At 51.6% G+C, this 57,671-nt stretch carries 37 protein-coding genes and 1 pseudogene (2 of these 38 only partly in view); all 38 read left to right on the top strand.

All coding sequences use genetic code 11. From position 1 onward, the window contains the following. Positions 1 to 1,244, top strand: the 3' portion of a protein-coding gene (locus NSU18_RS09025; RefSeq protein WP_341148826.1) for an ATPase, T2SS/T4P/T4SS family. Its footprint begins 223 nt before the window's first position; only the last 1,244 of its 1,467 coding nucleotides appear in the window; the start codon falls outside the window, past its left edge; the stop codon is at positions 1,242 to 1,244. After that, positions 1,222 to 2,205, top strand: coding sequence for a hypothetical protein (locus NSU18_RS09020; RefSeq protein ID WP_341148825.1), 984 nt, complete (start codon positions 1,222 to 1,224; stop codon positions 2,203 to 2,205). The genes NSU18_RS09025 and NSU18_RS09020 overlap by 23 nt, the downstream gene beginning before the upstream one ends. After that, positions 2,202 to 3,083, top strand: a complete 882-nt coding sequence (locus NSU18_RS09015; RefSeq protein ID WP_341148824.1) for a hypothetical protein — start codon at positions 2,202 to 2,204, stop codon at positions 3,081 to 3,083. The genes NSU18_RS09020 and NSU18_RS09015 overlap by 4 nt, the downstream gene beginning before the upstream one ends. A gap of 25 nt (positions 3,084 to 3,108) precedes the next feature. Beyond that, complete coding sequence (locus NSU18_RS09010; protein WP_341148823.1) at positions 3,109 to 3,324, top strand: hypothetical protein; 216 nt, start codon at positions 3,109 to 3,111, stop codon at positions 3,322 to 3,324. Positions 3,325 to 3,345: 21 nt separating this feature from the next. Beyond that, entirely contained in the window at positions 3,346 to 3,825 is a 480-nt protein-coding gene (locus tag NSU18_RS09005) for a hypothetical protein (RefSeq protein ID WP_341148822.1), read from the top strand. Between the two features lie 32 nt (positions 3,826 to 3,857). After that, positions 3,858 to 4,346: a hypothetical protein gene (locus tag NSU18_RS09000; RefSeq protein WP_341020334.1), complete on the top strand. Its 489-nt coding sequence runs from the start codon at positions 3,858 to 3,860 to the stop codon at positions 4,344 to 4,346. Between the two features lie 21 nt (positions 4,347 to 4,367). Further along, complete coding sequence (locus NSU18_RS08995; protein WP_341148821.1) at positions 4,368 to 4,604, top strand: EsaB/YukD family protein; 237 nt, start codon at positions 4,368 to 4,370, stop codon at positions 4,602 to 4,604. Positions 4,605 to 4,608: 4 nt separating this feature from the next. Beyond that, positions 4,609 to 5,445 (top strand): DUF5050 domain-containing protein, encoded by an 837-nt coding sequence (locus tag NSU18_RS08990; protein WP_341148820.1) that lies wholly within the window; start codon positions 4,609 to 4,611, stop codon positions 5,443 to 5,445. 11 nt (positions 5,446 to 5,456) lie between these two features. Beyond that, positions 5,457 to 9,350 (top strand): type VII secretion protein EssC, encoded by a 3,894-nt coding sequence (essC, locus tag NSU18_RS08985; protein WP_341148819.1) that lies wholly within the window; start codon positions 5,457 to 5,459, stop codon positions 9,348 to 9,350. 36 nt (positions 9,351 to 9,386) lie between these two features. After that, a complete protein-coding gene (locus NSU18_RS08980) occupies positions 9,387 to 9,713 on the top strand; it encodes a WXG100 family type VII secretion target (protein ID WP_341020339.1) in 327 nt (108 codons plus the stop codon). 33 nt (positions 9,714 to 9,746) lie between these two features. After that, positions 9,747 to 10,037, top strand: a complete 291-nt coding sequence (locus NSU18_RS08975; RefSeq protein ID WP_036702412.1) for a WXG100 family type VII secretion target — start codon at positions 9,747 to 9,749, stop codon at positions 10,035 to 10,037. 144 nt (positions 10,038 to 10,181) lie between these two features. After that, positions 10,182 to 12,299, top strand: a complete 2,118-nt coding sequence (locus tag NSU18_RS08970; RefSeq protein ID WP_341148818.1) for an NlpC/P60 family protein — start codon at positions 10,182 to 10,184, stop codon at positions 12,297 to 12,299. Between the two features lie 46 nt (positions 12,300 to 12,345). Further along, positions 12,346 to 13,653 (top strand): hypothetical protein, encoded by a 1,308-nt coding sequence (locus NSU18_RS08965; RefSeq protein WP_341020343.1) that lies wholly within the window; start codon positions 12,346 to 12,348, stop codon positions 13,651 to 13,653. Positions 13,654 to 13,703: 50 nt separating this feature from the next. Then, complete coding sequence (locus NSU18_RS08960; RefSeq protein ID WP_341148817.1) at positions 13,704 to 14,513, top strand: copper amine oxidase N-terminal domain-containing protein; 810 nt, start codon at positions 13,704 to 13,706, stop codon at positions 14,511 to 14,513. Positions 14,514 to 14,595: 82 nt separating this feature from the next. Continuing rightward, complete coding sequence (locus tag NSU18_RS08955; RefSeq protein WP_341020348.1) at positions 14,596 to 14,757, top strand: hypothetical protein; 162 nt, start codon at positions 14,596 to 14,598, stop codon at positions 14,755 to 14,757. Positions 14,758 to 14,786: 29 nt separating this feature from the next. Beyond that, positions 14,787 to 15,581 (top strand): hypothetical protein, encoded by a 795-nt coding sequence (locus tag NSU18_RS08950; protein ID WP_341148816.1) that lies wholly within the window; start codon positions 14,787 to 14,789, stop codon positions 15,579 to 15,581. A 70-nt stretch (positions 15,582 to 15,651) separates the two neighbouring features. Continuing rightward, positions 15,652 to 16,929, top strand: coding sequence for a hypothetical protein (locus NSU18_RS08945; RefSeq protein WP_341148815.1), 1,278 nt, complete (start codon positions 15,652 to 15,654; stop codon positions 16,927 to 16,929). A 16-nt stretch (positions 16,930 to 16,945) separates the two neighbouring features. Beyond that, positions 16,946 to 17,443, top strand: coding sequence for a hypothetical protein (locus NSU18_RS08940; RefSeq protein ID WP_341020350.1), 498 nt, complete (start codon positions 16,946 to 16,948; stop codon positions 17,441 to 17,443). Between the two features lie 572 nt (positions 17,444 to 18,015). Continuing rightward, entirely contained in the window at positions 18,016 to 18,639 is a 624-nt protein-coding gene (locus NSU18_RS08935; RefSeq protein ID WP_341020352.1) for a pentapeptide repeat-containing protein, read from the top strand. A 158-nt stretch (positions 18,640 to 18,797) separates the two neighbouring features. After that, entirely contained in the window at positions 18,798 to 19,607 is an 810-nt protein-coding gene (locus NSU18_RS08930; protein WP_341020353.1) for a copper amine oxidase N-terminal domain-containing protein, read from the top strand. Between the two features lie 10 nt (positions 19,608 to 19,617). After that, positions 19,618 to 22,335: a hypothetical protein gene (locus NSU18_RS08925; RefSeq protein ID WP_341148814.1), complete on the top strand. Its 2,718-nt coding sequence runs from the start codon at positions 19,618 to 19,620 to the stop codon at positions 22,333 to 22,335. A 29-nt stretch (positions 22,336 to 22,364) separates the two neighbouring features. Next, a complete protein-coding gene (locus NSU18_RS08920; RefSeq protein WP_341148813.1) occupies positions 22,365 to 24,503 on the top strand; it encodes a CdiA C-terminal domain-containing protein in 2,139 nt (712 codons plus the stop codon). Positions 24,504 to 24,518: 15 nt separating this feature from the next. Further along, positions 24,519 to 25,013 carry a SitI3 family protein gene (locus NSU18_RS08915; protein ID WP_341148812.1) on the top strand — a complete coding sequence of 165 codons (495 nt, stop codon included), beginning with the start codon at positions 24,519 to 24,521 and terminating at the stop codon, positions 25,011 to 25,013. Between the two features lie 80 nt (positions 25,014 to 25,093). After that, complete coding sequence (locus tag NSU18_RS08910) at positions 25,094 to 26,902, top strand: hypothetical protein (protein WP_341020362.1); 1,809 nt, start codon at positions 25,094 to 25,096, stop codon at positions 26,900 to 26,902. Positions 26,903 to 26,913: 11 nt separating this feature from the next. Continuing rightward, positions 26,914 to 27,300 (top strand): immunity 22 family protein, encoded by a 387-nt coding sequence (locus NSU18_RS08905; RefSeq protein ID WP_341020363.1) that lies wholly within the window; start codon positions 26,914 to 26,916, stop codon positions 27,298 to 27,300. Between the two features lie 24 nt (positions 27,301 to 27,324). Next, complete coding sequence (locus NSU18_RS08900; protein ID WP_341020364.1) at positions 27,325 to 27,801, top strand: SMI1/KNR4 family protein; 477 nt, start codon at positions 27,325 to 27,327, stop codon at positions 27,799 to 27,801. A 159-nt stretch (positions 27,802 to 27,960) separates the two neighbouring features. Beyond that, complete coding sequence (locus NSU18_RS08895; protein ID WP_341020366.1) at positions 27,961 to 28,239, top strand: hypothetical protein; 279 nt, start codon at positions 27,961 to 27,963, stop codon at positions 28,237 to 28,239. 54 nt (positions 28,240 to 28,293) lie between these two features. Continuing rightward, positions 28,294 to 28,638 (top strand): DUF3969 family protein, encoded by a 345-nt coding sequence (locus NSU18_RS08890; protein WP_341020368.1) that lies wholly within the window; start codon positions 28,294 to 28,296, stop codon positions 28,636 to 28,638. Positions 28,639 to 29,168: 530 nt separating this feature from the next. Beyond that, positions 29,169 to 34,685 carry a hypothetical protein gene (locus NSU18_RS08885; RefSeq protein ID WP_341148811.1) on the top strand — a complete coding sequence of 1,839 codons (5,517 nt, stop codon included), beginning with the start codon at positions 29,169 to 29,171 and terminating at the stop codon, positions 34,683 to 34,685. A gap of 27 nt (positions 34,686 to 34,712) precedes the next feature. Further along, positions 34,713 to 42,482, top strand: a complete 7,770-nt coding sequence (locus NSU18_RS08880; RefSeq protein ID WP_341148810.1) for an S-layer homology domain-containing protein — start codon at positions 34,713 to 34,715, stop codon at positions 42,480 to 42,482. An 86-nt stretch (positions 42,483 to 42,568) separates the two neighbouring features. After that, complete coding sequence (locus NSU18_RS08875) at positions 42,569 to 51,292, top strand: chitobiase/beta-hexosaminidase C-terminal domain-containing protein (protein WP_341148809.1); 8,724 nt, start codon at positions 42,569 to 42,571, stop codon at positions 51,290 to 51,292. Between the two features lie 30 nt (positions 51,293 to 51,322). Beyond that, positions 51,323 to 52,012 carry a S1 family peptidase gene (locus tag NSU18_RS08870; RefSeq protein WP_341020374.1) on the top strand — a complete coding sequence of 230 codons (690 nt, stop codon included), beginning with the start codon at positions 51,323 to 51,325 and terminating at the stop codon, positions 52,010 to 52,012. A 155-nt stretch (positions 52,013 to 52,167) separates the two neighbouring features. Next, on the top strand, positions 52,168 to 52,530 hold the full coding sequence (locus NSU18_RS08865; RefSeq protein WP_341020376.1) for a LytR/AlgR family response regulator transcription factor: 363 nt from the start codon (positions 52,168 to 52,170) through the stop codon (positions 52,528 to 52,530). 86 nt (positions 52,531 to 52,616) lie between these two features. Next, on the top strand, positions 52,617 to 53,798 hold the full coding sequence (locus NSU18_RS08860; RefSeq protein ID WP_341148808.1) for a MalY/PatB family protein: 1,182 nt from the start codon (positions 52,617 to 52,619) through the stop codon (positions 53,796 to 53,798). A gap of 176 nt (positions 53,799 to 53,974) precedes the next feature. After that, the gene (locus NSU18_RS08855; protein WP_341148807.1) at positions 53,975 to 54,931 is read left to right on the top strand and encodes a nucleoside hydrolase; all 957 of its coding nucleotides are present in this window, start codon (positions 53,975 to 53,977) and stop codon (positions 54,929 to 54,931) included. 254 nt (positions 54,932 to 55,185) lie between these two features. Then, positions 55,186 to 55,275 (top strand): annotated as a pseudogene (locus NSU18_RS08850) (transposase); the annotation flags it as partial. Beyond that, positions 55,247 to 56,335, top strand: coding sequence for an RNA-guided endonuclease InsQ/TnpB family protein (locus NSU18_RS08845; RefSeq protein WP_341151011.1), 1,089 nt, complete (start codon positions 55,247 to 55,249; stop codon positions 56,333 to 56,335). The pseudogene NSU18_RS08850 and the gene NSU18_RS08845, both read left to right, overlap by 29 nt. Positions 56,336 to 56,563: 228 nt before the next feature. After that, on the top strand, positions 56,564 to 57,671 hold the 5' portion of the coding sequence (locus tag NSU18_RS08840) for a stalk domain-containing protein (RefSeq protein WP_341148806.1). Its footprint extends 143 nt past the window's final position; 1,108 of the gene's 1,251 nt are visible here — the first part of the coding sequence; the start codon lies at positions 56,564 to 56,566; the stop codon falls past the right edge of the window.

Genomic DNA, 57,671 nt, shown 5'->3' with positions numbered 1-57,671 from the left:
TCGTCGATAGCCAGAAGCCCAGCGTGGAGGGCTATAGCGGACTACAGTCCCTCAAAAATGCGCTGATTAATGAAATCACGCACTACGGTCCGATCACCGAAGCCATGGAGGACCCGCAAATTGACGAGATCCGGGCCAACGGGCCGGAACAGATCTTCGTGGAGACCGGCGGTAAAACGCTGCGCTGGGAACAGCATTTCACGGACCGCGAACATATGGAGCGCATCATATCGAAGTTAATTGGAGTATCAAAGATGCGCCTAACACCGAAGGTTCCGATGGTGAATGCCCGGACGGTGGAAGGGTACCGGGTGAATGCCACACATGCGGAAATCTCGCCCTATGAGCTGCCTGCTTTTGTCATCCGTAAATTCAGCAAAAAAAGTCTCACTCCGGCCATGATGATTCAAGAGCAGAGCTTCTCCGTCAACATGTTCCGGCTGCTCTCTCTAATTCCCAAAGCAGACCAGTCATGGATTACCGTAGGTCCAACCGGCAGCGGTAAAACTACGCTAAATGAAGTGCTAGTGAAGCAGATTCATCCGCTCTCCCGGATCATCACGATTGAGAATCCGTCCGAGATGCGGCTGCACCGCCGGGATGGCGGAGAATTCGGCCCCGTCATCAATGATGTGCTGCAGTACGAATCCGTGCCTGAAGAGGATGATGCCAGTCCTGCTACGATGGAGAATCTGCTGATTAATGCGATGCGGCAATCTCCCCATTGGATTGGGCCGGGCGAGCTGCGGACCCCGGGTGAATTCGCCACTGCACTGCGGGCGGCACAGACCGGGCATTTCTTCTTCACCACACTCCATGCCGAAGGGGATGAGGAGGCGATCTACCGCTTCCTGACGGCCTATCTGATGGTCTCCAATGAACCGGCTGAGCTTGCCTTGCGCAACATTTGCAGTGCAGTCCGGTTCGTAATCTACCAGGAGAAGCTGGCTGACGGGACCCGCAAGGTCACGTCGATCTCAGAGATTCTGGGATCAGAAGGCTTGAAGCCGCTGATCAATCCGATTTATAAGTTCATCTATGATGATGTGGTGGAAGAGGCGGGAGGCACCAGGGTGGTCCAAATCATCGGGCGGCATAAGCGGGTGGGTAAGCTCTCTCTGCGTGCCCAGGAGTCTATGATTAAGGCCGGCATTAAGCGCAGCCGGTTTGAATTCCTCACCCGGGAGCCCCTCGAGGATGAAACGGAGGGGTATGCATTCGATGAATGTGAACTTACTCATTAGTGTGCTGCTCGGCGCTTCAGCCTTTGTGCTGTACAATACCGTGTTTCAGGTACGCTTCTTCGAGGGCTCTCTTCACCGCCTCTTAGATTTGCTGGACACGGTGGCTGAGCATCTTGGTAAATACAATACCAAGCGTTACGTGGCCCGGATTAAGCGGGAGCGCATCGTCAAGCGGAAGGAGAACCCGGTCGCGAAATACAACCGGCTGGTGGAAGGGCTGATTCTGGATTTCAACCTCCCGGTTACCCTGGAGAGCTTCACCTCGCTGCTCTGCATTTCTTTTGCGCTGGTCGCTGTAGTCATTGTGTTCTTCATGAACAGCGTTACGTTGTCGGTAGTTGTAACGATCTCGATCTTTGTCGGCCTAATGACCTGGTTCGTGATGCAGTCCAAGATCATCCGTGCCCAGGATATCGAGAATATTATGGACGCAGAGGACCTGATCTGTCCGCTGGCCCGGGACGGCGTGCTGGTCGCAATTAAGAAGGTGATGGAGAGTGATGAATACATCAGCCCCAACATCCGGGTCTATCTCCGGCAGTTCATAGATAACTGCGAGAATAACGGATACAGCTTCAGGCAGGCCATCACCCTGCTCAACCGGCAGCTCGGTCCCAAGTTCGATGATTTTACGAAGAAGGCGATTGTGTTTGAATATAACGAACGCAAGGGAATGGCTGACATATTCCTGGATATTGTCGATGAGAATGCGGTGCTGCGGGAGATCAATGCGCGTAAGGAGACGATTTTCCGTAAAATGAACCGCGATTTCCTGATGAAAACCGTCATTGTACTGCTATTCTTCATCTACGCTCTGTCCATTGACGGATTTCGCGAGTTCATGCTGGACACGCAGGCCGGGAAGCTGATTAACACCATGATGATCTGTGTAATCTGCCTGAGCTTTGCCCGCACCCAGGCGCTCCAGGGGAACCTTGGGGGAGGAAGTGACCGTAAATGATCTTTATCGCCAAGGTGTGTGCCTTAACGTCCATTCTGTATTTGATTAAGCTGTTTCTCCTGCCCATGCTGAAGCCGGTAAGCGGGCGCAAAAAGAAGCGTGCACGCCGGTTCATGAACGAACGTAAAAGCACGCAGCTGAAGCAAAGAGTAGCGCTGTATAAAAAGAATTTTGCCCTGAAATATATGACAGGACTTGTAGGCACAGCGGACCGCATCCGCTTCCGCAAGATGATCGACCGGCTGGAGCTGGCGGTCCGGCCGGAGGAGATCCGGTTGAATCAATGGCTCTACGCTTCTGGCGGAATCCTTCTGACCCTCGTGCTGGGCAGTGCCAACCGGCTGCTCGGCTGTGTGACCGCCATCTTCATTCTGCTGGGCTGGATCTATCCGGTGAAGAGCCTTGAAGAACGCATTGAGAAGAAGAACCGCAATATCTCGCTTGATTTCCCTGCCTTTTACAGCATGGTCTACTACCAGTACTCCAAATCCATCAATATCTATCTGGCCGATGTGATTCGTGATTACCTGCCCCATGCGGGCCAGGATATGGCCGAAGAGCTGGGTGTGATGCTGGACAATATTGAATACGGTGAGGAATATGCGCTGAAGCAGCTCAAGAAACGGGTTCCGATGCGTTATGTGATCAAGTTCTGCGACATCATGGAGACCCGCCTTAGAGGCTATGACAATGTCTCCCAGATGGTGTACCTCAAGAATGAGGTCAATCAATTCCGGGTGGAAGCGCTGGAGAAGGAGCTGCTGCGGCGGGAGCGCAGCAATGCACGAATTCAATGGATACTAATTATTGTGTTGTTTGTGTACATTGCCATTTATTATCTGTTCCTGGTCAGAGGTTCACTGGAAATGTTTCAATAAATTTTATATTCGGAGGTTGAACAATATGGAGAAGAATTCGCAGAACGTGGCTAAGTCTAAGAATCAAGAGAGCTTTTGGACAGAGGAACGCGGGGATATCGGGGTGAAGCAGATTGCGCTTACCGTAGCGGCTATCGTCATTATCGGTGCGGCTATCGTAATTGTGCAAGGGAATTTGAAGACTTGGATCACTGATATTTGGGATCTGTTCATGAAGCAGATTGAGAAATTCACACAGTAATCTGAAGGAGGTACACCGGCTATGCGGGGTGTCGCAAAATCCTTTCTGGTCGCGATTGTGGTGGCAGCCAGCATTATGGTGTTCACCAATCTGGTGTTCTTCTTCCCATGGTACATGACCCTGGTCATCGAGACCTTCAACCTGTCACAGGTCGCTGCCGGAGATAATTATATCAAGCAATCCTATTATGATGATGCGCTGAAGCGTCTGAAGGAGCGCCCGCTCTACAGGGAGCACCCGGATCAGATCGAGGTTGAGGCCTTGAATGAAGATAACGGCAGGGCCATCGGCAACGATGACGAGACGGTCTATGCCAATGCTACCGAGCTGGAGAAGCCCTACCGTCAGCGGGGCGAGCCCGTGACGGTCACGGTACGCGCAGTTTATCCGCTGAGCGTCAGGTTATGGGGGGAAGAGATCCGCACGGAGATTCCCGTATCCTTCTCGCTGACCTCAGTCGGGCTGAAGCACTATAAGGATCTGGACTATTATTTCGATTAACTCACTGAGATGAGAAGCGGGGACTGAAGGACTTGAGAACATTCGCGGTGTCCATTCTGATCGCTGTGATGCTGTCCATCCTGATTGCACCGCTCACCGAAGTGTTCAATATTTCACGCGAGCAGATTGTGCTGAGTACGGCGCTTAATAACGCGCTGCGTTCTGCCAAGGACCGGAGCCTGGTCTATGAGAAGCTGCGGGGGCTGGATGCGGAGGTGGATGAAGAACGTTTCGCGGAGTATTTCGCTGAAGCATTCGGTGCAGCGATGAAAGCCGGACTGACCAGGAATGAGGGCGGGCAGCTAACCTTCACAGGTGAGCAGCAGGCGATACAGGTAACTCTTGAATTTAGACATGAGACTGAGGGCTGGAATGAGCGGGAAACCACAGAAGTACATGTCCGGGCAGAAGTCCCTTATGTATTCAAGACCAGCTATTTACGGCTGGCCCGTGAAGCCGGGCAGGATGTGGATTTCGTTATGACAGGCGAGCGGATGACTGTACTCTCTGTGAAGAATTAAGGATCGGAGGAGACGAGGCTGATGGAATATGTGATGGTCACGTTGAAGGCAGGAACGGTGGAGGCCGATTTGAAGCTGCCCGCGGAGATCCCGGTATCTGAACTGCTGGAGATGCTGGAGGAGCCGCTTGTGCTGAAGCAGCCGCAGAGAGGCAGGCTGCAGGCAGAGCCGCTGGGCCGTATTCTGGAGAGCGCACGTTCACTTGAGGAAGAGGGTGTCAGCCACGGCGCGCTGCTGACACTGATAGGAGAGGAATGACAGCATGAACGATAATATTGCAGGCGGCGGACTTCTGTTACAGAGTCCGGGTGCGTTCTACATCACGGATCTCTGCGGGACGCTGGAGCCGGAACCGGGCACTTACCTGTTAAACAGGGATGAAGGCTCAGCTGCAGGGCTGCCGGGAATCCTCTGGTTCATGAATGAAGCGGGCGGCATGCTGTTCGCCAGTGACCAGAGCCGTGGCAATGTCCTGGTTAGAGTGGATACGGGAACACAGGAGCTGAAAGTGGTGCTTCAAGAGCCTTGCCGCGAGATCAGGCTCCAGGCAGGTTGGCTGTATTACATCAACGAGAAGGATGGCAGATTGTACCGCTGCCTGCCGGATGGACGCAAGCCCGAACGCCTTACGGACAGTGTGGTGCAATGCTATACGATCTTGGGAGAACAGCTCTATTATGCTTGCGCACAAGGTATCTATAGTTGTCCATTGGAGGGTAACCGCTCTACCCGGCTGACTGAGGGAGGCGCTGCTTATCTGCAGACTTGCGGAGCACGGCTCCTGTATGCGGATCTGACGAACGGACATGCTTTGACGCTGCTTGATCCGCTGTCCGGTGAGCGTGAAGCCTACCCGGACCTGATTCCGCTCAGCATGATCAGTGAAGGTGGTTACATCTACTGCTGCAATGCGGGCAATGACGGCTCGATTTATAGACTTGATCTGAAGTCTGGTGAGAGCCTGCGCATCTATGGGGAACGTGCAGACCGCATACATAGGGTTGACGGGCAACTGTTCTTTGTTCACCAAGAGTCTTGGTACACCATGCCACTGTCTGGCGGACAGGCGGTCCGCTTTCAGGCAGACAGATTTCGTTAAGGGGGATGAAGATGGCAAAAGTATACGAATTCAGCCGCCAGCCGAGATTTTTACCGGATATGCCTGGCGGTGAACTGGAAATTCCGAATCCTCCGCATGCCTATGCCAAACCGGAGATCGCCTGGATGGCACTGCTGGTGCCCCCTGCCGTAATGCTTGTCATTACAGTGCTTCTGGCCCTGACAGCCCAGTCTATGTATATGATGCTCTCCATTGCCATGACGGTAACCACGCTTCTGTTCTCCTTCACGGGTGCAGCGTCACAGATCCGTAAGTATAACCGGCAGAAGAAGGAGCGGGAGCAGAAGTATCTGCAATATATTGCCGATGTCCGGGCCGAGCTGTCACTGGCCCGGACCCAGCAGAGCAAGGCGCTGCACGAGATGAACCCGGAGCCTGAGGCTTGCCTGCACAGACTTCAGCATCATGACAGCAAGCTGTGGGAACGGACGCCGGTTCACCAGGATTTCCTCTCCTTGCGGCTGGGGGTAGGCAGTGTGCTGTCCGCTCTGCGTGTCGTATACAACAAGCAGGCAGTCGTGCTGGAGAACGACCCGCTGCTGATGGAGCCGCACCGGCTGGCGCTGGAGTTCGCCAAGGTTCCTGATGCACCGGTTACGGTTAACCTGCTGGAAGCTGAAATCTGCGGCCTCGCAGGGGAAACAGAGCGAACCCGGCAGCTGCTGCAGCAGATGGTCCTGCAGTTGGTGACGCATCACGGATACGACGATGTGAAGCTCGTGCTGCTGGTGCCGGAAGAACGGGTTCAAGACTGGAGCTGGCTTAAGCATCTGCCCCATGTGTGGAATGAAGATTTCACCACCCGTTACCTGCTCTGCGGCCGGCCTATGGCTCATCCTGTACTGGGTGAATTGCAGGAGATTCTGAGAGAGCGGGAGCTGCGCACGGTTCCCGGCAGCCTGCATCCGCATTATGTCTTTATCATTGAAGATCCTTCGCTGCTGGAGAATGAACCCATCTACAATTATCTGTATAACGGGAATGCGAGGCTGGGTGTATCCTCAATGTTCATTGCAGCCAATAAGGCCTATCTGCCGATGAACAGCCGCATCGTAATCCATATGAACAACAAGAGTGCTGAGCTGGCGGATAAGATATCGGGAGTCAAGCTGACTTTCGTACCCGATCAGGTGAATACGAGAACGCTTGAACAGTCGGCCCGTAAGCTGGCCCCTCTACGTCTGCGGTCCACAGGAGCCGCGTTTGCTCTTCCTGCTTCGGTCACCCTGCTGGACATGCTGGGGGTCCGTACCGTGGAGGAACTGGATTTCCCGTCCATTTGGAACCGCAACAAGACGTTCAGGGGAATGAGTGTCCCTATTGGTGTCCGTGCAGGCGGAACCTCATTCCGCCTGGATCTGCATGAGAGCGGGCATGGTCCCCATGGTCTGGTAGCTGGAACCACAGGCTCGGGCAAAAGCGAGCTGCTTCAGAGCCTGATTATTTCACTGGCGATCCACTATCATCCGCATGACCTGGTTTTTGTCCTGATTGACTACAAGGGCGGCGGGATGGCTGATGTATTCCGGGGACTCCCTCACCTGGTGGGGACGATTACCAACCTGGGCGGGAATGAGACGAACCGGGCGCTGCTCTCTATCAAAAGCGAGCTGCTGCGCCGCCAGCGGCTGTTCGCTGAACAAGGGGTCAACAATATCGACCGCTATCAGAAGCTGTATCATAACGGAGGAATGGAACGTGGCATGACGCCTATTCCGCATCTGATCATGATTGCCGATGAATTCGCGGAGCTGAAGCAGGATCAGCCCGACTTTATGAAGGAATTGGTCAGTGCCGCGAGAGTAGGGCGAAGCCTGGGGGTGCATCTGATCCTGGCTACGCAGAAGCCGGCAGGAATCGTGGATGATCAGATCTGGAGCAATGCGAAATTCAAGATCTGTCTGAAGGTCCAGGATGAAGCGGACAGCAAGGATGTTATTAAGCGTCCGGATGCGGCAATGATCAAGGAGCCGGGGCGGGCGTTTATCCAGGTGGGGAATGACGAGATCTTTGAGATGTTCCAGTCGGCTTACTCTGGAGCGATGTATGAACCTGGCAACGTGCAAAGGCATCACCTCCGGCACAAGCGCATTTACCGGCTGCAGCTCAACGGCAAACAGGAGCAGATCTATCCGCTGGATGAAGAGAAGCTGCCTGAGATGGAGGTACCAAGCCAACTGGAGAGCGTGGCCCTATGGCTGGCAGCTTCAGCACAGAGTGCGAACATTCACCCGCTCCCCGGACCCTGGCATCCTCCGCTCCCTGAAACGGTGCATTTAGGGGAATTGTACAAGGCTGGCGGGGGCTGGAATGAAACCGGCGGCTGGCCGGCAGTCAAGGAGACGCTAAGTATCCCTGCTGGACTTGCAGATGACCCGCGCGGGCAAAGGCAGGAAGCATTGATGCTTGATTTGGCGGGGGAAGGCAATCTCTTCATTTACGGTGCGCCAGGCACGGGCAAAACGATGTTGCTGAGAACCTTATGCTTGTCAGCGGCGTACCGGTATTCACCGGAAGACGTACATCTGTATTTGATGGATTGCGGAGGATCTTCGTTCAAAGCGCTTGAAGCGCTGCCCCATTGCGGAGGCGTGATGACGCTGGAGCAGGAGAAGACTATTCTCCAGTTTACTAAGTTCCTGTTCCGCACCATGAATGAGCGCAAGCGGATTTTTGAGGACAGCGGGGCGGATGGCTTTGCCGATTACCGGGCAAGGATCGGCAAGCTGGCGTCTTTGGTTCTTGTGATTGACAACTACTTCGCCTTATCGGAGACCTATGAGGAACTGGATGAGCAGATGGTGGTGCTGGCGCGGGAAGGGACCAAATATGGAATCTATATGGTGGTTACGGCTACCAATGCTTCGCTTGTGCGCTATAAGTTCGCCATCAATTTCAAGAATGCCATCAGCCTGCAGATGACGGAGAAAAGCGAATATGAAATGATTGTCGGCCGCACGGAAGGCCTGGAGCCATCACGCGCGGCCGGCCGGGGACTTGTGCGCGGCAAGCCTCCGCTGGAGTTCCAGACGGCATTGCCGCTCCTGCCGGAGCAGAAGCATGGTGGAGTAGAGCAGTGGATACTTCACTTGCGTAAACAGGCAGACGCCGGGCTGTTAACGGAAGCACCGCGAATTCCGGTGATGCCAGCATCCATCGACATAAGGAAGCTGAATGAGGCTTGTGCCCTGCCGGAAGGGCGGCTGGCGATTGGACTTGCAGATGGCGACCTTCAGCCTGTCGTCCTGGATCTGGACACAACACCTATCGTTATGGTAGCCGGAGATCCCATGTCCGGTAAAAGCACATTGCTGGTATCCTGGGTCACACAGCTGCTGAGACAGTCTGGGAAGACCGCCATCTATGCGCTTGATTCGGGGAGTATGGGAATCTACAGTGTGCTGGGGCAGCCCGGCGTAACGGATTTGGCAGGCGTAGAAGATATGTATGCCTTCGTAGAAGAAATCAAGAATGAGCTGGAGGCCAGACGCCGCTCCCTGCTGGAGGTCAAGAGCAGAGGCGGTGCAGCCGAAGAGCTGCTTGCCTCATGGCCGCGTATCGTCTTCGTCATTGACCGGCTTACGGAGTTCACGAATGGTGATCTCTATGCCTTGAAAGAATTGCTGGAACGAATGGTGAAGCAGGAACGGGCGCTTAAGGTTGCCGTTATTGCCGGAGATAACACCTCCGAACTGGCCGGGAACTGGGACGGACTCGGAAAGGCGGTCCGCGAGGAACAATGCGGACTTCAGCTGGGCAGCCTGAAGGATCAGAATCTGTTCAATGTCCGGTTGCCTTACGGTGAGAAGGAGAAGGATCTGGAGCCGGGCGATGGCTACCTGATTCTGAAGAATAAATACTCGGGTATCCGTACGGCCACTTAGGGCCTGCGTGTAGTCCTAATTGAGGAGGTGAGCTTGTTGCCTACGCCGCAAGAAATCCGCCGGCAGTCAGGAAATGTAAGCAGTGCGGCGGAGGATATCCGCCGGGAGCAGAGTAAGAATGACAGCAGTGCCGCTCAGAGCATCAGCTGGTGGAAGGGCGGAGCCGGGGATACTTACCGCAGCGAGTATCAGGAGATTACCCGGGATGTAACCCGTTTGCTTGGACAGATGCGGGAGCTGCAGAATCAGCTGCAGGCCCTGGCGGGCGCTGTCCAGCGGGCTGACGATGAACGCAGGGCGAAGGCGAAGGCGGAAGAAGAGGCCCGCCGTGCGCTGGCCGCAGCCGCTGCGAGGAAGAAGTAACGGCAATAGATTCCACGAAGGGAGGTGAATCGAATGGTGAAACAGGTGTTCAGTCCTGAGCAGGCTAGAAGTGTAGCCAGTTCCATTAAAGCTAAAGGCCAAAGTGCTAAAGATATCATCAACAAGCTGGATAGTGAGATCAAAGCTGCTGAAGCATGGTGGCAAGGTGAATCCTCCAAGGCCTTCATTGAGGAATTTAACCAGTTGAAGCCGTCGCTCGACAAGCTGGTCGAGTGTGTGAATGGCATCAGTATGCAATTGAACAAGGTAGCAGAGATCAAGGAACAAAGCGATCGCGATATTGCCAGCCAGCTTCGCAGATAGAAGCAGGCGAAATATAGGTATAGGCGGCCGGAAGCATAAGCTTCCGGCGCGGCTATGCTTATCATACATAACTTCAGAACATCAGACATCATGAAAGTGATGGTTCAGACATAGAAGTGAAGCAGGCGGAAGGAGGGCGGGATAGTGGCGCAAAAGGTTGATCGTACAAGGCTGACTGAGCTGTCGGCCGGCTTGAAGCGGATGGGCCGGGAGATCAGCGGGAGCAGCACCAATATGCAGAAGACGGCAGGCCATTCTGCTTCAAGAACCCGCGAGCTGTACACAGAAGGTTATGTACAGTCTGCCGCCTATGGTGTGGAGAGCCTGCTTAAGCAAATCAAGGCGCTGGCGGGAACGCTCTCCAGTGACTTGGACCGCAAAGCGGCTGCGCTAATCTGGGCGGCAGATCAGTATCAGCGGGAAGAGAAGCAGTCTACCATCAGGCTGGAGCGGATAGCTGTCAAAAAGCAGAGTGCGCCCGGTATTTCTCAGAACAAAGGCTCAGCCGCAGCCTCCAAAACGGCAGCTTTGGTATTGCCGGAGGGGGTTAAAGCACTTACTTCCAAGCTCTCGTATAATCCCGATGTCTACAGCAAAGAGGTGGTGCTGCTGCAACAGCGTCTGACTGAATTAGGGTATCCGCTTGAAGCAGACGGTTATTTCGGCAAGCAGACTAAGCAGGCTGTTAATGCTTTTAAGAAGACCTATGGACTGGGCAATACAGGCAAGGATGCCGGGATCGTAGGCGAGATGACCTGGCTCTACTTGTTCGGCGTCATTCAGGGCGGGCTAAAATATAGCCCTCATGAGTACTCTGAGCAGGTGCGGATCATGCAAATCCGGCTGCGTGAGCTTGGCTATGAGGTGACGGTGAACGGCCGTTTCGACGCCAAGACGAAGCAGGCGGTGAATGCCTTTAAATCAGACCATGCCCTGGGCAATACAGGCGATGTGGCCGGTGTCGTAGGCCCGCACACCTGGAAGAAGCTGTTCAGTGAGCTGAAGCAGGCTGATTCTTCCGCCGGAATGGGCAGCAACACGCTCACAGAGACGAAGCTTACGGATCTGGCGATGGGCGTGATTTTTGGCAATGAAGGCAATTACGGTACTGTGGTTCCAGATGACGGCGGCTGCTTAAGTGTCGGGAAAATACAGTGGCACGGCGAACGGGCCAGGGAGCTGATCCTCCTCACCTTCAAGAAAATGAATATAACGCCATCCCAGAGAGATTACGAAGCCAAGCTCAAGAAGCATCTGCCTGCCAGTCTGGCGAACGATCTCATCAAGTACGCCAAGCAGGATAAATGGTGGTATACCCGGGTGCTGACCTTGAAGGAGAAAGAAGCGCTTGCCGCCTTATTGACGGCCAAGGCAGGGAAGGAGGCACAGGATGAGCAGGCCCGCAAGGATGTTCAGGTCTATCTGGATAGCGGGAGAAAGCTCGGCATTACCGATCCCCAGGCGCTGGTCTATTATGCGGATCTTAAGAATCAGTCGCCGCGCGGAGCGAACCGGGTGGTGGAGGCGGTGCGTAAGGCGGGTCTTCCGCTGACGCTCAAGAATATTCATCATGCAGCATTAAAAGATGAGGTCATGGGCAAATATACCACCCGGCGCAACAACACCTATAAGGAAAGCGCGGCGCTTCAGGCTCCCTCCGGGAATCCTCAGCTTCCACCCAAACCGAAGCCCGAAGCACCGGACGCTAAGGGCGGTGTAAACGGCGGCAGTACCGGGAATCCCCCTGGCATTGATAAATTCCTTGCGGCCGCTGAGAAGGAACTGGCGAAGGGCTTCAAGGAGCATGTCCCCAAAGGCAAAAAAAGCGGTGACAACAATACGCCTTACGGCAAATGGTATGGGCTGAACTATCAGCCCTGGTGTGCGATGTTCGTCTCCTATGTCGCTAATGAAGCCGGAATCCTGGGCAGTGTAGTACCCAAATATGCAAGTGTTGAAGCCGGGAGACAATGGTACATCAAGCAAGGCCGATACAGCAAACGCTCCTCGGGATATACGCCGAAGGCCGGAGATGTGATCTTTTTTACCCGCAGCGGGCAGAACCATACAGGCATCGTCACAGGCTATGACAGCAAGTCCAAAACAGTATTTACTATAGAAGGCAATACGAAAGACAGGGTGGCCCGGCGTTCCTATAAGCTTACAGATACCTATATCGTGGGATATGGCAAAAATGGCGGGGTCACGGAAGGGCAAACGGACGGCAGCGCGGAATCCGGCAAGGGGTACAGTACCCGCTGAAGAAGATCATCCGCAGCAGCAACACTTGGAGAGGAGCAACGGCAACATGAAAAAAATGTTCTGGATCATCAGCCTTAGCACCGCACTTATGATTACAGGCTGCGCACGGACAGATAAGGCTCCACCCAATGATACGGGTCAGGCTGCCACGCAGAAGCCGGCTATGGAAACCCCTGTTCCCAGTCCTTCAGCAGTTCCGGCCAAGAAGGTCATTGCTGATGAGCAGAAGAATGGAGAAGATGGTATGTTTCAACTGGGAATGACCCTGGAAGAGGTACGTAGACAATTAGAGGCTGAAGGCATCGACGACAGCAATGAAATTGAGAATGCAGGTGATCCCGCCGATTGGAATCAGGGGCACCGTACCATTATGACGGACAGTGCGGATTTCACATTCGATGAGAATGAGCGGCTCTACAGGATTGATGTGACGGATGAATCCCTCACAACAGCAGGCCTTAAGGCAGGGGATGCGGAAGCAGAAGTGCTCCGGCTGTATGGGGAGGAGTTCCACACCTATGAAGGGGCTGACGATGGAAGCCGGGTCCTGGAGTATGTAATGAAGGATCATTACTTCATGGTATGGCTGCAGGAAGAGAAGGTTGGCGGCTGGGGTGTCTCCTCGTATAAATGGCAAACGAATAGTCCCGTTACGGAGAGCTATGATCAGGTGAAGCCTGCCGGAGATCATGAAGGCACTGCACTGAAAGAGAAGCTGTATGAAGAATTACAGGGGAATATGCAGAAGGTTGAGCAAAACTCTGATGATTTGATGGCCGCGGTACTGGCCTCCGACCGGATTCGCGGGCTGCAGGGCATCCTGTCCATCGTGCTCAGCGATGCGGAAGTGGAGGAGATGCTGGGTCAGCAAGAACAGGTTCAGCCATTGTTGGACGATTCTGTGATCTATACCGGCTATACGACGCAGGGCGTGCATCTGATGGCGATTGTGTCGCCAACTACGCCGGGGAATGAGAAATTTAAAGCTGTGATGAACCAGCTGCGCGGCAAGGAGGATGAATATGCCTTCCTGTCCGCGATTACAGATGCATCGGATGAACGTTCGCTTGAGGTTGGACTTGATCTGTATGCAGAGGATCTGACAGGCTCGCGTCAGGAGATTAAGCTTAGCTCGATTACAGTCTCGGACAGCAGTAACGGAGCAGAGCAGGTAGTGCCCTTTACAGGCAAAGACCTGGAACCGCTCTTGACTCAATACAGCCGTAAGCAGAGTTCAGACCTTGTACTGGCAAGCGGAGCCTGGCACGCCTTCGGCTTCATGGGCACCCTGATCAACGATCCTGTCATTACGATAGAGTTAGACGGAGAGCCGGTAATTCTGCAACGCCAGTAGAAGGAGGATAGATAAGGCTTGTCACAAGCCCATTTGAGGAGGATATGAAGATGAAAAAAATAACCATCTGGTTTACCGCCCTTTTACTGCTAATCTCGCTAATGCCTGTATCGGCACATGCCGCCCAATCAGTCCGTGTAGTGGTGGACGGCTCCAAAATCAGCTTCCCGGATGCCCAGCCTTTTCTCGACAAGCAGAACCGGGTGCAGGTGCCGGTCCGCTTCGTGAGTGAAGCGCTCGGGGCGAAGGTGGGCTGGGACCCGGCTTCCAAGACCGTTACGGTGGAACTGAACGGCAAGAAGCTGGTGCTGGTCATCGGGAACCGGCAATTTACGCTGGATGGCGCCAAGAAAACGATGGATACCGCAGCCCTGATGAAGAATGGCAGAACGTTCGTGCCGCTGAAGTTCGTCAGCGCAGGGCTGGGCGTAGGCGTGAACTGGGATCAGACTGTCAGTACCGCTTATATTTCCACGGATGGCAAGACGCCTGTGATCAGCTCCGCACCCGTTAAGGGCACTCCTAAGACATCCAACGGATTCACTTATTATACGGATACAGGCTCTATGCTGCTGGTCTCACCCTCTGAAGAGAATCCTCCCAAGGGCGAGGCCGTGCTTGCCATTCTGGTCGATTTCGAGATCAAGGGTGCTGATTACGACATGCAGATGAAGGAAGCGGAAGCGATTATGCGGCAAAAGATCGAGCCGGCTACCGTGGATGCCATGCTGGCTTATGTCGCTCCCAAGAAGACAGTAGAGTATAATCTGCCGTTCAAAACCTTTGAAGATGCAAAATATAAAATCAATGTGTCTTCTACTGCATTCAATTCGCTGACCTTTACTATATACAGAAAATAGGTGTAGATGGATGAAGAAAGCCCTGGTTGTAGCCATACTTTCGGTTATTGTTGTCGCTGCCGTCGTGTAAACCCACGCCAATATGGCGGACGGTGAGTATCCGATTAAAGTGTCGGTTGGGAATGTGGAGCTTGGCAAGAGTAAGCTGGCTTATCGCACTCTAGGTTCTATTCAAGGCATTACGGTACTGGACGGCATGACAATCACAGTGAAGGGCTCCATGTTCGACGACTTGAATAACTAGACGGCGGATTTGTACTCTGGAGGTGAAGCATGCAGCAGCAGGTGGAGATTAAGCGGATACTGGAGCTGGAGCAGGGACTGAAGCGCTTGAACCGCATACTGGAGGAGCAGGTCACCGGTATGGACAGAAGCATTGGCGGTTTGATCAGTTCGGTGCAAGCTGCTTATCCGGAAAGTTATGTGCAGTCTTCCTCCCGCGAGGCAGTCCGATTGCTGCAGGAACTGGTAAGGGAGGCACAGTCGCTTAGTGACCGGTTAGAGCGCAAGCAATCGGCATTGCGCTGGGCGGCCGGGCAATATCAAGCTGCTGAAGCGAAGGCGCAGAGTCTGTTAAAAACTACACCGGCCTTCACCTGGAAGCAGGCACGAAGTATGTTCAGCCAGTGGCTGCAAGGCGTACGGGACCAGGCGGCGCGTGGCGTTCAGGATCTCCTTCGCCATCCGCCCACGCTTAGCCGCATGATTCAGGACCTTCTGCGGAACGTCAGGGATGCTTCGGTGGACAGACAATTGCAGCCTTTTGCAGCGGATGCAGTCATATCGGAGCTGTTCCAGCAGAGAGAATTCGGCAGTCCCGCCGAACAGCAGCACGCGCGGGAACAATTGGCCAAGATTGCGGAGGCGTTGCGTGAAATCGGACGCAGTCAAGCGGCGTACTCTGTATATGAGAAGTATGGAAACGTAGTCTATATGAAGTCCGCGAATGAACATGCAGAGCGCCAGCGGGAGCTGCTGCAGAAGCTGGGCGTGGACCCTGGATTTTATGTGAAGACCGACATGCGGACGCAAATACAAGGGCTCCCCCTTATCAGCCTGCACCTATAATCCGCTGCTGACAGACGGATCGGCGGTGCCCGCCAGTGATGAACTGCGGTTCGCCATCACACTGGGGCTGGTGAATGAGAAATACCGCGAGTGGGCGAAGAGTAATTATAAGGACATAGAGGCAGCGGTGGTTCGAGCAGAACAGATTCGCGAGCTGGAACGGCAGGTGGCAGAGTATAAGCGGCTCCATGGTCCGCCGATGACTCTGCCGGATGGTACGCCGATCACAGCAGAGAACAAAGAGAATGAGACGACCTATGCATATTTCAGGGACAAGATTTATGATCCCAATAAACATACCGGAGCGGTATACACCGCTTATTATAGCTGGGCCGAAGACACCTACGGCATGACCAAATGGCGCAAATTAGTGGTGCAGGCCGATCAGGTAACCCAAGCCTTCGTAGGCGGCCTGATCAAATCTACAGTCATGGGCGTGGTAGACACCGCCAAGTTCGCCTTTGATTTCGTCATCGACCCGGAGAAAACGACGCAGGAAACGATCGACAAGGTGAACTATCTCGTCAGTCACCCCGAGGTTTTGGTGGATGCCGCCAAAGCCATGTATCATGATTTCAATGAAGGCACCCCGGAGCAAAAAGCCGAAATGCTCGGCAACGCCGCATCCATCCTCGTACCGGGCGTACCTATCGCCAAGACCGGCGTGGTCGGCAAGGTGGCCGACGCAGTGATGGACCCGCTGACCGATGCGGTGAAGAAAGTGCCGGATGCTTTGAAGCATTGGAATTTCCCAGGGACGAATCCGTACCCGAACCGGTTAAACCCGGCAACGCCGGGCGGTCCAGGCCCGATCGAATTGCCGGGGCAGGTGTGGCGGAGTGAGGGGCGGGGGAAAGCTGAAGTAAAAGAGGTTATTGCCCCATCAACTGGCAAACCAATTAAGGTTTATACAGATGGAAATACAACTATACCAATTGATAAAATTGAAAAATATATGAGAGGTAAAGTAAACGTTAATATTCAAGAGTTGAGCAAGGAACTTCGGGAATTAAAACAGTTGAGACAGACACAAAGAAAGGTGTTTGATGCAGATCCTCAAAATGCAGAACGCATTAAACGTCTTGAATCAATGAAGCATAATTATGAGCGTTCAGATGATATGAGAAAAAAACTTGAGTCGATTGGGCTTAATGATACACCCGAGAGTAACCAATCCATTAGCAAACATCTCCTAGATGTAGGAAAGAACATTACACCCGAAAATAGATTGGATTTCCCAAGCGTATTAGAAGGTCCAAATGGAAGAGTCAAAGTTCTAACAACATGGAGTATAGTTGAGGGAAAACCTTATTTATCAACTATTAAGTTAATTCCAATCAAAGATTAACAGGTTGAGGTGAAATATGGACAATAAAGATTTAGCACATGCGTTGGATAGGTCGGAAAATTACGAGGCATATATTGCTAGTATGGATGATACTGAACTTATTTCAATCGTAACTAACTTAGAAAATTTAGATGAAGTTACTACAGCGTTAACAGAACTCTCCATAAGATATAAGGAAATGGTAGTACCTTATTGCATCAAAATACTCGGAGAAGATTTGGGAGATGAATTTCTTCAAGCGGTTGCGTTTAATTTGCTTTATGAAGTTGACCATGAAAAAGCAAAAGAGATTATCACCAAAAAACTAACAAAAGCATCTGCAACCTTGATAGGAGCAATAATGGATAATTTATCATCCGATAGTTTACAACCATTCGGAGAGTCACTTTCATCTGAGTTTCTTACTGCGATTTTAGAAAGATATTTAGAATTAAGGGATGCTGACAAGAAACGTATCCAAGATAATTACGAATGGTTCAAAGAATCTTTTGAGAAAAAACTAAATTTTATTTAGCTCACGGAGGGGTTACCTCACCGTTCCGCCACCCATGTTAGGATGTATAATGCCACGGCGCGACAGAAGTGAGCGCATATATGAAACGACTACCATTAATGTAGCCCTAACTCTGATGCGGCGGGAGAACGTGCTAGGACATTTTTCCAATGCAAAAGACGATATTGTTGGAATCTTCGTCAAGCGTGTCAAAGACCCGATGTCACAGGAGCAAGTCGAGCTAATCCTCGAACATTACCTTGCTACCTCTAAACACAATGATCATGCTAGAACACTAGACGAGTATGAAGGTTTGGCAAGAAATCCAGACCATAATTTTAACATTAACTAGAATAGAAGGTCAGGCTGGGCTTGAATTAAAGGTTAGAGGAGAACTTAAGGGGCCTCCAGTTCGGGTTGTGGTGAGTTTATCTATGGGAATGGAGGAGTGTGGGATGTAAAGGGATTTAACTCAAATTACCCTCCTAAGAAAAGCGGGTTTAGATTAGATAAGGCAATGCCAGATATTGAAGATGAATTAAGCAAAGGAGAAATTCCCTTGGTGGCCTTGAATGGAAAGAGGGGGATAACAGATGTTAACTCAGCAAGAACTAAATAAAATGATTGAGGATCACCAATTATGGATCATTGAATTAAAATCTAGAGGCACACAATTGTATTTAGAGGATGCTATTTTAATTGAATTGGAACTTGTTGATAAGAATTTAACTGATGTGGTACTTGTAGGCTCAACATTACAGAAATGTGTATTATCCAGTACTGATTTTTATTATTCTAATCTGGCATCAATTAATTTTTTTGAAGTCAGTATGAATGGCGTGATTTTGACAAAGGCAAATTTGGATTACTCAATAATTAAGAGATGTGAAGCAACTAACTCTAAGGCTATAAAAGCTTCTCTTTATGAATCAGAAGTTGAGGAAGTGGATTTTTCCAATTCTAGTATGATGAAAGTGAATTTTATGTTTTCCAAGCTTAAAAATGTGAAATTTATTAATTGTGATTTATCGAGAGCATCTTTTAAAAATTCCATCCTTCAAAATGTAGACTTTACTGGTGCCGATTTATCTGAAGTAGACTTATCAAGTGTGGAGACAAACAATGTTATTTTTAATGGGGCTTTTTACAATCATAAAACTATTTGGCCTGAAAATATAAGTTTAGAACAATTGGGAGCCATTTTCAAAGATGAATAGTAGAGGAAACATTGAGTTTGATTGCTCTGGCACAAGCAGAGTATCAGGTGATCGTAGAGAAAGTGAGAGATTACTGCCAGAAAGCACGAGCGGTAGGGCAACAGGCGGATGAGTTAAGATGATAAGAGGCTATACCTAATTCAGGAGGATGATTTTTTATGAAAAAAATAATCGCATTGCTCATGACAGTTTTGCTGCTTTGCTCCGTATTCCCTGCTTCTACGTATGCCGCCCAGTCTGTCCGGGTGGTGGTGGACGGCTCCAAAATCAGCTTCCCGGATGCCCAGCCTTTTCTCGACAAGCAGAACCGGGTGCAGGTGCCTGTCCGCTTCGTGAGTGAAGCGCTCGGGGCGAAGGTGGGCTGGACCCCGGCTTCCAAGACCGTAACGGTGGAACTGAACGGCAAGAAGCTGGTGCTGGTCATCGGGAATAGACAATTTACGCTGGATGGCGCCAAGAAGACGATGGATACCGCCGCCCTGATGAAGAACGGCAGAACGTTCGTGCCGCTGAAGTTCGTCAGCGCAGGGCTGGGCGTAGGCGTCAACTGGGATCAGAGTGTCAGCACCGCTTATATCTCCACGGATGGCAAGACACCTGTGATCAGCTCCGCACCCGCTAAGGGCACAGCTAAGACATCCAACGGATTCACTTATTATACAGATACAGGTTCTATGCTTCAGGTTAATTCTTCTACTGAGAATCCTCCCAAGGGCAAGGCCGTGCTTGTCATTCTGGTCGATTTCGAGATCGAGGGTGCCGATTATGCCATGCAAATGAAGGAAGCGGAAGCGATTATGCGGCAAAAGATTGAGCCGGCTACTGTAGATGCCATGCTGGCCTATGTTGCTCCCAAGAAGACAGTAGAGTATAACCTGCCCTTTAGAACATTTGAAGATGAAAAATACAAAATTAATGTGTCATCTACCGAATATAACGCGTTGGTTTTTACTATATACAGAAAATAGGTGTAGATGGATGAAGAAAGCACTGGTTGTAGCCATACTATCGATCATTGTTGTTGTTGCCGTCTTCCAAATGGATACGTACTCGGATGCACGCGGGAAGCCGGCCACTCCGGCCGAAGTGCTGAAATTCGCCAACGAGGATTACCTGGACTTATATGGTGTGAAGGATTACTTCAAGGAGGAGACCTCCAAGGGCAGCTACCGCAAGGATCTGCTGCAAAAACGGATCGCTTCCGGCGCTGAACGTTACTATGAGATTGTCTACGGGACCAGTCATGGCATCCAATTGGACGGTGGAATATATGAATATTCCGGCTATACCAGGGAAGGCAACTCGGTACCGACAGAGAATGTCCCCTGGTTTGCCGGGTGGAGCGGGACGCAGATTCAGAATCTCTCCCTGATTAAGGAATCCTGGGAGGATGATGCCGTTCAGCAAAAATTCAAAGTTAACACAAATAAATTTGACCGCTACCAAAACACTAACAACCCCAAGCTCACCGCTTATCTCACGGACGGGACCTTTGAGCAGGCTATTATCGAAGGCTTGAATTTTGAATATGGCGGCAACCGTACGTATAAGGACTTCATGTACCGTAATCAGAATAAAGAGCTTCAAAATATGAAGGTCTATACCAACAACGCCACTCCGTCCAAGGGCGGCAAGTGGATTGACTATGTTCATGTGCTCCAGCCGCCTACGTATTTCTCGTGGGGGTATGGAACCGTCTATATCTCCCATAACAGCGGGAATATTACGTATTTGGACATTCCGATTGCACCGCTGGCATTGGTCGAGCAGGAGTATGACTTAAAGGCTGAATTCGAACAGCTGCCGCTGCAGGCAGAGGCCGGGGAACAGGTACAAGTACAGATCCGGGTAAATTCTTCTTTTCTTGAAGAGATCAAGACTCCCTTCCGTTGGGAGATTATTCAAGTGAGTACAGGCAAGGCCATCGATACTTCAGCGGCGAAGCTGACGTTCACCGGTCAGGCGCAGAAGGGGAGCGGGGAGCTTGTCATTCCCAAGAACGGGGAGCGCCTGCTGAAAGCCAGCTTCAAGATGCCGGACAGCGAGGTGCGAATTAAGTTCAGTGTGAACCCGGATGGGAAAGCACCTAAAGAGAAGCAGCTCGCTAATAATGTGCTCGATTCGCATCCGATCGCCGTCAAGCTGCTGAAGCCGCAGCCGCTGGGCTATAATGTGCTGACCCGGCAGGTGGAATTCCCGATCTACGGCGGCGCACCGTTAGTTGCCCAATTGTACTTACCGCGTGGAAAGTGGATCAACAATGCTACAGGGCAACTGCATGTGACCAATGCGACGCCGGATGTATTCCGGCAATATAAGGTGTCTAACAACGATGTGGTGAATGATCCGGGGAGCCGCATTTCGCGCCAGCCCATCGTCAGCGCGGTGATTGACCGCAAGGATTTCGGTGATGACCCTGAGCATGGCAAATGGCTGAATCCGGCTAATCCATACTCCCCTGCCGTGAAAGAAGGCCGGGTGGAATTCCAGGGCGGAGTCCAAAGAACCTATGAGTATGACGTGACGAGCTGCAGCAATGGCACCTGCACCACAAAGAAAGAGACCGGGACGGCAACCGCCAGCTTCCCGCAGGGGACGGACCGGAAGCTCTATGAAATGTATTTTTATCATGGACGCAAGGAAGTGCCGGAGCCTGTAGTAGATAGTAAGATCGAGCAGAACACCGGAACCGCTCTATCCAAGAAGCTGCTGTGGAGAACCGAGCCGTATCCTGTGGATGTCATCCGCTGGATGTACCATTTAGATAAGAATAATCAAGCCTATCAGGCTGTAGCTGTAAATGGACAATACAAGCGTACGTTTACGCAGCAAGGTATGGGTGACATTGCCTGGAGTGCAGACCGTTCGCAGCGCCAAGAATACCAGACTTCACGGACTGCGGCCAAAGAAGGACAAGCGGGTAAAGCAGGCTATGACAAAGCCGTGTTCGCCACGGACCGGGAATTGCAGCGCTTCAACTATCCGGTGAAGTCGGGCTATTATTTTAACCCGGCAGGGTCCTATTCCTTCAAGGTAAAAACCGTGGTGTACAAGCCGGTCAAGGACGATACCGAAGATCATAAAGAGCTGGTGCAGCGGGTCATTGATTCTTTTCGTTACGAGAATGACCTGATCTACATCAACAACAAAAAGATCGCCGTGAACCTGAGCAATGAGCCGCTTGCCAAACAGGGCGGAGGGTTTGCCCGTAAAACCGGCGTACTGACTGCCAAGAATCCAAAGGGTGTGAATGGTGAAGTGCTGCTGGCCGTAATGGACCGCAGTACAGATAGCAGCCGCTACAGCAAAAAGGTAGTGGAGCTGGAGCATTCACAGGACGTAAAGGGCGATACCCATGAATACTGGAAAAAAGTGATGGAAGGCTATAGCCAGTCCTCTACGGCAGGAAGCAATAAGGCTTTTGAGTATAAGGAATTCGTAAAAAACGGGCAGAGCATGTATCAGATTACGGAAGAGACCCGCGTTACGATTGTGGTCAACCCGAAGAACAGCTATCTGTATACCCACGCCAATATGGCGGACGGTGAATATCCGATTAAAGTGTCGGTTGGGAATGTGGAGCTTGGCAAGAGCAAGCTGGCCTATCGCACTCTAGGTTCTATTGAAGGCATTACGGCACTGGACTGCATGACCATCACAGTGAAGGGCTCCATGTTCGACGACTTGAATAACTAGACGGGGAATTTGTACTCTGGAGGTGAACCATGCAGCAGCAGGTGGAGATCAAGCGGATGCTGGAGCTGGAGCAGGGACTGAAGCGTTTGAACCGTGTGCTGGAGGAGCAAGTCTCCGGTATGAACAGAAGCGCCAGCGGTTTGGTCCGTTCGGTCCAGACTGCTTATCCGGAAGGTTATGTGCAATCTCCCTCCCGCGAGGCGGTCCGGTTGCTGCAGGAACTGGTACGGGAGGCACAGTCGCTTAGTGACCGGATAGAGCGTAAGCAATCGGCCTTGCGCTGGGCGGCCGGGCAATATCAAGCGGCCGAAACGAAGGCGCAGAGTCTGATGAAAACTACACCGGCCTTCACCTGGAAGCAGGCAGGCAGTATGTTCAGCCAGTGGCTGCAAGGCATACGGGACCAGGCGGCGCGTGGCGTTCAGGATCTCCTTCGTCATCCGCCCACGCTTAGCCGCATGATTCAGGAGCTTCTGCGGAACGTCAGGGACGCTTCGGTGGACAGGCAATTGCAGCCTCTTGCAGCAGATGCAGTCATATCGGAGCTGTTCCAGCAGAGGTCATCCGGCAGTCCCGCCGCACAGCAGCAGGCGCGGGAGCAATTGGCCAAGATTGCGGAGGCGTTGCGGGAAATCGGACGGAGTCAGGCGGCATACTCTGTCTATGAGAAGTACGGCAACAAAGCCTATATGAAGTCCGCGAACGAACATGCGGAACGTCAGCGGGAGCTGCTACAAAAGCTGGGCGTAGACCCAGGCTTCTATGCGAAGACTGACCTGCGGACGCAATACAAGGGCTCCCCCTTATCGGCCTGCACGTATAATCCGCTGTTAACGGACGGATCGGCGGTGCCCGCCAGTGATGAGCTGCGGTTCGCCATCACCCTGGGACTGGTGAATGAGCAATACCGCGAGTGGGCAAAAGCGAATTACAAGGACATCGAAGCAGCGGTAGTTCGAGCGGAACAGATTCGCGAGCTGGAACGTCAGGTGGCAGAATATAAGCGGCTCCATGGGCCGCCGGTGACGTTGCCAGACGGCACGCCGATCACAGCAGAGAACAAAGAGAACGAGACAACCTATACTTATTTCATGGAGAAGGTCTATGATCCAAATATACATTCTCCAGTCGTGCCCACCGCGTATTCTGCCTGGGCGGAAGACACCTACGGCATGACCAAATGGCGCAAAATAGTGGTGCAGGCCGATCAGGTAACCCAAGCCTTCGTAGGCGGCCTGATCAAATCTACCGTCATGGGGGCGGTGGACACCGCTAAGTTCGCTTTTGACTTCGTCATCGACCCGGAGAAAACGACCCAGGAAACGATCGACAAGGTGAACTATCTCGTCAATCACCCCGAAGTTCTGGTGGATGCGGCCAAAGCCATGTACCATGATTTCAATGAAGGCACCCCGGAGCAAAAGGCAGAAATGCTCGGCAACGCTGCGTCCATCCTCGTCCCCGGCGTACCTATCGCCAAGAGCGGCGTAGTCGGCAAGCTGGCCGACGCAGTGATGGACCCGCTGACCGATGCAGTGAAGAAAGTACCGGATGTTATGAAAAATTGGGATTTTCCAGGGATGAACCCTTACCCGAACCGGCTGATCCCGGCAACGCCGGGCGGTCCTGGCCCGGTCGAGGTGCCGGGGCAGGTGTGGCGGAGTGAGGGGAGGGGGGGAATTCCAAGTCAAACAGAAGGTGGAGGACATTGGGGAAGGCCTGGGCAAGTAACAAGGCCAATAAATGCTACTAATCCAAATGCACAGCCAAAAGGGTATAAAACTACAATAAGAGAAAATATGGATTTAGAGACTAAGCGTTCGTTGTCACGAGAGAATGAAGCAGCCGAGATTTTAGCTAAAAACGGATATGATATTGAGCAGAATCCAAAAATACCGGATACTAATAAAGATCCTGACTATTTAATCAATGAAACTATATTTGATTGTTATTCACCTAAAGATACGACAAGTCCACGTGGTATCGCTTCACAACTAGAGAAGAAGAAAATTAAAGAAGGCCAAACAAGAAGAATTGTACTCAATCTTGGAGACTGGAATGGAAATCTAAGTGAACTGAAAAAGCAATTCACTGATTGGCCTATAAAGAATTTAGATGAAGTTATCGTAATAACTAAAGATAAAAAGGTAATTGACTTACTTCCATAAAACGGGGGAATACTCATGGCTTTAGAATATTCATTTATGTTAGAAGAGATACAATTATCCAATACTGATATCAGTATTGAACTGGAAAAATTGGGTGTAATACTAGACGTGAACAAAATTGAAAAAATGTCAGAAGGGGTTCGAATAACTGAAACATATGATAGGCTTGGATTTTCATTGACGCTAATGGATACTTCAAAGTCACTTTACGGTTATGAGTCCGAGTACTTCTTGGATGAATTCATCAATCGACAAGATTTAAGTTTTAGAATTAACAAGTTCTTTGAATGGGAAAAAGCAATAGTTAATATGTTAACTATTGTTTTTGAAATCATGGATAAGGTCAGCACTAACTGCATTTTTGAGTTTAATGGCGATACAGTTTATTTAGTGAGATTAAATGAAGTGATCTATATTAATAATAATACTGGATTTTGGGATAATGAGAACTTCAAAGAAATTATCAAACGTAGAGAATTTCTGTTTTTAAAACCTAATGAAAAACTTTAGAGGAGGTTGTTGATAAATCATCTTTGCTGATTTGTAAACTAATGCAGCAGTATGTCTATTCCCTGATGATTTAGACCCTGATGAAGATACGTTTGAAGGTGTCATGTTCTCAGAGTCTGTTAAAGGCCACACCGGCCTTCACCTGGAAGCAGGCAGGCAGTATGTTCAGCTGGTGGCTGCAAGGCATTCGGGATCAGGCCGCGAGTGGTTTGCAGGATGTCCTTCGTCATCCGCCCACCCTTAGCCGCATGATTCGAGATCTGCTGCGGAACGTCAGGGACGCTTCGGTGGACAGGCAATTGCAGCCTCTTGCAGCAGATGCAGTCATATCGGAGCTGTTCCAGCAGAGGTCATCCGGCAGTCCCGCCGCACAGCAGCAGGCGCGGGCACAATTGTCCAAGATTGCGGTGGCGCTGCGGGAAATCAGGCGAAGTCAAGCGGCGTACTCTGTCTATGAGAAGTATGGTAACAAAGCCTATATGAAGTCCGCGAATGAACATGCGGAACGTCAGCGGGAGCTGCTGCAGAAGCTGGGCGTGGACCCGGGCTTCTATGCGAGGACCGACCTGCGGACGCAATACAAGGGTTCCCCCTTATCGGCCTGCACCTATAATCCGCTGCGGACGGACGGGTCGACGGTACCCGCCAGTGATGAACTGCGGTTCGCCATCACCTTGGGACTGGTGAATGAGCAATACCGCGCGTGGGCGAAGATTAATTATAAGGACATCGAGGCAGCGGTGGTTCGAGCGGAACAGATTCGCGAGCTGGAGCGTCAGGTGGCAGAGTATAAGCGGCTCCATGGCCCGCCAGTGACGTTGCCGGACGGCACGCCGATCACAGCAGAGAACAAAGAGAACGAGACGACCTATACTTATTTCAGGGAGAAGGTCTATGATCCAAATATACATTCTCCAGTCGTGCCCACCGCGTATTCTGCCTGGGCAGAAGACACCTACGGCATGACCAAATGGCGCAAAATAGTGGTGCAGACGGATCAGGTGACCCGGGCCTTCGCTGGCGGCCTGATCGAGTCTACCGTCATGGGCGTGGTAGACACCGCCAAGTTCGCGTTTGACTTCGTCATCGACCCGGAGAAGACGACCCAAGAGACGATGGACAAGGTGAACTATCTTGTCAATCACCCTGAAGTACTGGTAGATGCGGCCAAAGCCATGTACCATAATTTCAATGAAGGCACCCCGGAGCAAAAAGCCGAAATGCTCGGCAACGCTGCATCTATCCTCGTCCCCGGCGTACCTATCGCCAAGAGCGGCGTAGTTGGCAAGCTGGCCGACGCGGTAATGGACCCGCTGACCGATGCGGTGAAGAAAGTGCCGGATGTTTTAAAAAATCGGGATTTTCCAGGGATGAACCCTTACCCGAACCGGTTAATCCCGGCAACGCCGGGTGGTCCCGGCCCGGTAGAGATGCCGGGGCAGGTTTGGCGGAGTGAGGGGAGAGGGGATGTACTTGATTCTGTTCCAACTGTTAAAGACGGTGAGTTTGATGATTGGTTCAATTCACTGACTCCTGATGAATTTAATACAGTGTGGGCAGACCCTAAACTAAGAGATACTATAAAAGATCGACTCAGACATCCAGGAGGATTACATGAGTGGCATTTGGTATCAAGAGCAGACGTATTCAAAAGATGGGGAGTAACAAGCGAACAAATTGCTGAAATGAGGACGCTTATAAGCGAGACTAAATTTGTGAATCCCACTGGTAAGCATGGTGGGAAAGGCTCAACAAAAGCACATAATGAATTGCTAGAAATTATTGATTCGTCTACTGATTATGATATGTTTAGAAGAAGGCTACAGAACTGGGCTAATTATAGATTTGAGGGTGGGGTAGATGCTCTACCTGATGGATTAAAACCTTAGGGAGGCTTAACATGGAACAAGAAGGATTCGTGTCTTTGTGGGTTGGCAATGTTAAATCTTTCGAGGAATTGGACAGATTACTTATGGTCTCTTATTCCGATGAAGGAGATTTTATCCCATCCATATTTGCTAATCACTTTGAGATTCGCAGATATGATGATGCAGTAAGAGAAGCAGAATATTATGAAGAAGCAAGTAATAACCTAAATCTATTACTTGAAGGATTCTCTTATGATGATCAAATTGCCCCGAAATTTAATACACTAGTTCAGGAAGAGTTATCAAACGATATTAATGCAGTTATTTTACTTTATAACTTTAAGTATACTGGGCAGATTGCTGAAGCTACATTTTCATCCAATTACCTGAAATACTTAGGCACGGTGGAATACCAATAAAGGAGTTACCCAAGAGGTAGAGACATGGAAGTTAAGGATGAAACTATAATATATCCATTGCCAGATGATGTTCTGCTGACTGAAAAAGAAAATAAGTGGAGAATTAAATTGCCAGATCAATATAAAGAATTTATTAAAAAATTTAATGGTGCTTCTCCTGTGAAAAATAGTTTTAAGTGTGACAACCATAGTTATGCTATTGATAGGTTTTTATGTATCTTGAAGGTAACTGGGGAGAGGGAAGATGAATTTTACGATATAGGAGTAGTTAGAACCCAGTTAGATGAGAGAATTGGTGTAGACGAAAACTTAGTAGGTACTGAGTTATTACCAATTGCTGTTCTATTTGCAGGTGATTTTGTGTGTTTAGACTATAGAAATACTGGTAAAACAGAGCCATCTGTTTGCGTTTGGAATCATGAAGAATCTTCAGAATTAGACCCTGTAACATATTCTACAAGTAACAGCTTTGATGAGTTTTTAAATATGTTAACCGAATGAGTTTTGAAAATAACCGCACATCAAATGCTTTAGCTTTATAATTTAAATAACGCTATTCCGTTACATTAAACAGGTTGAGTATGGTCAGATGCCACCGTAATTGACCTGTTCTTTATTATTTTGTTTGCTTACCGATCGAGAGGGGGCGTGAAGGAATGTATGAGGTTTATGATGGTCAAAAATCAATTGAAGTTTCCAACGTGCATTACAACGGAGATCTACTGTCTTGACATTGTTTTAAACATGATGGATATTGCAAAGATTTCTGAAGACGAAGCTTTTCAAAGAATTAACTTGTACTGGGAAGGAAAAGATTTCACTTCTGAAGATGATATTGTATTTCACGAAGGACCAGACTACTGGGCCAAAAGGATTTATTATGAACAACTGGATTGGTGGAACTATAAACAGGAAGAGCTTACCCCGAGGAAAGTATGAGTTACAAATCACCTGTAAGGATTCATGGGATGACTTAAGTTAAGGGGTGTTGACATGAATTTGAATATTGAATTGAACCAATCGGAAGAAATTCAAAAGTTTTTATGTATATTAAATCTTGGTATGCTTGATTCCCTTATGGAGGGAGTATTGACATTTGAAGAAGCGCACACTTATCTCTATCGCCCTTACATAGCACAACTTTTAAAACAAAATAGTGCCAACCAGAGCATAATTGAATTGTTTGAAGAATGTTGTATGTTGGAAGATATAAGCGATATCGCTCCCGAAAAGCTAACGGAAACTTTTCAACAGAAAAAGAAAGAGACACTATATGTACTTAAATCCTTGTCTACTACAGAAAATTCGATGTACTGGATCAACAAGTTTGACGAATGATTTAGCACTGCTGGGCCATGTCTGAAAATTACCGGATGACAGTAAGAAGCAATTCATGTTTTGTCTATCGATAGCAAGAAAGAAAATGATAGTGCAAGATGATATCGACATCACTGATTTTAGTTGGTATCTGGATAAGCTGGTATCTGGATAGGATACTACCAGTATTTAAGGGTTTGCAAGTTGAACCCATTCCCACCGTAACTGAGCCGTTCTCAGTGCGGTTTTTTGTGTTTTTAGATATTTTCTCTTAAAAATCAGGACTTTTTTCGTTTTTCGAGTGTATTAACCCTATTTCGGGGCGTTTGACGCAGCTTTTGTCGAGAATTGTTAAGAGTTTGTTTAGAGCCGCCTGATAGAATAAACGCAGATATGAAAAAATAGGTAGTTTATAACTAGTATTTTTTGTCCACGGGAGGGCAGGGCGAAAGGAGAATGCGGAAGCACAGGGAGTGAATCTATGCTACAGCGAAGCTTGCTGCATGCCGGACAGGAAATGATGAACGAATAAGGGGGAGCACCAATTGTTAATGAGCAGGAGATTGAAGAGATATACCTCGCTAAGCTTGATTCTTAGTATGTTGTTATCGTTAATACCCAGTTCCTTCAGCGGACTGGCAGAGGCTGCGGGTGATGATTATGAGGTTACGTTTCCAAACGGACAACATGTCGGAAATCTAAGTTACCCTGCGGACAATACGTTTCTTAACTTTTATACCAAGGTGCAAGGCTTTAAGCAGACAGAGGAAGATAAAGACGCCAAGTACGACTGGGCTAAGGGAGATATCTTTGCGGGTGTCGACGATAATGAAGCAACGGTTCAATTCGAGGTGAAGGTAGCCGACAATCCGCTTCTGAAGAATATGGCGGAGAGCGGACATGCCGAGATGCTTACAGGGTTCGCCGTGCTGCGGCGTCACTCCGGGTTCTTATGGACCCGTCAGTCGTCCATTACAGTAAATATTGACGGGAAAAATATTATCAATGAACGAACCGGCAGCAGCCAGAGGTATAACAAGTCGGCCAAGGCTATCATCAAACCTAATTCTGTGATTACCGTTAGAGTCTGGGGCGAAGGCGATGATGACGGTGAAGCAGCGGGTGTGCGCGGATTCTACCTCAAGTTCCAGGATCTCAAGCGTCCGGTGATTGATAACTATACCTTTACCGGCAACGGTGCAGAACGGCTCAACGAGAATATTAACCAGAAAGAGCTGTATGTCAAAAGAGACGAGAACATCACGCTCAGCTACAATTTCAGCGAGCCGGTCAGACCGACTTCGGTGGTAAAGGCGAACTCTGATTATTTCCTGCGGCACAAGCTGTTCATTAATGATCCGGGCACCGGACTTCCGGCAGCCGGACAGCAGCAGTATCTGCAGAATATATCCTTTAACGAGAACAATCTCGATTCCTACCAGAAAAAAATTGCCTACAGATATACGGGTGTTCCTTTCCATAACAGCGGTAATAATCCGCTGAAACCCTTGATTACTGGAGGAACTACAGGCGGAGCGCAGATGGATCTGTCGCTGGATAATAAATTGAAAGAAGCCGTGCTCAGCGATGCGGCAGGGAATAAAGCGGTTGTCAATCTCAACACCGTACCGAGCAGCGGCAGCAATGCCTGGCTGGACCGGAAAAGCGGGAACCCGTTTGACTTCGACCGGGGCGGCTTCCGCGTCATTGTCGATGCCGTGCGTCCGAAGTATTCCAAGACCGCGAACGGCATTCAGCCGGAGATTCTGACGGGAGTTACGCTGAATAAGGGAGATGTGATTGACTTCACCCTCCAGATGACGGAAGAGGCGATTGCCAAAACCGGCTGGGATGAGAAGAAGACCTTCATCCTCTTCAATAACGGAATGAAAGCCTATTATGTTGCAGGTCGAAATACACCAAATTGGAGCTTCCGCATGACTGTGCCTGATGGCAAAACTGTGGAAACCCCGCTCCTTAAGGCTGTTGCTATATCTAATGATGCCAAGGGCGGCAGTGAGCCGATCCAGATGGATACCGATGTTATCCAGGATTACGCAGGGAACCTGTTAATTCAGCCTGCGAACTTCGATGGAATCCATGAAGAGAAGATCGCTGGTATTGAGGGCGGTGACTTCTCACTTGCCAACTCCAAGATTGACTGGGCGAACCTGTTCATTGACAATACGGAGCCGGTGATCGGGTACCGGTTCGAGACAGGCGGAGCAACGGATACAACCTATGCCAAAAAAGGTAAGGTTACGATTGACGCCAACGATCCTTCTATTAAAGTACCGCATCTTGATCCTACCGTAGGTGACCGCGGTACGGAACGGCCGAGCCGCGGAATCTACCGTCCTTCCAATATGAGTGCGGAAGCCTCCCCATCTGTAGGGCTGGTGTACTACTGGTGGAGTCAGGATAAGGCTGATCCGTTCGCCGGGGTAGCCGGAGATCATTATGCAGCGCTCAAGCGTTATGCACTCTCCGCCAAACAGCCGTCGGATGAGCTATATCCGGGAGAGTTCGAAAATATAGAGCTGTCAGTAGTGAACAACAAGACAAACCTGCTTGCTCCTCCGGCGGAAGCCTTCGAGGCTGGGAACAGCGGCGAGTGGTATCTGCATACCTGGACGGCCGATATGTCCTGGGATTCTGCCAGAGAATTGATGCAGTATGAGAAGAAAAAAGCTTACGTGGCAACCCATCAAGAACTGTATGATGCCTGGAAAGCAGAGGCACCGGGTTCAGAGGCAGATAAAATCTTCTATGCTGACAATCAGGCACTGGCAGCCGTTGGACAATACGGTGATCTGACTGTATGGCCGGTTAAAGATTTCAAGAATGACGACTCCAACTGGAAGCATGAAGTAGGCATTCTCAAGCTGGACAACCAGGGACCTTCCATTACGATGGCCGGCGAAGATACCGCTACGGTACAGGCTCTGGTGAAGGACCCGCATAGCGGAGTGAGCAGCGTGCAGTACCAATGGGTGAAGGACGGGGATTCTCCGGCGAGCGACAAGTGGGCGGATACGACCTACACCGGCTCAACCGTTACCCGGTCTACCTATGAGGATATTGATGAGGACGGCTCGTACTGGCTCTATCTGAAGGCGCTGGATAAAGCGGGCAATGAGACGATCAAGACTCCGCAGGAAAGAGCGGTAGTCGTGAGTTCAGAGGCGGCTATTCCGACAGAGTTCACACCGGAAGCCAATCCTAACTATGTCAAAAGTCATGATGTTACGTTCCGGATCAGCGGTGTGCATCCCGATTATGTAGGCTACGCCATCAGCGACAGCTCCATTCGTCCTGATAATGATAGTAAATTTACCGGACTGGAGGTCTCCAAGTCATCCGGCATGTCCCCACTGTCTGAGAAAAGCTTAATTGAAGACGGATCGGAGCCGGAAGCGTCTGGTGCTCCTACAGAGCCAAGTCCTTCGGCCACACCGGAAGTTACAGCAAGCATCGGGCCGGTGGCCCTTATGAAATTCCTGTCCTCCGGGCCAGAAGCGCCTTCACTGACGCCGCTTGAACCGGAAGAGACACCGGCACCGGATAACGGTGCTGAGCCTTCAGTGACACCAGAAGTCAGCCCCGATGCCAAGCTGGCAGCCAAGGGCCTTGGCGCTTCTGTAAGTGAAGCCACTTACAGCTATGACATTCCTGCTGCTAAAACAGTGTTGAACGGAACGCAATACATTCATCTTATGGTGAAGCACAGCGACAAAACGTACTACTATTCGAAGGCTTATTATTTTGACAATGAAGCACCGGTAGTGTATTTCAGCCCTGATAGTGTTGCATACCCGCTGCCGCTGCAGAAGACGAAGATCAGCGTGTCAGAGTTCTATAGCAAAACAGGACTGGTCAGCAAGTATCAGTGGGTCAGACAAGATGCAGGTGCAAAAGTGCCTGACGAGTCTTCCACAGAATGGAAAGACGTCCCGGCAGGCGGCTCCGTATCCATCGACGACAACTCGCTGAAATCGGGAGAAATCTCTGAGTTCCGCTTGTATGTACTCGCGGTTGACGGAGCTGGCAACAGCACGATCAAGGCAAGTGCAGGAACCTTCAAGGTCTCGGCAACGACCAAGCCGGATGCGCCGGTGTCGGATGCCAAGTCTTCTCTGATCTATTTGTCCGGTGATACAGTGGACGGCTACACGGCCATTGTGAAGCTTAGCCTCGAAACAGACGACAAGACCGGTTATGAATATTCAGTGTCACCGGATAACGGTGTGAGTTGGCTGAACTGGAAGCCTTACACCAACTTCGTAGCAGTGAAGGTTCCGACGAGTAAGCCTGAGGAGGTTCAGGTATGGGTTAAATACAGAACGCCGGGCGGTCTGATCAGCAAAGCGGCCAAGCTTGATATCGATGGAGCGTCCACCAGCCTGCAGCCGGTCTATGCGCTTGCTTCACTCAGCGTGAACAGCCCGGTCAATGCCAAGGTTGGAGCGGATATTGAGATCACGGTCCCGCCGGGTATCCGGGTAATGCCATCGAAGATTAATCCCTCGGTACCTGTGCGGACAGGGAATTCTTTCAAGATCTATGAGAATGGTTACTACAGCTTCGATCTGACCGATCTCAGTGATCCGGACCGGACAGATACTCTGTATCTGGTCGTGAAGAATATTGACGGTACTGCTCCCGAAGGGACCATTGAATATTCATACATGGAGAGCACGAACGGTAATGTGGTTGCCCTTCTCCAGAGCACCTCTGAGCCGGTGACGGTTGTGAACAATGGCGGCAAGACAGCCTATACCTTCACGGAGAATGGCGAATTCGAATTCGAAATTAAGGATGCTGCCGGAAATATCAATACGGTTAAAGCTACGGTTGCGAACATCAGCAAGGAAGTGCCAAGGGTGAAAGTAGTCCGTTCCTACCAATATGGCGAGAATGGAAGCCAGACCTTCGGCACCCTGAAGGATAACAGCGGCAATGTGCTGTTCTCTACCGGAGTTACGGTTACGGTAGAGAAGGCGGATGCATCCGCTAAAGCGTTCAACATTATCAGTGCCGATAAGAGCATTACACTCATGGAGAATGGAACAGCTTCATTCACTGTGGTGGATGTGTACGGCAATACGACAGTTATCAAAGAGAAGGTAACGAATATTCTCTCTGCACCGCCAGTACCGGATAAAGTGGCTTATACCTTTGTAGATGCCGAAGGCAAAGCGGTTCCGGCTGATCAGATTGTTACCATCGGCGGACAGAAATATGCCAAAGGCAAAGTGAAGGTTACGCTTAGCGGCACAGTTGCTGCCCCTAACCAGATGTTCTCAGGCGTAAGACCTATTGAGGGTGGAGCCGCCTATACGAACCAGATCAGTAAAGCGGATGGAACGTACAGCTACTCGCGTGCTTTTGAGAACAGCGGTTCAGCGGTCATTGCCATCTCGGATCTGCTGGGCAATGTGAACAAGGTTCCGGTAACCATTGCCGGACTTGATAACACAGCACCTGAGCTGGCACTGAACAAGGAAACAGTAGGGATTGTTCAGAACAAGAAAGACTTTAACTTCCGTACGGATCTCGGCGGGTTCACCGTATCTGATAATGTATCGGCTGAGGCTAACGTGAAAGTATCGGTCAGCGGGCTGGATCTGAGCAAGCTTGGACGCCAGCGCGCCACATATACAGCGGTTGATCAGGTAGGCAATAAGTCGGTGGTCTATCAGGATGTGGTGGTCGTGAAGGACGGCGGATTACTGGTCTTCGGTAACGATACCTTAATCTCGGCTTCCTCCGGCGAATCTGCATTGTTCAATACCAACACCATTACCTTCAAGGTATCCGGCTTCAACCTGATGAAGGTAGGCGGAGTAGACAAGGTCAATCAGGCAGGAACGTTCGATATTCTGTATTACCCTGGTCTGTACCGCGAAGGACAGCTGAAGCTGGTGAAGCAGAAGCTAAGCTACGCTGAACTGGTGAGCAGTAATTTCAAGGTCACCTTCCCGAAAACAGGCTGGTACACCATTGTGGTGAGAACCCAGGAGCGGGACCGCGAATTTGCTACCTTCTTTGTCGGCAATCTGAAATAGTTGAAACAAGAACAGGGGGAATACTTGGTGAAGTTGTTGAAACGCACAGTAGCGGTAATGCTCACCTTAATCATGGTATTTCTGTCCACCTCCGAGAGCTTCCATGCTCTCGTCGAGGCGGCCAGCAGTACCAAGACAACCATGATCCAGAATGACTTTATTAAGGTCACTGTGGATAACGAGACTGGCCGCTACGGCATTCGCACTGTAGAGGGTCAGCCAATCCGTAAGAACGACAATAATGTTAACCTGCTGTTCCAGGGAGATGACCCGGAGACGTCGTTCACGACGTTCCGGATCGATGGAACCGATTATATTTACGGCAATAAATACAAGTTCGACGCCAGCCATTATTCAGAGACTACTGCACCTAAAGTGGTGGAGAATTCCAATGGCACCAAGCAGCTTGAGATGATCTGGAAGATTAAAGGCGTAGAGATCAAGCAGATTCTGATGCTCTACACCGACAGCAAGGATGCTGTGAATTCCGGTAACGTCAATATCCGCTATGAAGTGAATAACAAGAGCGGGGCGCAGGTGCAGATCGGCAGCCGGATTCTGCTGGATACGATGGTCGGCGGCAACGACGGGCCGCAGTTCCAGATTGGTACAGCCTACAAGTCCCCGCTGCAGGTAGAGCGGAAGCTGGTGCATAATCCGGAGGACGATCCGGGTATTCCCTTTGAGGATAGAGCTTACTTCAAGATTCCTGCTTATTGGGTGATGCGCGATAAGCTGGATCTGACGAATCCTCAGGCAACCAATGTGGTAGCCTACGGCTTCAATAACTTTGCCGAACAGAATATTAATATTGTGGATGAGATGATTGTCGGCCACTGGAACGGCCTGGCGAACACGAAATGGGATTATAAAATCCATCCGAATCTGGACTTCACTAGAGACACCAATGATTTCGGCACAGCGGATTCCGCAGTTGCCTTCTACTGGAACCCGGAGAAGCTGGCACCGGGAGGCTTCCAGAGCTTCGAGACTGTCTACGGTCTGGGTGAACTGACAGCTCCGGATAAAGTGTTCTCGATCCGTTATGTAGATCAGGTTCAGCAGCTGGCTACCGAGCCGGTTGAAGGCGGAGGAGTGCCGACAAAATATGAGAAAAACGGTGTCTTCGACGTTATAGCCGAAGTAGAGAACCTTCAGGCCTACAATATGGAGCACTCCAAAATTGAAGTGGAGATGACGCTGGAAAGTGGCCTCAGCTTCGTCAGGCAGAATGAAAAGGGCGAAGATATCCTGGATGAGAACGGCAATCCGGTCCTGGAGAATTCCCGCAGCAAAATGCTGGAATTCAAAAAGTCAGCCACACCTGATGAAGCGGCGATGGGCATTGAGCCGAAGTACAAGCCGGGTGATGCGGTTACTGCAACCTTCCGCGTTCAAGCCAAAGGCAGACCTTGGCCGGTTACCCGGGAGTATATGATTTCCGCAAGAAGCCCGGAAACGCAAGGCAAAATCGAAGGCGTCAAGGATGAGGGCATCAAAGCCCAGTATGAATCGACCCGTACCAATTTCATTCTCCTGCCGCCGGTGGGAGAAGCAACTGCAACGTATTCCTATGCACTCGCTCCTGCAGAGCTGTATAGCACAGATGTGAAATATCTGACAGTCAATCTGTCGAATATTGAAGCTTACAATACGGGCAATGCAACGACCGCTCCGAACTTTGACCTGTACCTCAAGAATAAAGCAGACGGTAACCGGTACAAAGTCAATGTTCAGGATGCAGTGGTGATGCAGCCGACGGATGACGGATTCTCCGGCGCCATGCGGATTACGTACCGCGGCGGTGACCAGGTGGATCCAGGCGGCAATGTGCTGGAAGCCGGGCTTGGACCGGAATTGCCGCTCGGTGAATACCAGGTGGAGATTGATTACAAGGGCGATGCCGGCGGGGATGAGGAAGTAGCGGCTCTCTATGATATGACGACTCCGCAATCCTTCCTGGTTACCGATAATAACGACACACGTATCCGTGAAGCCGGAGTAATGGCGGTATACAAGGAAGCTGTAGATATCAGCGGCCTTGCGAATGGTTCATCTGTCAAGGATGAGCTGGTGGATCAGCTGAATTCTCTGTTCCCGGGCAAGCCTTTCAAGGACGGTTCGTTCCTGTACAAGGCGGTTACCGAATATAAGAAAACCAAGGCCTTGTTCGGCGCAGCGAGCAAAGCGGTTGATCCGAAATTCGATATCAGTGAATTTATGGATGAAGAAGCGCTGAAAGAGACTCCAATGTATGCTTACAAGCTGTTTGCAACAGAAGAGGACTTCGAGGAATTCAAGGAAGAAGCGGAAGCCAAGGACCCGGAATTCGACCGTGAGATTCTGGTAACTGTCCGCGGCATGATCAAGCAGGTGGGTACAGGTGACGAAGAGCAGGTCATCGTGGATACCAAGACCGAACCGGCAATTATTAATGATGCTGTAGCTTATAAAGGTAAAGACCTGTCTTTTGTACGCGGTAAGCTGGATATTTTCGGCAACACCCTTCCCGGCGATCTGCCTTTCCTGGATACCTTGTTCGTCAAGGGTGAAGGAACGCTGAGCGTAGCGAGCAGCGGATTCGTCTTCCACAAGGGCGAATGGACCCTCGACTTCTTCAACGGCTTCAACAAGTCACTTGGAGAAGAGGACTTCGATCCTAAGGAGAAGGAAGACGATGAAGATAAAGACAAGGATGATGATAAAAAAGAAGAGAAAGGCAATGACGGCAATCCGGAAGACGACAGCCAGAACGGCAGTCTGAAATGGGCCGTCGGCGGCGTGGGCGACAGATTGAATCCGCTGCGCCAGATCATGATTGAGGATGTGTACTTTAACAAGCAGTCTTTGTTCGGGGCACCAAGCTTCTCCATTGACGGCTTTGGCTTCTCCTTCAATGACTTCATTCTTAGAGAGAATGGGATTTCCTTCGGCGGCTCGATGTCCCTGAAGATCATTAACTCCGAGATTAAGAATGTCATCTTCAACAGTGCCGGCTTCTATGGCGTTGATGCCTCCCTGGGCTTCGATCTTAATCAGGAGATGGGCTTATTCGGACCGGATAAGAAGAAGGACGCGGACAAAAAGAAGGGCCCGGATAAACCAAGCGGCAAGGTTACTATCAAGCATGCTGTGCAGGGCGACGGCGTAGGCAATGAATACGGCCTGGAGTTCGCGGCCCAGCTGAAGAATATGATGGGCGTGGAGATTGAATTCTCGCTCAAGAAGGTAAAAGACGGCCGGATTCTTCCGGATGTAATTGCCTTCGGGGCAGAGCTTCCGAAACCGGGTATCCTGGTCACGGGTGCAACCTATTTGACCGCTGTGCGGGGCGCAGTGCGTGAGCTGGCGGACACGATTGCCGGCGGCACGGCACAAGATCCATTCCCGTTAACGATTCAAGCAGGCGTAGGCATGCGGTTCGGGATTGCTCCGGCGTATTTCTTCGGCGATGTGGACCTGACGGTGAAACGCACAGGTCTTAAGGTGGAAGGCAAGCTGGATTTCGCCGCCAAAGCGGATGCGGATAAAGATGACCGGCTTCCAATGCTGACCAAAGCGCTGCTCGAAGCGCAGTGGGTAACCCCATGGTTCGTGCGCGTGGAGGCGGAGATGGATATCGGCGGCTGGGATATCATCATCGGGAAGGCGGGTATCTTCGTCGGACAGAATCTGGAGAAGAACCGCACGGATTTTGAAGGCTACATCAGCTCCAAGGTGCAGATTCCGAACGATGTACCGGTTGTCGGCGGTATGCCGCTGTCCAGTATGTTCCTTGGGGTCAATAATGACAAGGTCTGGGGCAGCATCGGTATTCTGTTTATCTCCCTCGGCATCACCTATTACTGGAGTGGAGGCATTGAATTCGGCACTTCGACCGATCAGTTGCCGGAAGGCATGATCCATCTGGTGGTGGATGATCCTGAGCTTGGACCGCGCCTGATGGTGATTGGTGCAGGGGTGCAGACGCTGGCCACATCCAAGGTAGCTACTGAGGATGAGAACCAGGAAATTATCTACCGCGAGGTAGAAGAAGGCGTCAAATATGTCGAGAACGGATCGATCAATGTCGGCGTAGGCGGCATTACGGTCAAGAACGGCGGCAGAATCCATGAGATTCCAATGGACGGCGTAGCCGGCAATGCCATCATTGAGATGGAGTACAGCAGCAAGGAAATGCCGGAATTCAAGCTGCAGGATGCTTCAGGCAAGCTTTATCCGGTGAAATTCGATAACACGAACACTGATCCTACGGCAAATGCTTTTACACAATATATTCCTGCAAGCTATACAACGGACAATGGGTCTAAACTCAGCAATGAAGTGGACATTCGCAGAGCCTATATCATTATTCCTGAGAATGAAGCCACAAAGGGCGGCACTTGGAAGCTGACAGCCGTCTCGGCAGTTGATACCAAGCTGCTTAACGTTCCTACTCTGCCTACTCTGGGTGAAGTCAACCTGGCGAAGGACAACACGAACGCGAATAAGTTCACAGCCTCCTGGAAAGTGGCTAACGCAGCCGAAGGCGATACAGTGAACCTGTATCTGGCTGAGGATGCGGTGACAAACCGCAAGGAAATGCTGAATGGTCAAGAGATTCTGCAGACGGGTGATCCGGGTATGCTGATCGCCAAGGATGTACCGGTCGGAGCTGGCGGCTCGGTCAGCGGCGGAATTACGAGCGGCAGCAAAGTGATCGATGTCACCAATGTAACACTGATGGGCAATCCCGAGGATATCCGCGGGCTGCTTAGACAAGGCAACTACTACCTGCGGGCCGAGCTGAAATCCAGCGCGAACTTCGGGACGAAGACTTCGCCGCAGCGCTTTGAAATCATTGATCCGCTGGCACCGCAGAGTGTCAGTGATGTCATTGTTGAGCCTGCCGGCAACGGATTGTTCTCACTCTCCTTCAAGCCGGGAGCGAAGAAAGCGGGACAGAGCGGCTTCGAGCACAGCTACGTGATTGATGCGAAGCTGGATGCTGAAGGCAAACTAAGTGAATATGCTCCGTTCGGAGAGCTGTTGTACACAGAACAGGAGCTTAAGCCTTACTGGAATGCATCCACAGGTAAATACGAAGGTCTGTTGATCGGCGGCTGGAAGGCTGTATCTACAACAGATGAAGTCTACAAGGGCAGCCTTGAAGGCTCAGTGATTGATCTGAGCAAGGTGAAATACGTCGGGCTGGAAGTGAAGCAGAATTACGTCATCGGCGTTACTTCAGCAACGGTTCCAACCGAGGATGCCGACAAGCATCAGAACTATCATTATGCCGAGCGGCAGAGCAGCAGCAGCAAATGGTTGCCGGTTCCGAGCCTGCCGAAGCTGACGGTATTGAGTTCATCAGGGACGGCAGATGCCTCTTCCGGGAACTACGTGAACCTGTTAACGAATGAAACGAAGCAGAAGCTGACGCTATCTTCAAGCCAGTCCAATGTGACAGTGGAAGCCTTCTACGCTGACAAATCCATTGGGACAGTAGCTCTGAAGAACAAAGCAGATGGCACAAGCGAAGGCATACTGAATCTCGACCAGTTCCAGACGGACGGGCCGTATGCGATTGAACTCAGGGCCAGAAATACGGCAACCAAGGATATCTCAGTGACCATGCTGTATCTGACGGTAGATACAATCGCACCGGTGCTGTATCTCACAGAGCCGGTAACGGGTGAACGTACTGCACAGGGTGCCGTTCGTGTAGCCGGAACAACAACTACAGGAACGAAGCTGGCCGCAGTGTATACCGTGAGCCAGTTACAGCCGGATGGGAAATACAAGGATGTTGAGATTTCTGCTCCGCTTACCGTGGACCCGTTAAGCGGTGATTTCAACGGAAATGTGAAGATTGACTCGGCTGAACCTTCCGTAGCCCTCAATATTGTGGCTAAGGACGAAGCGGGCAATCAGAACACAGCAGTTGTGGATATTACGAATGCAGGCTTCAAAGTACCGGTTGCCCTGGTTCTGAAGGGAGCGGAGACGCTGACACCGGGTGCGGCAGGCCAAATCCAGGCTTATCTCAAGGTGTCGGATGGCAAGGATGACAATGGCAAGCCGAAATTCAAGGAAGAGCCGATTACCGGTAAGGATCTGGATAACCTGACTTATGAGGTTGCTGTAGGTGATGCGGTATCCCTGTCAGCCAAAGGCAATGTTACCGCACTTGCCACCGGCTCCAGCCTGATTGAGGCTGAGTATAAGGTATCCGAGGGTGTAACGCTTAAGGGAATGCTTGCGGCAACCGTAGCTGTTCCCGATCCCAAAAAATTAGGAACTGTGCAAGCCGTATCTTCTCCGATTAGCGGAGACAACAACCACACGAAGATTACGGTGACTTCGGCCGGAGATATGACTGGACAGCAGATCTCGTACAAGGTCTTCTCGTCAAGTCCTGAAATCCTGAAGTATGAAGAAAATGTAAGCTCATGGAGTCTGCTTCCGCTCGATGGTATAGTAACTGCTCATCCGGGCGCCACCATTGTGCTGGCTAAGCGTACCTCGCTGGACAAGCTGGTTAAGGCTTCCGGCAGTGTAGCTGCGTCGGTCTGGACCAGCAGTGGTTCAGGCGGTGGAGGCGGTGCTGGCGGCGGCGGCGGTGGTGCAGTACCGGGAGTTGTTGAAGAGCAAGCACCGGAACAGGCAGCCCAGATTACCGTCAACGGCCAGCCCGTGACAGCGGAGTGGGATGGACTTACAGCTATCATCCGGATTACGGATAAAGAAGCAGTTGCAGGCAGTGACCTCACAGTAAGCTCCACCGATCCGAATGCCAAAGCATTCAGTATCCGTGTAGACCAGAGTGTGGTTCAGCAGCAGCTGAGCGCGAAGAAGAAGATTGTGATTGAAGTTCCTATGGGCCAATTGGTCATTGCACCTGAGAATCTTGCAAGTGTAACCGCAGGGCTTACTATCGGCATTGGCGGTAATAGCACTGCTGACCAGCAGGCGATGAAGGCTATTTCGGATCAGCAAGGCTTCACGCTGATGGCGGCAGGGCAAGGTGTAACGGTGAACGTTAACCTGCCAAAGGGCAGCTGGACACCGGCGCTGGCAGCCAAGATTGCCATTCCTGCGCCGCTTGCGGCCAAGGAGATTACGGCCATGGTGCTTAAGGATAAAGACGGCAACTGGACAACGGTACCGTGGAAGCTGGACAGCAGCGGTACGGCAGTGAATGTACAGCTGACGGGCGAAGGCAGCCTCTTCTTCATCCGCAACCAGAAGACCTTCAAGGATATGCCTTCAGGCTGGGGCAAGGAAGGCATTGCAGCGGCATCCGCCAAGCTGTTCGTGCTAGGGAAATCTGCGGACATGTTCGATCCGGCAGGCAAAGTGACCCGGGCAGAATATCCAACCATTCTGCTGCGCGTTGCAGGTCTCATGAACAAGCAGGCAGCTTCGGCAGGCTTCAGTGATGTCAGCGGCAGCAGCTGGTATAACCGCAGTGTCTCCATTGCAGCCGAACTCGGTATTGTTACCGGACTTGAAGGCGGCAAGTATGCGCCTAAGGATACGCTGACAAGAGTTGAAGCAATGACGATGCTCGGCAGATTGCTGAATCAGGTCCAACCGGGCAGTGAACTTAGCGAGGCCGAAGTTACTTCGATCCTCAGCGGCTTCACTGACAAGGGCAAGGTTCCGGCATGGGCAAGACAAGCCGTGGCAATGAGCATTAAGAACGGCATTATTCTCGGGGAAGGCAACAAGGTGAACCCGTCAAGTCCGCTTACGCGTGAACAGGCGGCAGCCGTTGCCATCCGGCTGGATCAGTTCATTACAGCCAAGCAATAACAAGGATGTGCCCGTTCGCTCGTAAGCGGGCGGGCACACTTCTCTGGGAAATCCTTAAGTCACAATCCAATTCAGGTGGTGTCAATATGGCTTTGAAGCGAAAATCATGGATAGGTTATCTAATAGCACTGGCGGTAGTTGTTGTTGCCGCAGTTGCCGGAGGCATCATGGCTAAGGCTGATCCGCAGACATGGGACAGCGCGGCTAGGACCGAGTGGTACGTGCCAACGAATGATACCTTCAAAATAAAGACTGCTGCAGAGCTGGCAGGTGTAGCCAAGCTCGTAAATGAAGGTAAGGTAAACGGGCTGAGCGGTAAAATTATGGAGATTACCGACAATCTGGATCTCTCCGCTTACCAGTGGGTGCCTATCGGTACGGCCGAGCATCCCTTCCGGGGAACCTTAATCACCGAAGGCGGATTAATGAAGAAGATTAACGGTTTGAATGTAGTAGCGAACCGTTCTTACCAGGGTCTGGTAGGGAACATGGCAGGCGGTACAGTAGGCGGCCTGATTTTTGAATCAGGCACCATCTCTGTGACCGGAGTAACCTATGATGTCTATGCCGGCTCTGCTGTTGGTAAAATGAGCGGCAGCAGCATTGTGTTTGACATTACCAACCAGATCAATATCACTTCGGACGCTTCTCCGTACCACTCCTACACGGGCGGTATTGTCGGGATGGGCGAAGGGATGATCTCGAACTCTATCAATAACGGAACCGTTACAGCGTATGGTTCAGCCGATGTTGGCGGAATTATGGGCTATGGCGATTCCAGAGGCATCATCATCAAAAAAGTGGTCAACCATGGAGCGATTCTTGCCCAGGGGACGGACAGCTCCGTGCTCACCGCAGGCGGGATTGCAGGGCATACGACAGGAACGCTTAGTCTAAATGATGAAGATACGCCAATCATCAATACGGCTACTGTCTCCATTGCTGGCGGAAGTCAGGTTGCGGCAGGCGGGATTGCCGGTAAAGTGGACAACACCGTCGTGTTCTCCAACATGACTACCAATAATGGTGCAATTACCGTTAATGCAGCAGCGGCAGTGAATTCGGCAGCCGGTGCGCTGGTAGGCGCGACAGGTACGGTTGGCAGCCGTGAGGCTTCCATTACCTTTGTGAATACAGCGCCGGTTACCAATAACGGCGGCAAGAACGTATATACCGGCGGGATTGCCGGATATACCGGCAGCAAATTCACCTGGACGCATCCTTATGCGAATACACAGCAGATTACAGCAACAGGCACAGAGAATGTAGCTACCGGCGGATTCGTCGGATATGCCGCAGGCGGCTTGGTTACCAGCAACGCTACGGCAGGAGTATTTGAGAATAGAAAGCTGATCTCAGTTAACGGCGGCAAAGGAGTCTACACCGGCGGGATTGCCGGTTATGATACGGGCGGGAACATCACTCAGACCTCTTCCACCGGCGAACTGAAGGTTAAAGGTACTGCGGATGTATATACCGGCGGTACTGTGGGTTACGAAATCGGCGGAACCATTGCATCGTCCGTGACCGGCAAGACTGCAGCGGACCTGCTGAGTATCACTTCTGATGGTACCATCGGCGGAATCGCCGGCTACCTGGAAGGAACCGTGACTAATTCTTCTATTAAATATGCAACGCTGCAGGTCACTTCTGCTGGAGGGGTTGCCGGCGGAATTGCCGGTAACGCACAAGGTACGGTCAGCGGAGTTACTGCTGGAGATGCTGAATCGGCTGACTACAGCACCTTGGTGCTCAAGGCTGCGGTAGCGGGTGCACCGGACGGGCAGTATAATGTCACGTTTGGCGGACTCGTAGGCGTGAACACGAAGCCGCTGACGCTGACCGGCGGAAAGGCTGCACGGATCAGCTTCCTGAATGAAGCCGGAACCAGCGGGTATACCATCGGCGGCGCAGCAGGCAAGCTGACTGCTGATGCGGTAATCGGAACTGCTGCTGTGCCTGCACAGGTACAGGATATCCGCACAGAGCTGAAGGCCGACAAGGTGAGCTTCGGCGGCGGCGCAGGGCATAACTCGGCTGCCGGGTTCAACGGGCACACGAATCGTATTGACATTAAGGCTACAGGCGCTTCGGTAAAAGCCGGCGGTATGTTCGGCGAGAACCATTCGGCCGCAGCCACTCCTTACAATCATGCAGAGAATGTAGTTATCACTGCAAGTGGTGCGGATAACCAGCTTGGCGGGAATACCGGCTTCAATGCCGGACAGCTGGTTAACGCTACAGTGACCCAGCTGTCTATTGAAGCCAGCGGTATCCGTGCGGAAGCGGGCGGAATCGCCGGACATTCCGAAGGCGTATCGGCGTCTGAAGCACGTGCAGGCATTGCATCTGCTGTACTGAATGTTCCCGGTGCTGAACCGATGATTACGCTGACAGCGGCAGATGCCAAAGCTGGAGCGATCGTTGGAGCAGCTACAGCGACAGATATTACAGCGCCGGAAGTGAACGCAGAAAATGGCGCTCTGATGCTCATCCAGGCCCAAGCGGCGAAGCCGTCTGTCGGCGGTCTGGCAGGCACCCTTACGGACAGCAGCATCAGCAGTGACAGCAAAAAGGTCAATGTGGAGAATATGCTGATTCTGGCAGGGCCAGCGGCTGCAGATGCCTACATTGGCGGTATTGTAGGCTACAATGAGTCCTCCAGGCTGGAACGTCTGGCAGGATCAGCGGTGAGTCTGACCATTAACGCGCCGCGCGCTACTGCAGGCGGAGTGGCCGGATATAACCACGGCAGTGCTACAGGCATTATTGTGGACACTTATATCAGCGGTCTGAATCTGAAGGCTAACGACGGTGCAGTGTCCTCTTATGTCGGGGGCATCGTGGGTCTCAATGCAGCCCAGAGTATGGATCCGGTACTGAATCCTGCGACCTCGGTCAGCACGATTCAGAATACCCGTACACTGGGTACGGTCTCAGCTACCTCCGCAAATGCCATTGTGGGCGGTATGGTCGGCGAGAACCGTACGCTGATTGCCAACAACAGCATTACCGATAAAATCTCGGTGATCTCACGAGGCAATTCCTCCCTCATCGGCGGTCTGGCCGGTGTGAACACGGCATCAGGAACACTCTATTACACGTATTCCAATGCGAACCTGACCATTGAAGGGAAGGGTACCCATGCCGGGGGCTTGGCAGGCAGCAATGCCGGTGCGGTAATTGGCTCTTATGTAGATATTGATGTTACTGGCAATGCTCAAGGATCATCAAGCGGCTCGGTCTACCTGGGCGGACTGATCGGCAGAAATACAGCCGGTACAGTGGAACAATCGTATTCCGTTTCCAAGGTTACGGCGAACGAAGTCTATACCATTGTAGGCGGTCTGATCGGGGAACTGTCCGGCGGGACCATCAAGAATTCCTATGTGGCGAAAAGTGTTAACGCTGCGAACGATAATTCTTACGCCGGCGGCTTCGTTGGCCGAATTACAAACGGTAAAATAAGCAACGTCTACTCGGCAGCAGAGGTTAATGTAGCCGAGAAAAAGACCGCTTATGCCGGCGGCTTCGCCGGACGTTATGATAATGCAAGCAAAGAACTGCTCTACAAGTCTTACTATATTAAAGACGAAGGACTGAACATTAACCGCGATCTGCCTGATTTCGCAGAGGGCAATCACCGCTGGCTGAATGTGCATGTCCGGCTGACCACCATTCTGTCGGAGACCCTGAAGGACAGAACGGTATTCCCGGGCTTGTCGGGCTGGGATTTCGAGGGAGCCTGGAAATACGGCTCGCTGAGCGCGGCATACCGTTATCCCGAAGTCAACCGCACTGCCAATACCGGCGGCGGAGACAACGGCAATAACGTAAATGCCAATATCAACTGGTATACGAAGGATAAGGATGCGATCGGCTTCGAGATCACCTCGGAAGCGGAGCTTGCCGGTCTGGCGGGAATTGTCAACGGCACGATTGCCGGTGTGGAGCAATTCGGCTTTAAGGACAGAACCGTGACCGTGCTGAATCCGATTCATATCCAATCAAAGCAATGGGTACCTATCGGTGATAAGGAAGCTGGCCCGTTTGAAGGAACGTTCGACGGGAAGAGCCAGCTGATCGACGGTCTGACTCTGCAACCGGTATATACTCATTCCGGGTTGTTCGGAATCATTGGAACTAATGCTACAGTACAGAACATGAATCTTGAGCCGCTCTCGGTTGCCGGTAACGGCTACACCGGCGTACTGGCCGGAACGAACCTGGGTACGGTCAAGAATGTGGACCTTAAGCTGCTTGAGGGCGTTAAGGTCAGCGGCGGTATTGTCGGCGGCATCATCGGCCAGAACTCAGGCAGTGTTGCCGGTCTGCAGCTTACGCTGGACGGCGGAAGCCGGATTGAGACAGTAGCTGAAGGCGGCATCGCCGGCGGTCTGATCGGCGACAACACAGCGGATATTACAGCTGACACCTATGTCATCCACGATAAGGACGGCAGCATCGGTAGTGCGGCTGACCATGCCGTTATCGGCGGGATTATCGGGGTTCAGAATGGTAGTGCGACGGGGCTGGCCCTTGAGGTCAATTCGAGATACCGGATTTCCTCCACAGGAATGGAAGCCACGGTTGGCGGACTGGTTGGACATTACCAGAGCGGTCAAGCTGAAGGGCTGACCGTAAGCTTTGCAGACGGAACCCTGGAAGCGCGGGGGCTTGGCTCCATCCTTGGCGGTATGATCGGTCAATCCGATCAGGGGAACAGCATCCGCAATGTTACAGTAACCGGCTCCGGCAGCGGTGTGCAGCTGACAGCTAATGGTACGGCTGGCGGTGTAGTGGGCGCGAAGGAAGGCAGACTCGGCTTCATTCTGGCCCGTTCTGTGGATAACAGCAGCAGCTTCGATGTTGAACATGCAGCGGTGTCAGGCGTGAAGCTGGCTACGACCAGCGACAGCTTGCAGGCTGTGCTCGGCGGGATTGCCGGATCGGCTTCCCGGACGGCGATCAATGACGCCAAGTTCAAGGCTTCTTTGCAGGCCGCCGGTGAAGTGATTACTGCCGGAGGTATTGTGGGAGAGAGTGATAACTCCATCATCTACAACGCAGATTCGTCGCCTGAGCTTCAAGCTGCGGCGAAGAGCGGTGAGGTAGCGGTCGGCGGGATCGCCGGAACGATCTCAGCCCAGGATATCAATCAGGGCTTTGATTTTGGCAAGGCATATCCGCTGTATAAAGGGATTTACATTGCCAAGGTTCATGATGGACAGATCACAGTCACCGGAACAGACCATCGTGCTGACCTCTATGCGGGCGGTCTGACAGGTAAGAATACGGATGCTTCCATCTATAGCTCCGAGGTGGCCTCCGGTCTGAAGGTAACCGGCGGTAATACTGTGAGTGCAGGCGGAGTTGCCGGATACAGTAATGGTATCATTGTGGACACTATTGTCAGAAGCGGTGTGAACGCAGATAACAGCAGAGTGATCAATGCCGGCGGGCTTGTCGGCTGGGGAGACGGCGGTGAGCTTCATTACAGTAAGGTGACCGCCGGCTCCGGCCAGTCCATCACTATCGGTTCGGCGGTTACTCTGGGTGAATCGGTGCCGAATACACGCGTCGGCGGGGTCATCGGTATGGCCGATCATGTCCTGATTACGAATAGCCATACGGATATTCCGGTAGTCATTACAGATACGAATCAGGATAATACGATGTATGCAGGCGGCTTCGCCGGACTGCTGGGTGAGAACGGCACGCTTGCCGGACAGATTCAGAAGTCTTATGCTACAGGCAAGCTGACTGTCAGCGGCAGATTAGGCTCTTATGTCGGCGGATTCGCCGGATCTGTAGATCATTACTCGATCACAGATTCCTATGCCTCCGGTGACATCAGCAATACCGGCTTCGACACACGCAGCGGCGGTTTCGCAGCCTCCGTGGAGAGAAGCGGCAGCATCAGCAAGTCTTATGCTTTACAGAGCAAGATTTCTACTGTCGGAGTGAAGTCTTCGACCCGTTCCTATAACGGCGGCTTCGCCGGTTATAATGACGGAACGCTTACTAGCGTGTACGCAAATGTGCCGCAGATTAACGTTGCGGTTGCGGGGGACAATGTCTCCAAGGGTGCACTGGTCGGCTACAACTTCCGTGACGGTAAAATTATTAGTTCCTCCTACACAGGCACACTGTCCGCTGTAGGCCGCAACACAGGTGCAGCCGCAGCTGCCGTAAATACAGCAGCTGTTGATCCGCTGGCTTCAGGACTATGGAGTATCGATTATGACACTAGCTTCCTGAATGACCTGACGGGCGGGGCCATTACGGTGCAGACTCCGCTGCAGCTTGCAGGGGCAGTCATGTTCTATAACGAGACTGGACTGAATTATTACAAGCTGTTCAACAGAACGGCAGAGAACAAGCCGGGGCTGGCAACGATCCTGCTTGAAGCAGATATCGACCTTGCCGGACGCTACTGGACGGCATTCGACAGCTTTACAGGCGTATTCGACGGCCAAGGCCATACGCTAAACGGACTTTCTCTGAAAGCCTCCGGCCAGCAGACAGCCGGATTTATCAAGGATCACCGTGGACAGCTCCTGAATGTGAACTTTACCGGAGCAGAACTCTCCGGCGCAGTGAATGCAGGTATTGCTGCCGGGATCAACCATAAGGGTGCCGTTATCCAGAATGTGAAGGTCAGCGGTTCCGTGGCTGGCAGTGCTGCCGCAGGCGGGGTAGCAGGCGTGAATCAGGGAACTCTGGAGAAGGTCACGAATGAAGGCGTGAAGCTTGCCGGAGCAGGCCGGATTGGCGGCATTGCCGGAAGTAACGCTGGTGTAATTCACCAGGCTGTATCGAAGGGCGACATTGATGTTACATCTGCACTGGCCGCAGGCGGCATTGCCGGTGAGAACAGTGCGGAAGGCTTCATCACTGAATCAATGGTCTACGGCGATATCCGTGTAGCTTCGGCTCAGGCAATCGCTGGCGGAATCAGCGGTCTGAATGCGGGAGAGATCAAGAACAGCTACTCTGCCGCGACGGTTCTCGCTGAAGGCATGTCTACTGCATGGGCTGGCGGGATTGCCGGTCTGGCAGAGAGCGGGTCGATTATTTCTTCCCTGAACACCGGAGAAGTGAAGGCTGGAGTGAAGGGTAAGATTCAGCCGCTGCAGGCCTTCTTCGGAGGAATTGCCGGACAGAAGTCTGAGCATGCCACGATCAGAGGCTCCTTGTTCAACAGACAGATGCTGAAGAATAATATTGCCTATTACAATTTGGATGGTAAGGCAGTTGGCGGCAATAACAGCAGTGCCATGGGGCTGCTGGGTGCAGAGCTGACCGGTGCGAATCTGCCGGCAGGCCTGGATGCCGGAGTCTGGACAGCCCAGAACACCTTCTATCCAGTGCTTGCTGCCTTTAACGGAACAGACGAAGGGAATCTGGCTTCAGCCGCTGTTATCCTGAGCCCGCAGGATCTGATTAACCGCGTGGGTTCGGCATTCCACATGAGCGGCGGCGGAGCACTCTCCTGGAGCGCTGATCCGTCCAAGGCTGCAGTGAACGGTACAACAGGCAGCCTGATATCAGGCGGCAGTGCAGTGCTGAAGGCAACCGCTGGAGGACAGAGCAGAAGTATTGCTATTAATACAGCAGCACTCCAGTACCCGAGTGCAGCAGTTGCACCAACTGCAACTCCAGCAGATAAGAATTTCACCACTGAATTGAAGGTGGAGCTGGCAACAGGTGAGCAGGAAGGAAGTATCTACTATACACTGGACGGTACAATACCAACTGAGACCTCCCAGATGTACAGCGGACCTATCGATCTTAAGAGCACAACAACGGTTAGAGCCATTTCCATTGCTCCCGGCAAAGAGTACAGTCCGGTTGCAGCCTGGACCTGGACGCTTGTCGTCCCTAATCCTGGCACTGATTCCGGCTCTGGCGGCTCTGGCGGTGGTGGTGGCGGTGGCCTGGCAGCTCCGCTTCCGAGCCCGACACCTGCACCGGCAGCTCCCGCGATTACCGCGGTTGCTGGAGCATCAACAGTAACTGGTGACAGTGAAGCTCCGGTCAAGATCGCTAAGAACAGCAAGCTTGCGCTGACGGCTCCAGAAGGGCAGACGATCTATTACACAACGGACGGCAGCATTCCGACTACCAAGAGCACGAAATACGCCGGTGAGCTGCTGATTACCAAGAGTATGACGATCAAAGCGATTACGGACAAAGACGATAAAGTCATTACCATCGAATATGTGGTTGAGAATGCGAAGTACAGCCTGAAGAGTGACAGCGGCGAGATCAAGTATATGACAGCCTATCCGAACGGCCTGTTCATGCCGAACGCTGCCATTACCCGGTATGAGCTGATCCAGTCCCTTGCACCGCTGCTTGACATGGAAGAAGTAAATGTAGGGAACCTGTTCAATGATGTCAATGCCGAGAATGAAGGCCTGACCGGATTCTTCGCATCGGCCGGCATTATTGAAGGCTTCCCGGATGGCGGATTCGGCGGAACCAAGGGCTTGACCCGTGCGGAATTCTCCAAAATCATGACTACCGTGCTGAAGCTTGATGTGACTGGGGCAGGCGTTACGAAGCAGAAGGATATCCGCGGACACTGGGCAGAGAAATACGTGAATGCCCTGTCGCAGGCGGGATACGTGCAAGGCTTCCCTGACGGAACCTTCAAGCCGGGAACACCGATTACCCGTGCGCAGGCCGTAGTGCTGATCAACCGCATTGCCGGCACGAAGAAGCTGACGGTAACCGCTGTACAGTTCAAGGATCTTCCGGCTACCCACTGGGCTTACAAAGACATCATGTCGGTTGTGAAATAACAGAAATTCATAAGTGAAGGAGCTCGGCGGATGAAAACAAAGCTGCTTGCCGTAAGCCTGGTCCTCTCATTAATCTCGGCGATACTCTTCTATTCGGGCACCACCAGTGCGGATACACCTGAGACGTACAATGCTGAACAAAGCTATGGAATAGCGGGTAAGGCGATCTTTTATCTGCGTGTGCTGAAAAGCGACGGTACTGCAAGCTCCACCGGAACAGGAGTGATCCTGTCTCCGGCCGGTACCGCAGCAACAGCGTATCATGTGGTCAAAAACGCACAGCGCATTGAAGGAGTCATGGCGGATGGAACAGTGATTAGTCCAATTAAAGTCACGAAGTCTGACGAGCTGAAGGATGTGGCCATCCTTGAGCTGCCAAGTCCTGCTGCGATGAAGCAAAAGGATAATGCCTATGCTTATCTGCCGCTGCGGGAGGACAAGCTGAGACATGGTGAAGCGGTGTATGCCCTGGGCTATCCGCTCAAGAATACAGCGATCATCACGGAGGGGATAGTCAACACTCCGGCAGCCGACATTAACGGCCGAAGCCGGATTCTAACCTCGGCCCAGGTGGCAAGCGGAATGTCCGGCGGTCCTCTGCTCGATACGCACGGCGAGCTGGCGGGTATCATCTCCGGTTCCCTGCGGACGATGAGTAACATTCATTTGATTGTGAATATGGAGGATCTGCGCAGCCTGCTGCCAGCTTCCTTCAACTAAAAGCATTACCAGAAGCAGCTTACACTTGAGGCTGCAATATAATACCGACTATGGCTGTCCTCAGGCGTTTCTTGGCAAACGCGGGGACAGCACTTTTTTTAAAATAAGCTGCTTGATGATCGTAATTCATCCCTATGGAAGGAGGAGGAGCCCGGGTGATTAAGGCCTATTTGCTGGATGTGAATCAGAAGGATCTCTATAAGCTGTCATCGATGCTTCAGCATACAGGCATGGTAAATGTGATCGGTATGTCTGCTTATCCCGAGAATGTTGTGGACCGGATTGTTCTGCTGCAGCCCGACGTGCTGTTTCTGGATCTTCAGCTGCCCGGCCACCAAGGAGTCGTTGTAGCCGAGCTGGTGAAGAAAAAGCTGCCGGATATACAGATTGTGGTGGTCACAGAGACGAAGCAGCATGCCCTGTGGGCCTTCGACCAGGACATTGTGGATTATGTGCTGAAGCCGCTGGAGGAGGTCCGGCTAAGCCAGTCTCTGGAGCGGCTGCGCAAGGGAAGCTGAAGCAGGCTGGCGGATGGGATCAGGATGCCGGATATCTCTGCCCGTGGTACAATGTACGGACAAGCAGAAAGGATGGGTGATTTTAGTTGAAGTATGATTTTAACCGTGTCATTGACCGCCGCAATACCCGTTCCTACAAATGGGACCAGTCCGAGAAGCTGTTCGGAGACAAGGAGATTCTTCCGCTGTGGGTAGCAGATATGGACTTCGAGAGCCCTCCTGCGGTGCAGGAAGCGATTCTGCGCCGCGTGCAGGCTGGAATATACGGCTATAGCGTAACGGGCGACTCCTACAAAGCAGCAATTGCCGGCTGGTACCGCAGACGCCATGACTGGGAGATTCAGGAGGAGTGGATCTCGGATTCTCCGGGGATTGTAACCTCACTCAGCCTGTCTGTGGAGCTGTTCAGCCAGCCGGGGGATCAGGTGATTGTGCAATCGCCGGTCTACTATCCTTTCTATGATGTGATCCGGATGAATGACCGCAAGGTGGCAGTGAATCCGCTGAAGCTGGAAGCAGGACGTTATGTCATGGACTACGCCCAGCTGGAAGAGCTGATGGCCGGAGGCGCGAAGCTGCTGCTCCTGTGTAGTCCGCATAATCCGGGCGGCAGAGTATGGGAACGGGAGGAATTGCTGCGTCTAGGCGAGCTATGCCTGCGGTACGGGGTTACGGTTATCTCGGATGAGATTCATTGCGATATGATCATGCCCGGACATAAGCATATTCCGTTCGCCTCCCTGTCCCCGGAGCTGTCTGACATTACACTGACCACACTGGCGGCTACCAAGACCTTCAATCTGCCGGGTCTTCAGACCTCGTATATTGTCACTTCCAGCCCCGAGCTAAAACGGAAGTTTGACTATAAAATTAAGACGCTTAGCCTGCACATGTCAGCATTCTTCTCGCCGGAGGCTGTGGAAGCGGCATATAACGAAGGGGAAGAATGGCTGGATGAGCTGATCCTGCACATTAACGGCAATGCTGACTACGCCATCTCCTATCTGGCCGAGCATCTTCCGCAGGTGAAGCCGATGCAGCCGGAAGCCACCTATCTGCTGTGGATCGACTGCCGCGCCCTCGGCCTGGATTCAGACGGGCTCAAGCAGATGATGTACCGTGAGGCTAAGGTGGCGTTCAACGAAGGCTCCGTCTTCGGACCGGAAGGCCAAGGCCATCTGCGGATCAATCTCGCCTGCCCGCGCTCCGTGCTGGCTGAAGCACTGGAGCGGTTCGTGAAGGCTGCGGCCGCCTACGTGAAAAATTAATGTGTCAAGCCCTATTTACAACTTGACAATCCTTAATGGAGAATCCGTCGCCTGATGAGGCTGGCGGATTCTTTATTTTGTGGAGACTATATTGAGCCGAAGATAACCCCATGTTAAGATGAGCAGTGCGAATAAGCTGAGAGAGCAGAGTAAATATAGGGAGTGGAGAGATAGAGATGAGTAACAGCACAACTAGAATCATCATCGATTGTGACACAGGAATAGACGACGCTCTGGCCATATTGTATGCGCTCCGGGCGCCGGGGGTAGTGGTTGAGGGGATTACGACGGTGTTCGGTAACATTGATGTGCAGCAGGCGGCAGATAATACGCTGCGGCTGCTTGAGCTTGCGGCTCCGGGCTATGAAATCCCGGTAGCGCTGGGAGCTTCCCGGGCGCTGGTGCGCGAGCTAACCGGCTTCTCCACCCATGTTCACGGGGAGAATGGCATCGGCGGCGTTCAGCTGCCGCCCTCCCGGCAGGTGCCGGTTCAAGAGACGGCAGCGGAGTTCATCGTGCGGATGGCGGATACGAATCCGGGAGAGCTGGTGCTGGTAACGCTTGGGCGGCTGACGAACCTGTCGCTGGCGCTGGATCTGGACCCGCAGCTGACCTCCAAGCTGAAGAAGGTAGTGGTCATGGGCGGAACGGTCTTTAAGCCGGGTAATGTTACACCGGTAGCCGAGGCCAATCTGTGGGGCGACCCGGAAGCGGCTGACCGTGTGTTCACTTCAGGGCTGCCTGTAATGATGATCGGGCTGGATGTGACTCTTCAGACGCGGATTACATCTGAGCATGTGGAGCTGCTGAAGCGGCATGGACGGGAAGAGAATAGGGCGGTCATTGACTTCATGGAAGAGTCGCTGGCGTATTATTTTAAATTCTACCGTGAGGCGAACTATCTGATTAACAGCGCTCCGCTGCATGATCCGCTGGCCCTGATGGCTGCCTTGCAGCCGGATCTGGTAACCTGCCGCCGGATGAAGGTCCGTGTAGAGCATCAGGGGGCGTTCACCTCCGGTATGGTCGTAGCAGATTTGCGGGCACAGCCCAAAGAAGGCGAATTCATCGAAGTGGCTGTAGAGGTGGACGCTGAACGGGCGGTTGGTGTCTTTTTGAGCGTATTTATGTAGGTGTAAGGGGAACCCCGGACGGGTGAATCTGCAATGGTTATACAAATTGGTCGAGAAAGCCCACTCCTTTAGGGGGGGGATGAATCGTCTTTGTTTAAGGGACATCCTTATGTTGAAAAAAATGATCGCATCTTTTTGTAGCAGTTAATCATTTAACTGCTACAATCTAGGTAAGGGACAATCCTATAGAGGTACAGACGTAAAGTGCTAGTCCATCAAGTGGAGATTCAGTTTAAGCAAATCGTTATGGAGCCTGGACGCGTGCCTACTTTGTCAGTACGGCAGGGAACGTTTCAAGCGAAACGTTCAAACGATATGTTGAAGAACAAAAAACAAGGGGGTGAGACCCTGCAAACCGTAACGATTCAAATCCGCATTTTCCCAACCCATCCGTCTGTATTGGTGGATATGGGCAACGAATACATTTGTACCGTCAACCAACTAACGGAGCAAGCCGAAAGGTCTGGAACGTTCCCGAAGCTAACTTCAAAAACCGTCCATGCCAATCTACCCTCTGCCGTAAAGAATCAAGTGATTCGAGACGCCAAAAGCCTATTTCAGCGGTTCAAGAAAACGAAGAAGCGACCTCTTCTCCAAAAGAGGGTGTACTACGTGAACAATCAAAATTATACGATCTGGGGCAACCACATTTCTTTTCCGGTGATCCTGGAAGGAAAAGCACAACGTCTTGTGGTTCCTGCGCTTCTTTCGGACCGGGAGCGAGGCATGTTTGTGAACGGGAAGCTTGGACTTCTGCGCGTGGTTCAAAAATCAGCGAAATGGTTTGTTCAAATTTCAATCGAACGCCCCACTAAGCCAGCCGAGGGTCATGAAGTGATGGGGATTGATTTAGGCTTGAAAGTTCCTGCTGTTGTCGTAACCTCTAGCGGCAAGACAAAGTTTTGCGGAAATGGACGTAAAAACAAGTTTGTTCGCCGTAAGTACAGTGCCTATCGCCGCAAATTAGGAAAGCTTAAAAAGTTATCAGCGATCCGTAAACAGAACGACAAGGAAAGTCGTTTTATGAAAGATCAGAATCACAAAATCAGCCGCCAGATCGTGAATATGGCGATTCAAGAAAAGGTGTCTGTCATCAAGCTGGAGAAACTGACGAATATCCGTAAGACGACAAGAACAAGTCGTAAAAACGCTAGAAATCTGCATCATTGGTCGTTCTATCAGTTGCAAATGTTCATCGGGTATAAGGCGACACTCGCTGGAATCCAAGTGGTTGAAGTGAATCCGGCTTACACATCGCAAACCTGTCCCTCTTGTGGAGAGCGGAACAAAGCAAAGGATCGAACGTATCAGTGCGACTGCGGTTATATAGCACATCGAGATCGGGTCGGTGCCATCAACATCATGCGTCAACCTGTGGCAGATGGTAATAGTCTGCCAGCCTAGATAGCTATACGCTCTGATCTAGGATGGGTGAATGAACTCGCCCTTAACTTAGCAGTAGGGTAAAGCGGAAACGTATGCACCCACTAACTAGCTAAGAATCCCACCCTTTTAAGGGTGTGGAAGTTCGAAATACCTTCATTTGCTATATTTATCTAGTTTGCTAGAATAGTAGGGGATGTAAGGTTGAGAGATTCACAATCTATCTAATAGAATGGGGAACTTACTGATATGAAGCATTTGGCTAAAATCGTATTATGCGCAGCGATCTCACTCGGCAGCCTCTCGGCACTTCCGGCAAGTACGGTCCATGCTGCGCCTGCGGGCGTCAGCATCATGCTGGATGGCTATCCTCTGCCGTTTCCGGTAGAGCCGGTGATGATGAACGGAACGACCATGGTGCCCTTCCGCGCCATCTCTGAAGCCCTGGGAATTCAGGTGGAATGGAATCAGAAGGCCCGCAAGATCACAGCCACCCGGAAGGACGCAGCTGGATCTGCTCCAACTGTAGTCGTCCTGACCCTCGGCAGCAAAAATGCCGTCGTGAACGGGACCGTAGTGAAGCTTGCGGCAGCGCCGCAGGATATCCGCGGAACGACGATGCTTCCGCTCAAATTCTTCAGCCAGCAGTTCGGGGCGGCAGCCTCCTGGAATCAGGCATCCAAGACCGTATTCATAACTTCCCCGAAGCGGGATATGTATACCTTGGGCTTCTACGCACAGAAGGCTTACAGTGAGGTCTCGCTGATTCCAAGCTTCGATGCGGTTGCTTTTGGCTGGGCGCGGATTGACAAGAACGGCCAGTTCACCACCACGGGCAAGGATTTCTGGTGGCCGGAGGCGGCTGGCGAGGTTACGCCGGAATCGATTGTGCAGAATGCGGCGGCGGGAGGGACCGCTCCCTACCTGATGATCTATTCCAGTGACTCGTCACTGGAGCTGAGCAAGAATCTGGAGGACGCGCAGCTACAGCAGCAGACGATCGCCAGTATTGTCGATTTGGCCTCACAGAAGGGCTTCAAGGGCATCGGACTCGATCTTGAAGGCTTGGGACTGACGGGGGATAAGGCGCTGGTGCAGAGCCAATATAACGCTTTTGTCAAAAATCTCTCCACCGCCGCCCGCGCCGCCAGCCTCAAGCTGACTGTCATTCTGCATCCGCTGAACAGCTCCTACAAGGGCTATGATTACAAGACGCTGGGGAAACTTGCGGACGATCTGGTTATCATGGCTTACGCCTATGAAGGAGAGACCGGGCCGGAGCCGATGAAGAAGGTCGATGAGAGCATCCGGCTGGCGCTTGATCAGGTCAGCAAGGAGAAGCTGATTCTTGGGATCT

Origin of the sequence: Paenibacillus sp. FSL H8-0048, assembly GCF_038002825.1 — a bacterium.
In the GTDB taxonomy this organism is placed as follows: domain Bacteria; phylum Bacillota; class Bacilli; order Paenibacillales; family Paenibacillaceae; genus Paenibacillus_AQ.
The sequence above is the reverse complement of the archived record's forward strand: the minus strand, read 5'-3'. Positions and strand labels throughout refer to the sequence as shown.

What these genes read in the sequence shown, in the direction of transcription:
- NSU18_RS09020 (WP_341148825.1), top strand. Translation starts at nt 1,222, where the DNA reads ATGAATGTGAACTTACTCATTAGTGTGCTGCTCGGCGCTTCAGCCTTT.
- NSU18_RS09015 (WP_341148824.1), top strand. Translation starts at nt 2,202, where the DNA reads ATGATCTTTATCGCCAAGGTGTGTGCCTTAACGTCCATTCTGTATTTG.
- NSU18_RS09010 (WP_341148823.1), top strand. Translation starts at nt 3,109, where the DNA reads ATGGAGAAGAATTCGCAGAACGTGGCTAAGTCTAAGAATCAAGAGAGC.
- NSU18_RS09005 (WP_341148822.1), top strand. Translation starts at nt 3,346, where the DNA reads ATGCGGGGTGTCGCAAAATCCTTTCTGGTCGCGATTGTGGTGGCAGCC.
- NSU18_RS08995 (WP_341148821.1), top strand. Translation starts at nt 4,368, where the DNA reads ATGGAATATGTGATGGTCACGTTGAAGGCAGGAACGGTGGAGGCCGAT.
- NSU18_RS08990 (WP_341148820.1), top strand. Translation starts at nt 4,609, where the DNA reads ATGAACGATAATATTGCAGGCGGCGGACTTCTGTTACAGAGTCCGGGT.
- essC (WP_341148819.1), top strand. Translation starts at nt 5,457, where the DNA reads ATGGCAAAAGTATACGAATTCAGCCGCCAGCCGAGATTTTTACCGGAT.
- NSU18_RS08975 (WP_036702412.1), top strand. Translation starts at nt 9,747, where the DNA reads ATGGTGAAACAGGTGTTCAGTCCTGAGCAGGCTAGAAGTGTAGCCAGT.
- NSU18_RS08965 (WP_341020343.1), top strand. Translation starts at nt 12,346, where the DNA reads ATGAAAAAAATGTTCTGGATCATCAGCCTTAGCACCGCACTTATGATT.
- NSU18_RS08960 (WP_341148817.1), top strand. Translation starts at nt 13,704, where the DNA reads ATGAAAAAAATAACCATCTGGTTTACCGCCCTTTTACTGCTAATCTCG.
- NSU18_RS08955 (WP_341020348.1), top strand. Translation starts at nt 14,596, where the DNA reads ATGGCGGACGGTGAGTATCCGATTAAAGTGTCGGTTGGGAATGTGGAG.
- NSU18_RS08950 (WP_341148816.1), top strand. Translation starts at nt 14,787, where the DNA reads ATGCAGCAGCAGGTGGAGATTAAGCGGATACTGGAGCTGGAGCAGGGA.
- NSU18_RS08940 (WP_341020350.1), top strand. Translation starts at nt 16,946, where the DNA reads ATGGACAATAAAGATTTAGCACATGCGTTGGATAGGTCGGAAAATTAC.
- NSU18_RS08935 (WP_341020352.1), top strand. Translation starts at nt 18,016, where the DNA reads ATGTTAACTCAGCAAGAACTAAATAAAATGATTGAGGATCACCAATTA.
- NSU18_RS08930 (WP_341020353.1), top strand. Translation starts at nt 18,798, where the DNA reads ATGAAAAAAATAATCGCATTGCTCATGACAGTTTTGCTGCTTTGCTCC.
- NSU18_RS08925 (WP_341148814.1), top strand. Translation starts at nt 19,618, where the DNA reads ATGAAGAAAGCACTGGTTGTAGCCATACTATCGATCATTGTTGTTGTT.
- NSU18_RS08920 (WP_341148813.1), top strand. Translation starts at nt 22,365, where the DNA reads ATGCAGCAGCAGGTGGAGATCAAGCGGATGCTGGAGCTGGAGCAGGGA.
- NSU18_RS08915 (WP_341148812.1), top strand. Translation starts at nt 24,519, where the DNA reads ATGGCTTTAGAATATTCATTTATGTTAGAAGAGATACAATTATCCAAT.
- NSU18_RS08910 (WP_341020362.1), top strand. Translation starts at nt 25,094, where the DNA reads ATGAAGATACGTTTGAAGGTGTCATGTTCTCAGAGTCTGTTAAAGGCC.
- NSU18_RS08905 (WP_341020363.1), top strand. Translation starts at nt 26,914, where the DNA reads ATGGAACAAGAAGGATTCGTGTCTTTGTGGGTTGGCAATGTTAAATCT.
- NSU18_RS08900 (WP_341020364.1), top strand. Translation starts at nt 27,325, where the DNA reads ATGGAAGTTAAGGATGAAACTATAATATATCCATTGCCAGATGATGTT.
- NSU18_RS08895 (WP_341020366.1), top strand. Translation starts at nt 27,961, where the DNA reads ATGAGGTTTATGATGGTCAAAAATCAATTGAAGTTTCCAACGTGCATT.
- NSU18_RS08890 (WP_341020368.1), top strand. Translation starts at nt 28,294, where the DNA reads ATGAATTTGAATATTGAATTGAACCAATCGGAAGAAATTCAAAAGTTT.
- NSU18_RS08885 (WP_341148811.1), top strand. Translation starts at nt 29,169, where the DNA reads ATGAGCAGGAGATTGAAGAGATATACCTCGCTAAGCTTGATTCTTAGT.
- NSU18_RS08875 (WP_341148809.1), top strand. Translation starts at nt 42,569, where the DNA reads ATGGCTTTGAAGCGAAAATCATGGATAGGTTATCTAATAGCACTGGCG.
- NSU18_RS08870 (WP_341020374.1), top strand. Translation starts at nt 51,323, where the DNA reads ATGAAAACAAAGCTGCTTGCCGTAAGCCTGGTCCTCTCATTAATCTCG.
- NSU18_RS08855 (WP_341148807.1), top strand. Translation starts at nt 53,975, where the DNA reads ATGAGTAACAGCACAACTAGAATCATCATCGATTGTGACACAGGAATA.
- NSU18_RS08845 (WP_341151011.1), top strand. Translation starts at nt 55,247, where the DNA reads ATGTTGAAGAACAAAAAACAAGGGGGTGAGACCCTGCAAACCGTAACG.